A 57,258-nucleotide genomic window follows, 5' to 3' on the forward strand; every position below is an offset into this window, starting at 1 on the left:
TTAACTACGCAGATTAAGGGCATGTAGCGTTATTATTATCGTATTCGAACTCTACGATACACAATTGCAAGTGAACCTACACTCGTAAGCTCATCCCTGTCGTCAGTTACAGTAAAAGCTTTTTTCTCTTTTTAACAATACCTTAGTAACTACGGGCAATTAAACCCGTTTTTCGATCGAAACTCAGATTGCACAAAAGGTGAAAAAGAGTGCTAGGTAGGCCTTTAAACTACGCCTATAATTAGCGCCCACATGGAGGATGTTTATTATATGAACATCCTTTATTTTTTGAAACTAGCAACAAGGATCCAGTAAAACATGTTTTTCTGGTTTTGTTTACGTCGACCAAGAAGGTAATTAACACAGCAAATTGAGGTTCTAAGATGACTCTTAACAAGTACTTTGTTTTCATTCCAGCAGAATTGGAACAGGAAATGCACAAGGACAATCAAGTGATCTCTGAGAAGGAAACTCAACGTCAGGCATTAGTAAAACAGGCACAACAACAAGGCGGCCTGTAAGCTAGGTTTCAAAGAGAAAGAGCACCGCAACGGTGCTCTTTTTATATCTGAGGTCGTAGAATTAACTTAATATGCCAAGGCTTTTCAATTTTCTGTAAATGGTATTTCGGCTCACACCAAGCATACGAGACGTTTTGCTAATGTTCCCCTGGTTGGCTTGATATGTTTTGAGCAACTTATCTTCGACGGTTGCACGCAGTTCTGAAGTTGGTTCAGCCGATGCTGCTCCTTCTTGAGCTTGGCTTAGTTTCTTACTTAGGTGGGCTGGGACGTGTGTGAGTTCCAATATTTCTTCACCTTGCGCCATTAAGGCGGATACTTTGATTAAACTATCGAGTTCACGCAAATTTCCTGGCCATGAGTAAGACAGCATCAGAGAAAGGAGGTGAGGGCAAAGCTGCTGTTCAGATTCGGCGTGACGCCGATGAATGTTCTCAATCAGTTGTCGTTTGTCATCACGTTCCTCAAAGCGAGGTAGCTCAATGATCAAGCCATTAAGGCGATAATACAAATCTTGTCGGAACAATCCTTCGCTGACCAAATGTTCCAGATCTTTATGCGTGGCTGCAATGATTTGCGTATCGACTTGAATACTTTGGTTTGAACCCACGGGAAGCACGGTTTTATCTTGCAATACATGGAGCAAGCGGCTTTGAGCTTCCAAGGGTAAATCCGCGATTTCATCCAGAAACAAAATCCCTTTGTGAGCTTGGCGAATTTTTCCCTGATAGCCTTTGCTGTTTGCGCCAGTAAAGGCACCGGCTACGTAGCCAAACAATTCAGATTCAACCAGATCTTTTGGTAGCGCTCCGCAGTTGACGGAAACCAACGGTCCCGTTTTTCTCTGGCTGTTTTTATGGAGTGCTTTTACAAACTCGTTTTTGCCAACACCAGTTTCTCCGAGAATCAACAAACTGATGTCTTTATCGATGACGCGATTGGCTTGCTGCCAACAGTGCTCAACAGCGGAGTCGCCATAATGAAGATCATTGGACGCCGCTACAGCCCGAGACTTGACCTTGCTATCTTTATCGGCAAGCGGTTTTGTTTTGAAAACGAAAGGGTGCTCATTTCCCCGAGTGGATAGAATGTCGTCTAAGGATTGCCCAATGATATTTTTTTGCGCAAAAAGTTGAGAGGCTACTTGATTGTGAGCCAAAACTTGTCCGTCTTCATTTGCAATGATAATTCCTTGCCAACCACTATTCAGTAAACCTTTTTCGCACGCTAAATCCACACGAATATGCCCTTGTGGAATCAAGTTAAGTAGTTGATTCTCCACTTGCTGGACCATGTTTTGTACTAGTACTTGCGTTGAGAAGTCATGTCTCTTTTGCTCGCTCGTAATATCTAATACGCCAATGAGGTTACCAAGATGATCGAAAATAGGATTAGCCGAACAGCTAATAAAACGATGGTGTTGGATAAAGTGCTGATCACCAATAACAGAAACGGGCTTTGCTTCAACCAAGGCTGTACCAATCGCGTTGGTGCCTTTGACCTTTTCTTGCCAGCATGCTCCAGAGCTTAGCGAGATTTCCGTCAACTTCTCACGAAATCTAGGCTGTCCCCAACTGCCGATGATGACACCATCTGAATCCGTCAAAATTAAGCGACTGTCGCTATGAGCAAATAGCTGATTAAACAGAGGGAGTGCAAATTGAGTGACTGCCTCTAGCAAAAAATTGAGTTGGTGACGCCTATCTTGGAGCGTTGCTGGCGTTACTCGAATATCTTCAGGGCGTCGACGCTGTTTTAAACCCGCTTGTTCACTTCTCACCCATGAAGTTGAAAGCCAATTGTTATCGCTAATGTGTTGAAGTTCCATGACTGTACCATTTTATCACAGTGAGGGTGTGCCATTTTGGAACACTTGAACATTGGTGTTCACACCATACATCCGCTCAAACATCGCTCACTTGGTTTGTTATCGCTTGGTAATCATAGTTTTACATTTAATTAACAACAAGTGTGGCGTAGTTGGCGTGTGACTTGCGTAATGCTCTTTGTGAACAGTGCGATACGACACTGCAATAACACATTGAACGAGAAACAAAAGGAAGAGTTATGATCTATGCACAGCCAGGTAGTGAAAATGCCATTGTTAACTTTAAATCGCATTACGATAACTTTATCGGTGGGGAATGGGTAAAACCAACGGGTGGTGAGTACTTTGACAATATCTCACCAATCAACGGACAAGCGTATTGTAAAGTTGCTCGCTCTGGCGAGGAAGATATTAATTTAGCACTGGATGCCGCGCACAACATCAGAGCAAAATGGGCCAAAACTAGCGTGACAGAACGTTCGAACATCTTGCTGAAAATTGCTGACCGTATTGAGCAGCATCTAGAAGAGCTTGCAGTTGCAGAAACTTGGGAAAACGGCAAACCAGTTCGCGAAACCCTGGCGGCAGATTTACCTTTAGTAGTGGATCACTTCCGTTACTTCGCTGGCTGTATTCGCGCACAAGAAGGCAGTGCGGCAGAACTGGATGAGCACACCGCAAGCTACCACTTCCCAGAACCGATTGGTGTGGTTGGTCAAATTATTCCGTGGAACTTCCCAATGTTGATGGCGGCTTGGAAACTAGCACCGGCACTAGCGGCGGGTTGCTGTGTGGTATTGAAGCCAGCAGAGCAAACCCCAACGTCCATTCTGGTTCTGATGGAAAAAATCGGTGACCTTCTTCCTCCTGGTGTCATCAACGTTGTAAACGGATATGGTTCTGAAGCGGGTCAAGCATTAGCAACCAGCAACCGCATTGCGAAACTCGCGTTTACCGGGTCTACGCAAGTTGGCAACCACATTCTGAAATGTGCAGCAGACAACTTGATCCCATCGACAGTTGAGTTAGGTGGTAAATCTCCAAACATCTACTTCTCAGATATCTTCGATTACGAAGATGAGTATCTTGATAAGTGTATCGAAGGTACGTTACTTGGTTTCTTCAACCAAGGTGAAGTTTGTACTTGTCCATCTCGCGTACTGGTTCATGAAGCGATTTATGACAAGTTTGTAGAGAAACTGACGGAACGTGCACAGCTGATTAAACAAGGTAATCCGCTCGATACCGATACTCAAGTTGGTGCTCAGGCTTCTCAAGAACAGTTTGATAAGATTTTAAGTTACCTAGAAATCGGCCGTGAAGAAGGCGCAAAAGTGGTCTTTGGTGGTGGAGTGTCAGAACAGCCAGAGTCTATCAACCAGGGGTACTACATTCAGCCAACCATGTTGGAAGGCCACAACAAGATGCGAATCTTCCAAGAAGAAATCTTTGGCCCAGTGATCGCTATCACCAAATTCAAAGATGAGGCTGAAGCGTTGGAAATCGCAAACGACACTGAATATGGCTTAGGCGCAGGTGTTTGGACACGTGATGCGAACGTTGCATATCGTATGGGCCGTAATATTGAAGCTGGTCGGATCTGGATTAACTGTTACCACGCTTACCCTGCACACGCAGCGTTCGGTGGTTACAAAAAATCGGGTATCGGGCGCGAAACGCACAAGATGATGCTGGATCACTACCAGAACACGAAGAACTTGCTGATTAGCTACAGCATCGACCCGTTAGGCTTCTTCTAGTGAAACTAAGTAATTAATAAAGAAAAAGCAGTATGAATCAAAACCCCGAATCTTCGGGGTTTTTTATTAGCGTGAGCTTGTCGGCTGAAGGGTAACTTAGATGTTTAACCTGCTTATATTGTGATATCAGGAACGTTGAATTATCGCCACTTTTCGTTCCATAAGCTTTTCTACGGCGGCGTTTTGCTTGTCAATATTGAGTTGTGGATCAAAGTCCAAAACGCGATTGCAAGATTCGAGACTGGCAAATTGATTTAAACATTCACCAAGCTCTCTTTTAGAGCTTGTTCGCATCAGACTGCTTTCTGATGAGGAGAGTAGGGTGACTTTACGGCCATGAAACGTTCCTTGCGGCACTGCATCACTTTGCTGCGCTTGTTGAGCGTCATGAACCGATGAATTGGTGTATGTGGATTGGATGTCATTGGACATAAAGACACCTAAACTCTCAAGTCTAAAGTTTGTGGCATCGGTGGTGCCTCATCAATGGTTACATGAGAAGACAATAACGCTTCCCACGACTCGCTGTGCGTCAGCAATTCTGCTAAAGCTGTTTCAAAATATTCGTAATCCAGTCGCCTAATGTTAATGAGTCGGTTTAAACATAGGACATGTCGGTGGTTATCTAAACTAAAAAATAACTGGTGCTCAGGCCAGTGATAATTAAAGGCCAAGAAAGAACGATAAAGATCGGAATTTACAATTTGAAGGCCAACAATCTCAGCTTCGAGCTGCAGAGTTGTCGATTCAGGATGAAAGATGATATGCACCCTTAGATTATCATCAAAGGCTAAGCTTACTTCATTTTCCGTTAGATGCAGTGCAGGCAAGCCTATTTGATGAGCAAACTTTAGCAAAATCTCATCGATAGTTTGGCGTGCTGACATAGGAATAGTCCCTTTTGAAATTTTATCAAGGAAAATATTAGATGTATCTCTTCATGTTTATCAATATTAGTCGGCTGTTATTATATTTTGGCTTTTAAATGTGTTGAGAGAAATAGAAAGGCAAAAGTAAATGTGTTCAGATGCATATCTCGATGGTAATGATATATATGAATATCATTTTTCTCTAATAAACTTCAATTAAGGAAGGAATGAAAGTGAGCAGAAACTGCTTTTGAAATTACAGTCCATGTTAGCTACGTGTTGTTGAAAAATGCGATTTATTGTCCGCTTGTAGTATAAATATAAGTTGATCTTTTATATTTTTACATAAAGAATTGTGTGGATTTCAAATGAGCTAGATTATATAAAATAAGTTTATGGGGTCATAATGAACAATTCTATATGGGCTGGTTTTATTGGGTTATTCATACTGAGTGGGTGCAGTCAGACTGTGTCCGTCAATGGGGTGGATGACTTTGATACACAGAGTCAGGCATCAGTCTATGGTTGGGTTTCTGTCGACGGCTACTTTCCACCTTCGATTACTTCTCTTGAAGTGGAAATATGTAAAGTTATTGATAATCAATGTCTTAAATCGGTATCTCAGAGCTACCAAGGCGTTCAGTTGCCTGTGCAGTATTCGTTTTTAATTGCACCAATTCAAGCTGGTGAAGGAAAAATGAAGATTATTGGAAAGCTTTATTCAAACGGTGAGCTCGTTGCGGAAAAAGAAAAGAACTATTTATTTTTAGAGGGAAATAAACAAGAAAACTTGATTCTTGTTCCAAAAATAAACAGATAAAATTTTAAGCACTACATTTTTATTAGAATTTTCTAATTTATAAAAATAAAGACTATATCTTTCCTGTTGTGAAAGATTTGTTGTCTTTTATAAACATTAATTACATGACTTTGAAGTCATCGGGTCAGTTGTTTTTTAGACTCATACTTGTTGCAAAAACAGTATTTTTTATGATTATATCTCGCTCCTTGAACACGTTGGCTTGGCGTTTTAGGCTATAAAATATACATTTTTATGATTTTGGAAATTTAATTTTGTTCTCGAAACGGTGCCGAAATCTATTTAATTGTATTCTAATGTATAACAAAACAACCAAACTTAAATAACGAAATGATATTTAAGTTTTGGCTAATGATAAACGCTATCTGATAAAAATAATAAAGACGGACAGCAGAAATTTACTAAGTCAAACCTTTACCTTTAGGTAAAGGTAATGCTTGGGTTATTTGCTAATTATTCGGGGGGTATGGTAAGTGATAGAACTTCTATGCTCTTTTCTTTGCTTCTTTAATTCATACAGCAGTACTTAGAAATAACAACGATCAAAGTAGTGCTTTGAAAGTTTCTCAACATTTGCACTGAGAAACTCAAAATAATGAAGGGTAGAAAATGGATGTGTCAGGCCAACTAAACTCAGAAAGGGTCGACTCGAGTTCACGAAAAATTCGTAGTTTTTCCTGCTATGAAAAATCTGACGAAGTATTTCACTCAGACCAGTCTCACATTGTTGTCGTTCACAATGGTCAGCTTCGAGTTCAAACAGGTGATTGCACAATCGATGTTGCTGCAGAAAATGGGGTATTTCTATCTCAAGGGGATTACTTGTTAGAGTACTCTCCGCTAGATGGGGCATACAAAGCGTCGATTATTGCTTACGACAATGAACTCGTTAGTCAGTTGCTGCAAAAACACAGTGATCTCTTGATGATGCTGCCTAAGGTAGACAAAGTTTGTTCTGGTTTGTTTACTTTTGGTTTGAACATACTCGTTGAACAAGTGCTTTCTAGCATGCAGACGCTTGAGCAACAAGCGTACCCTGATGCCATTATGTGCCTAAAATACGAAGAACTACTCATTCTCTTGCTACACAGCAAAGGAGGAGAATCACTGTATGCGTTGCTGTCACAACAAACAAACCGTACGTCGGAACGGTTACGTCGATTTATGGAACAGCATTACTTAAAAGAATGGAAGTTGACAGACTACGCGCAGGAGTTTGGTGCCAGCTTAACCACTTTTAAAGAGCTTTTTAATGAGCACTATGGCATTTCTCCAAGAGCTTGGATCAGTGAGCGTCGACTACTGCATGCTCATAAACTGCTGTTGACGAGCAAGATGAGCATCGTAGATGTGGCGATGGAGGCAGGGTTTTCCAGTCAGTCTTACTTTACGCAGAGTTACCGTCGTCGTTTTGGAACGACCCCAAGCCGCGTACGTTCGGGAGACGATCAAGTGGCTATCGCGAAATGAAATGACTTGGGACTAAAATTTTCTGACTAATTTTGAAAGTCACTCACCAGTGTAAATTCTATTATGTATCGTGTAACAACGAACGATTAAAAATTATTACATCTCTTTCTTTCTGGATTGTTCGAAAGGGGTGCGGAGACGAACATAAATGAAAAAGCAGCATTGGCGACGCCGTTCGCTTTTTCCAGACAGCATAGTGACACAGCGGAAAGTGACTGTTTTACAAAGAGGAGCTCGTTATGAAAGCGCCTCGAAACCTACGCAGGATCTCAATGTTGTGCACGTCAATCACCGACAATTGTTGAGTGAAGGCGTCATAAATTATGAGCAGTTATCTTTACTTCAACGCTTGTTGGATAGAAATGTCGTCGATAGCCTATGCGCTAGCCAGTTAGTTAAAACGTATCAAAAACTTGGTGCTTCGATAGACCGGTTTGCCATGCGTTTATTTTTGGAAATTGGATCGCAGCTCAGTGATAGCAGCACAATCACAACGTTCGAACAAAGGCTGGACTACATCAACTCTCGTCTGGGCTTTCGCTTTAATTTGGCTGTCCCAAAAACGTTGATGCTTTGTTTCCATTTATCACTCAACGAGTGGATTAACCGACAAGTCGATCAAAGTGCTCTTCATGCTTCGATTAAAGTTGAACAACTTATCAATCAACTCGATATTCAGAAGGAATATTGGTCGAAGCTAACAGGGGAAGACACCAGTGCCGTCTTTGTTCAACAGCAACTCGATCTCATTAAGAGCCAGCAGCATCAACTTAAAAAGCAACTTGGGACGTTAAGCGAACAACAGTTGCAAGTGATTGAATGTCATCGTTCGTTAATTGAGAAGTGGCAACCGTCTTTAGACGAGCTGAAAGGGTTCGCGGAGTACACCTCGACAACCGAACAATTTATTTCTGAGTGGAAAAATTGGTGTTCGGAAGTGCGACTTGAAGCCCCTGAGCTGAACGAAGTTTGGGATGCATGCGATGTGGTTTACAACGACCAAAATGCGGTTGCGAAAGTATGGCAATGGTTCAAGAACATGCAAACTGTTGGTGATATCGATCACTACTATTTTGATACTCAAAGTGGTCAGTGCGGCCAGGCTTGCAATCACCTCAGCCAGATCTAAATAGGGCGTTAAATGTTAGATAAGATGATGAAATCTTTAGCGGAAGCGCTAAAGGTAGGGGATTTTATTGCCTCAGAAAATGGTTCTTACAACATCGAGGTTGACCAGTTATCACTGACCATCAAGCAACATGCGTCATGGATTTTATGGGAAGCGACGTTACCCTTCCAGTTTAAAGAGCATCTAGATTATCAACAAGAACAAGCGTTACAACGTTGCATGCAGCTCTCATTAAAAACCATTCGTGAGGATGGCGGCGTACTGACAACCAATGATGATCAGCAATTGATTTTGCAAAGTAAAGTAAGGGTTGAGGACTGTTCGGTGGAACGGTTCTCTATTTTACTTTCTAAGCACGTCAATCTATGTGAACGTTACATTGCATTATTGGAACAAGAACGCGTGAACCACACAATCAACCATACAGTGTGGTTACCATGATGCTAAAAATCTTTCCCAACATTAGACGTGCTGCAACAAAGGCATTGTTATGCGCAGTGAGTGTTGTTCCTTTGGGATACGCGCAAGCAACAGACTTACACTGGCCCGAACAACCGTTCCGCTACTATGCAGATAATGACTCATTAAAAGAGTTGTTGAATAACTTCGGTGCAAATTATCGTGTCTCGGTTTCTGTTAGTGACAAAGTCAACGATCGAGTGAATGGGCGTTTTACCCCTGAAGATCCCGCGGAATTCCTCGATTACTTATCGCAAGTGTACAACTTGATGTGGTACTTCGATGGTGCCGTCTTACATGTCTATAAGGCGACAGAAACTCGCTCACGTTTACTTCAATTGGAATTACTTACGGCTAGAGAGCTACGCAGTACGTTAATTTCCACCGGCGTTTGGGATTCTCGTTATGGTTGGAGAGCTGCTGAGAGCAAAGGGTTAGTCTATCTTGCGGGTCCTCCACGTTATGTCGACTTAGTGGTACAAACGGCGGAGGCATTGGAAACGCGCTTGCTGCAGAAATCGAATTCAACCGACGAATTATTCGTTGAGATAATTCCTTTGAAGTACGCTTCTGCAACGGATAGAGAAATTGCATATCGAGATCAGACAATTACGGTCCCTGGCATCGCATCGGTGTTAAAACGGGTCGTGTCTGGTGTTCAAACTCAAGTGGCGAGTGCGTCTAGCAAAGAAGTTACCAGTCCAGATAAGCCTGTAAAAAGTAATAAAACCGCCTCAGTTCATGGTGGCGCAACAGTTGAAGCAGAGCCGGGCCTTAATGCGATTATCGTTCGTGATACTCAAGCACGATTACCGCTCTATCGTAAACTGGTCGCGCAATTAGACCAGCCGCAATCAAGAATTGAAGTCGCGCTATCGATTGTCGATATCAGTGCCAACGATTTAAGTCAGTTAGGCGTGGATTGGCGAGCGGGAGTGTCTGTCGGAAACAACCGCATTGTCGATATCAAAACAACAGGTGATGTGAATTCGGGGGATGTGACGCTCGGCAGTGGACAGAACTTTAAGTCCTTGCTTGATTCAACCAACCTAAATTACTTGCTGGCTCAAATTCGTTTATTGGAATCCAAAGGCAGTGCTCAAGTGGTTTCAAGACCAACATTGTTAACTCAGGAAAATGTCGAAGCGGTACTGAACAACAGCAGCACGTTTTACGTCAAGCTGGTTGGTAAAGAAACCGCAGCGCTGGAAGAGGTCACGTATGGCACGTTACTGAGAATTGTCCCACGTATCGTTGGTGATAGATTTGCTGCACGACCTGAAATTAACCTGAGCCTTCATCTCGAAGACGGTGCAAAGATCGCTGATGGTGGCGTCGATGACCTTCCTTCCGTTCGTAAAACTGAAATCAGCACCTTAGCGACGGTTAAACAAGGGCAAAGCTTACTTATCGGTGGTGTGTACCGAGATGAAGTGAGCCATCAGTTACGTAAAGTGCCATTGCTAGGAGACATCCCATATTTAGGCGCGCTGTTTAGAAGTAATACCAATACTAAGCGCCGCACAGTACGAATGTTTATTTTAGAACCTCGAATTGTTGTGGATGGTATTGGCGATAGTGTGTTGATTGGCAACGAATATGACTTGCGACCAAGTATCGGCAAGCTTAACAACATCTCCAACAATAGCGCTGAATTTAAATCGGTAGTGGAAGTCTATAGCTGCACATCGAGGGTTCAAGCCGAGCGCTATCAACAAGACTTATTGTCACAGCAAAAGTCGTCTCAATTAACGCAGTGCCAATTACCAACAGGGCAAAAGGGTTGGCGGGTGAAAGTATTGGAATGTGATGACTCACAAAGTGAGTGTGTGCGCCCTTCAGAGGAGTCTTAACCGCGATGCAGCAATGGAAAATTCGTATTTTATCAGGCGTGCATACCGGAGTAGAAGTCACCTTACCTGAAGGTGCTCTCGTGCTTGGCAGTGACGACTTTATTGCTGATCTTGTACTGTCTGATGCTGGGGTCGAAGCGAACCATTTCACCCTCGTTTGCCAGCAAGACTCGGTCATTTTACGAGGTTGCGAAGAGGCAAATATTAACAGTGAAGACATCGCTGTTGCAGGTGATGGTATCGAGTTGTCACGCCATGCTGTTGTCTCGGTCGGCGTTGTGAAGTTCGCTCTGGGATACGCGGAAGATGCGTTAATTGTGAGTAACGTCAGCGACGAATCTAGCCAACAGAATACACCTGTGGTTGCTGTGCAACGCTCTAGCTGGAAAAAAACAACGCTCATCGCTTTGCTTTGTAGTTTTGTCCCGAGTGTCATTTTTGCCGGTATGTGGTACAGCCAAGCTAACGGAAACAACAATGAAATTGTTACAGAAGCAGAACCCATTGTTTTGGTACGTAACATCTTAGGCGAGCTCAAACTTAGCGACGTTCGCGTGGAATGGAATGCCGCCGCACGCCAAGCAGTCTTAGAGGGCTATGTTGAAGACCGAACACAGAAACTCGATCTGCTTGGTCGAATTGATGTATTGGGCATCAATTACAAAAGTGACTTAAGAACGATGGAAGAAATCCGTCGCGGGGTTCGATTTATTTTGCGCAACCTCGGCTATCACCAAGTGAAAGTCGAAAATGGCGATGAGACCGGCACACTGCTGCTGACGGGCTATATCGATGATGCCAGCCGCTGGAACCAAGTTGAACAAATCTTGGAGCGAGACGTGCCTGGTCTTGTTGCGTGGAAGGTTGAACTGCAGCGAGCGGGTGCCTACATGGATACGCTAAAAGCGTTATTAACGGATGCGGAGTTACTGAAAAAAGTCCAGTTGGTCACCAGCGGTGATCGCATCGAAGTTCGTGGTGAGCTTGATGATATCGAAACGACTCGATTTTACGGTGTGACCCGAGACTTCCGGGAACAATATGGTGAGAAACCGTACTTAGTTTTGAAATCCATACCTAAGGTGAGTAAAGGCACCAACATCGATTTCCCGTTTCGTAGCGTTAACTTTGGCCAGGTTCCATATGTGATTCTGACCGATAACGTTCGCTATATGGTCGGTGCAAGAACGCCTCAGGGCTACCGAATATCCAGTGTTACACCTGCTGGTATTGAGTTGGTTAAAGGCGGGCGGGTGATAACAATAGAACTTGGATATGAAGGCGAGACGAACAATGACAAATCTTGAACAAATTTTAAATAACGACACAAACGGTGCGGAAGTGCACAAGATTAAGAGCAAGCTCTTAGAAGCACAAGCGGTGGTGAAACGTCAGTTGGATTTAGGGTGCTCACCACAGCAGTACCAATTGCTACTCAAACAGTATGAAGCTTACACAGCCGCCCATGCGGTCGTTGAATCATACGAAGCTAACTAAAAAATACGAGGAAGTCTTATGTCATTTTACGATGCTAGTAACAGTGTAAACCTTGATGATGTTAAAGCTAAGTTAGAACAACAAGCGAAAGATGCCAACACAGAAGTGACGGCAGCCATCAAGAACCTAGAAACCAATGCCGATGATCCATCAAAGCTTGCCGAGCTTCAGCACGCGATCAACAAATGGTCTGTTGTTTACAATATCAATGCGACCACGACTCGTGCGATTAAAGATGTGATGCAGTCGATTCTCCAGAAGGTGTAAAGCATGGAACGAGAAACGCGCCAACTGCTGGCTGAAATCGCGCTGATGGCAACAGGTATGCATCGTCATCAAGAAGCCAACACGATTGCAGATGGCCTTGAAGCAAGCTCAGGTTCTGAAGAGACCGTTGCGATGATTCGTGCAATGAGCCTCATGAATAAAGGCTTGTATGAAGAGGCTCATCAATTACTCGAACCACTTTGTAATGCCTATCCAGATCTGATCAGCTTAGCGGCTCTTGCTTCTGCCAAAGCCGGTTTACTGAGCAAAGCGGAAAGCTGGGTAGAACTTGCGTCACAAGGAAGCGAAGAAAGCCAAGCATTTGCTGCGAGCTTTTCTCAGGACATTAGGAATCTTGGATGATAATTGATTCAAGTAACCTAAGTCTTCAACACCAATCTTTGCGTCAGTCGGAGTCGCGCCATTATGAGCGGAGCGATGAAGACAAGATGAAAGCACTCATGGAGCGAAGTGACAAGCAAGAGAAAGTTTCACATGTTTCTCCAAAAGAGACGCTAGAGAAAACAGAAGCCAAACTGGCGGAGATTAAAGCGTGGTACGAATCATTAAAAGACGCAGAGGTTGTCAGTAAACAAAGTGTCTTATCATCGTTAAATGAAGCGTTCTCCGACCCTCAAGTTAAACGAGAGGCAATGTGGTACGCCTTTCATGAGGCGAAGAGTGCAAAAGGCAACGAGCAGCCACAATCTGATTTGTTAAAGGTGTTGAAGCAGGAATTACTAGGGAATTTTTCGGGACAGCTTATTGCCGAACCACCTGCTGATAAAACAGCACTAAAAGCAATGCTAGCGCAGCATTTTCCACTGGGTGCCCAGAAAGAACAAGCCTTATGGCATTGCTGGGCAGAGTTGAAGTCGTTACCTGATATGGCATCAACACTGGACATGGTTCGTGATGAACTTAGCTTCATGATCCAAAAAAATGCGATGGTGAAAAACATCATGACTCACAGTCACAAGTTAGATTTATCTTAGGAGTACATATGATAAACGCGCAGTACACCGAGGTGATGCAAACCAACATTGATAAGTTACAGGATGCGCAAGTCGAAGACGGTTTAAGCGAACGTTTTGAGCAAGCCATGTCGGTTCCCGAGGCAAGTAATGGCCTGGAGGGAGGTTTGCTAGAAAACATCAGCGAGTTGAAAAACACTATCGATAACGCGAAAAGTAACCTGCAAGACAACATGAAGATGGTGGGTGATGATCCGGCGCAATTACTGCAAATGCAGTGGGCGCTGACACGCATTACTTTTCAAGAAGAGCTGATCGCGAAAACCGTGGGTAAAACCACACAAAACGTAGAAACCTTATTGAAGGCACAATAGTGATGATGAATAAAATGAGAGCAGTTTTCATCATGCTCACGTTGTTTCTGGTAGGTTGTCAGACCGAGTTATACACCAACGTTACTCAGAAAGAGGGTAATGAGATGTTGTCGATCTTACTATCCGAAGGTGTCGTTGCAACAAAAGAACCTGACAAAGACAACACCGTCAAGTTAATGGTAGACAGTTCTCAAATCGCCTTCGCGGTAGACGCGCTAAAGCGAAAAGGTTATCCAAGAGAGCAGTTTTCCACACTGAAAGAGGTGTTTCCCAAAGACGATTTGATCTCGTCACCATTAGCAGAGCGAGCACGTTTGGTGTACGCGAAATCTCAAGAGCTCTCCTCAACCTTATCTCAGATTGATGGTGTGCTGGTGGCACGTGTTCATGTTGTTTTGGAAGATCAAGATCTGCGTCCAGGAGAGCGTCCAACTCCAGCTTCTGCCTCCGTATTTATTAAACACGCAGCAGATATTGCGCTTGATTCATATGTTCCGCAGATCAAATTATTAGTGAACAATAGCATTGAGGGGCTGAACTACGATCGAATCAGCGTAGTGATGGTACCCTCATCAGAGGTTCGAGTTGCTACTCAAAACAATCAATTTAAAAGCATTTTGTCGGTTCAGGTCACCAAAGAGACGGCGAATAATCTTATCGCCATTTTGGTGTTCTTGGTAGCGGCACTCATCGGCTCGAATATCGCTACTTTTACATGGTGTCGTAGGAACACGAAGCGTGGTTAAACCAGAAACACCACTCGCGCAGGTACAACACCAGTTTAACTATGCGCCTTGCCAGTACATCCATAGAAGTTGGATAGAGCAAAAGCAGCCTTGGTTACTAAATATCGAAGGCTGGAGAGATAACCCCATGTTCAACCAATGGTGTATCAATGAGTGGGCGTTATCTCCCGTTCCTGAGACGGCTTTTAACAGACCTTGTCATAGTTTGGCATTGCTCCCGACAGACGCGTTGAATCAACTCGTATTGATGGTGGGTGGAGCTTTGCATTGTGTTGCGATGCGAAGCGTTGTCTTAAAACATCCTAAACAGGTTCTGAACAACGTTTTTGGTTTGGAAGGCGCTCGGTTCTTAATTCAAAACGGGCCGATGCTGTTATCCAGCTGGCCGCAAGGCTGGCAGCGTTCGTTACCAGAACTACTGGATGAAAGGTCTGTTGAAGCAAGCATGAGGGCGCTGGGATATTTTTGGATGAGGTTTATTTTGATTAACTCACCGGAAGATGTTGTTCTTCGTTGGCAATTCAAATTGGAAAAGCAACTTAGCGAAAACGCAGAAACAGCTAACTGGTTGGAAGCGGATCAACGAGATCTGGCGTATCGACTCACAAAAAAAATCGCAAAACAGGTTATTCCTCAATGGTTTCATTTGTTGAAATAAAAACAGACAATTTGCAGCTGGCACCTGGCTTAAAGGTGCTGAAAGCGAAAGATTATGCCAGTTATCTGGATTCGCAACACTTAGTTGAAGCCGCGAACTCCAAAGCTGAAAGCATCATTGCTAATGCCCAACAAGCCTACGAAACCGAAAAACAACGTGGTTATCAAGATGGCCTTGCACAAGCCAAGATTGAAAATGCGCAAACGATGGTTGAAACCTTAGCACGTTGTAATGACTACTATCAGCAAGTCGAAGAAAAAATGACAGGTGTGGTGTTAGAAGCAGTACGTAAGATCATCGATACCTTCGATGATGTCGATACCACGGTGAGTGTAGTTCGAGAAGCGTTGCAACTGGTGAGTAACCAAAAGCAGGTCATTTTACATGTCCACCCAGAGCAGGTTGTTGAGGTGAGAGAAAAGGTGGCTGGTGTATTAAGTGATTTCCCTGAAGTCGGTTACGTTGACGTGGTAGTAGATGCGCGCTTGAAAAATGGAGGCTGCATTTTGGAAACAGAAGTTGGGATCATCGACGCCAGTATTGATGGACAGCTGCATGCATTAAAGCAAGCCATGGTGAAGCAGCTCAGCGAGCGTAAAATTACGATTCATGAATGAACCTCAAAAACTCAGCACTTGCTGAGTTTTTTCATTTTAATGCCTTTAAACAAAAAAAATCCGACCATTTCTAAAATATTCACTGCCATAAATCCTTAAGAATACACCTAAGAAAGCTGCTTAGTTGATAAGTCTTGCAACTAAGCAGCGCATCTAAAACAACAAAAATAGGATTATTTAGTCGAATGGCTAATGGATTTATAACTTCTTTACTGACAGATTTTGCCAGCCGCTGCCAATTGGAGCCGTTGGTTTTTGATGAGGATGATTGTTGCCATCTACTCGTTGAGCAAAACACAGCAATCACAATTCGTGCACAAGAAGATCGTGTGACGCTTATCGGGCTGATTTCAGGTAATAAACCGAGTGCTGATATTTTGCATCAACATATGAAAGATGCCTTAACGCAAGGCTCTCCAGCGGTATGCTGGGAGGAAGAGACCGGATATATCGGTTTCATACACCTGCCTCAGCAACTGCTAACTGCATCTTTTTTCGATGAGTCATTTGCGAATTTCATCGAGTGGTTAAAAAGTGCGAATACACAAGAAGTAACCAATAAAACAACCGAAGTACCGGAAACGAATACCACTCATTTTTCCACATTAAGGGTTTAAAACATGATCAGTTTTGGAAGTGTTAGCGCGTTGCAGGCTGCCATGCCGCAAGCTCGTAACGAGATACTTAACCAAGGTAAGCTGAGTATTGGTGGCAAAGAATACCAAATCAACGCAGCGACCCAAGAATTTACTCGCGCCAATCCTACGAATGGTGCAGTAGCGCGATTTTTTGAAGCGACAGGAAAACTGTTTCGCGAAGGTAGCCCACAATCGGTAGCGAAAGCCCTTACAAAAGCCGTATTTGATAATGAGCAAGGACAAGCTCAGCGTTTACAAGCTGCTTCTTCTGTTGAGCATGGACAAATGTTCTTCAAAGATGGAAGCATAAAAACCGCATCAGATGTCTTAAATGCCTTTGCGAAGTTAGACAGTAAATCAGTTCAGTTGAACTCTGCTGAGCTAAACCAGTTAGCAGAGCGAGCGATGACAGAGGCAATGTTAGAAACCGATTCTGGTAAAAACCTCACATCACTGATTGGCGAAAGTGCAGCGAAGTCGCTTGCTGGACGTGTAGTAAAAGACTACGGCGGTGGTGTATCTGCAGCGCAGAAAAACCCGGCAGGTAGCATTAATCAAATGCAAGCGGTGTTTGATATGGAGGTGATGCATCTTAAATCGGCGCAACGTCATATCGAAGGTCTAGCAAGCACCGATCTAAGCCAAGGTGTATACGCTGAAGGACTGGCGGAGGGTGCGTTTAACAAAAGTGGCGTAACCAATAATGTTGAAAGAGCTGCGGCGTGGATCATTAATGCTTCTAACTCTAAAGGAAACGATGCCGAAAATATTACGTCTTTACTGAAAGAATACGCGTCTAATAGTAAAGATTTATTGAATATGGAAAACCTAAAAGAGCTACACGCTCGATTGGTGCCTAATGTTGAGCGTGATTACCGAGGGCCAAATATTTCGGGTGGCACTTTGCCGTCAAGTATTGGCGGTGAGGGCATGTTAAAGCAGCACATTGAAGGCTTTTTGAAAGAGAACCCTGTAGAAGATAAAGACTTAGGTAAACATTTGTTCGCCGGAGTTATCGGGTACCATGGCTTTACCGATGGAAATGGTCGCATGGGGCGCATGCTATACGCGATAGCAGAACTTCGTAACGACTCGTTCAATCCTTTAGCTATGGATGCAGAAAATAGCCTTCACGGTATTAAGTGATTTTCTACTTCTATTTAATTTTCGGAGCGGCGATTGCCGCTCTTTTATTTTCCAGCTTAACCTTAATTTTTCTTCTCAATAAAACGGCTAATAGCAATAAAAATGAGACGTTGAAATAAAGTGTCGGTTTCTATCTCGCCATAAAATCTCTTTTATCCTTATTCGCTTATTTAAATGAGCCGTTATACCCAAGTGGCTTCGCTGCAATAAATATATCGATGTCACTTAGTTATAATAAATTAGACAGGACACAACATGGATACAGGAAATATTAATATGCTTCTCTCTGAGCTAGGAGAAGTGCTGAACCTTGAGCGCGTGACAGCGTATGACGATCAAATGTGGTCACTGCATTTTGCTGAAAACAACAGTGTCGATGTTCTGCTCGTAGAGGAAAAAGGCGAGTTATTGATTTCCAAAAACCTGCTTATAGAACAAGATGATATTACGCTAGATAAACTTCAAGTTTTACTTGAATACAACTTCTTGTATCGAGAAACAGGTGGTGTGCAGTTTTGTGTGAATCCAACACGCAAAGACGTTGTTCTTCAAGTTGCTATCGCGGCTGGAAGTGAACTCACCAACATTGCTAACTTAATCATTCAGTTGAATGAATTAGTTGATACTTGGGTACAGTTATTTCAAAACAACACGGTTGTAGATTTTAGCCAAACAGACGTACACGCATTTATTCAAGTTTAAGGCATCACACATGGTCAATATTAATACATCGCACATGCACTCGTTGAGTCAGTTAACGTCACATTTGGCGACACAAAATCAAGCTGACGACAAAGAGGTTCGAGCACACAACGGCAAAGATATTTTTGTTAAAGAGGGTGCACCAAAAAATAAAAGTATCAGCGCGCGTATTAGCCACCAGAATAAAGCGAAAGATATTGTAGTGAGCCTGCTTACTAAGCAGGGTATTCCTAAAGATGTTGCGAAGCTCATGCTGAAAAATGTGTTGAATGGTGAAAACAAGTTAACGCTTGGGAGTCTGAAAAATCTTGAGAGATTGTCGTCTGGTCCTAGCTCAAATTGGCCAACTGCACAAACGGCAGCCTCTTCTTCCAAAACCAATAAAGCTTCATCGAGTGTCGCGCTTATCAACGAACATAAAGCCAACCTTCAAAAGCTTGGTGATTTTGCCTGTACGGACTTAAATACGTTCGGTGTTAAGGGGTCACAGTTTTATGAAACAAAAGGAAAGCCACGACTAAAAGAGCTTCACGCGGATCAAGCGCGAATCATGCAAGATCACAGAGCGACGATGTCCGCAAACGGAGTTCAAGCTGCAGCACAAAGAGGAACCGCACCGCAATTAAGCACTCTACAGAACATTGCTAAGGCAGTACAAACCGCGAAAGCCGGCTGCTGTACTACATTTGCCTTTGCTGCCGCCGCTGAGATGATTCAAGGCATGTCAGGAACACCTGAAAGTGAACCCAAAGTAGAAGTGGTTGCGTTTAAAAAGGGTCATTCAGGTACACACCTTTATGTACTGGTTGGTCGACAAGAGGGGAGCGACATAAAAGATCCATCAACGTGGAGTAAGGATGTGAAAATTGTTGACCCGTGGGCGACATCTGCATTCGGTGCACCAATGTTTGGAGATGCACAACGACCACCTGTTTCGAATATGTTCCCGCCAACAGAAGTCATTTTTGATAGCCATAAACTGGGTTAGTCACTCTGCAAAAGAAGTGAGCAAATACATCATGCTAAGCATCTAACCTTTATTGAAAGAGCAGCTCTGAGCTGCTCTTTTTTATTACTCTGGCAACTCGTTTTTAGAGCGAGATTTCTGCGGAAAACCTCACAATGCAGGCGAAAAAGTGACAAAAATAAAGCCATTACCGACATCGTTCAACCTGCAATCGTTGTTCAATAGAGTTATTGAAACAAAAGGAAAAAGTTATGAAGACGATTCAACAACTGCTCTTGGAGTTTTGCCAACTCAATGAGTTGCCCGAACTGAACTTTGAAGAAAATGAACGTTGTCAGCTACTGGTCGATGATCGCTACATGTTGTATTTCATCGCGACAGATACGGATGATTTGATGTTGTCTGTAACGTTCGGAAGGTTAGAAAAATCCGGTGAACAACGACTAAAAGGTTTAGAGCTTCTTGCTCATGCTAACTATCAAGGAATTGGTAGTGGCAGCCTCGCACTTGCTTTGGCTCCAAACGGTCGACAGCTTGTCTTAGCAGGACGTAAACCCGTTGAGCATCTAAATACGACGAACCTTACCGCTTGGTTTCACGAAGTTATTGAACAGACCGAGCTGTGGCAAGCGCGTTTCGCAATGTTGGATCAAGCGATTCCAACCACCTCTAATCATGAACAAGCTCATGTTCAATCACTTCGTGTGTAGGAGAGAAAAATGGTTAATACAACACAAAAAATCAGCCAAAGCCCAGTACCTGATCTAGAGCAGTTTCGTGCAGTTGCTGCGCAAAAAGATGACCGAGTGATCAGTAAAAGAGGTGAAGTAAAAGAACCTTCCACATTCCACAAAGGTCATAAGTTTGCTTCTATTCACGAAGGCGTATTGAGAAGCAAATACACTAAGTTTTTCCAAGAAAACATCAAAACTCACCTTGATTTAAAGCAGGCGCTACTTAAGCAAGAAAAACCTGAGGTTGCGCTGTTGGCTTACTCCCTAGTGAGTCCTTCAGGCTATCGCGGTGAGCCACTTACTGAGCGTAAAATCTTAGAAGTTGTCAGCCTATTGGATGAAATAAAAGTGAGCAGCGATACGTACCAGCAGCTTAAAAATACGTTTGATGCGATCAGCAAAGATCCGCGTATGCAGGTGAGTTTAGAAGCCCAGTATCCAGGAAAAATGGATGGCTTCGCTGCTGAACTGTTACAGATGGGCAAAGAAAAGCTAAAAGGTTCTGGTGTGAACGCCGTTATTAACTTGGCATTACCTGGCGTTGGCTTATTGATTTCTACAGGTCGAGAGCTGCACAAAGCGGCCGTAAATGGTGATGCTGAGGCTTACCATCATCAGTTAGAACAAATTTCACAGCTGCCAGGGCGAGATCAACGTCTTTCTATGCCGATGCAGCAAACCTTGGCTCAAGGTCATGCGATACTGTCGGCTGAAGGTGGCATTGGAGCTACGTTAGGTATGGCGACGGGGAGCCTGGGCACGTTCGGTGTTAGCTCTGTAGCAACGGTGGGCGTCACACCGATAGCAAAAGAGGCAATCGGTTCTGCGGCAACGACTGCTATCATGAGTGGCGGTGGCTTTGTGGCGAACCAAGCTGGGGCATACGGGTTAAATACGGAAGTAAAAGAGCAACTTATGCAAGGCGAAATGTCTGGTGTTTTACCTAGACTTGAAGTTTCCAATGCAAAAGGAGACTTTACCTTCAGTATGCAAGATCCGGCTTCTGTCCGCGCATTAATGGCGTACCTTGGCCCTAAGGAGGATACTGCAATGACTTCTCCTCAAGCGCCTAAAGAAGCACAAGAGATGGAAGCCGCTCGATTAACACTGAAAAAGATGTTGGGTTCAGAGCCAAGTGAGCACTTGGTTCCTGACGTAGATTCTATCTTGAAGCTAAGCCCAGAGGATGCACCAAGTAAAACCGAGTCTATTGCTAACGGGGCGTTTAAAAAACTGTTAGGAGAAGATTGGGATTGGCTCATGCCAGCTGTTCGAGCGATTGATAAAGGGGAAGCAAGTAAAATAAACGAAAAGCTAACCTACAAGCTCCCCCTAGATGCAGCAAACGGACGAGTTTATCTTGATAAATGCCCAAACCTGAGTGACGTCCAGTTAGATGCGCTAGAAAAACTAGGCTCACCAAGTCAATTGCGATTGATGTACTTGGCTGAAGGCTGGGTGTAATTTCAAATGGTAAAGTAGGGGGTAGGTGCTGCTCCTTACTTTATCTACCGTCAGCGTTCCTTTTTGGGGCTGGCTCATGTCCATTGAATTTAACTTTTCGACTGAAGAAACAAACACACAAGTGTCAACGTTATACCAACCCAACCAATGAAAGAAATTTCTTCCCCAACAATCGCAACTGCTAGTGCTGCTGCGATAACAGGTTCAAATAGCGTGAGTATGCTAGCTCCACTGGCTGTAACAAACCGTAGCCCAAACCCAAAAGCGACGTAACCTAACCCCATTGGAATCAAGGCCATGTAGAGCATGACCGTCGTATTAGTTGATGATGCAAATAGATTATCGCCCGTGATGAAAAGTGTTGGTAGAAGCAAAACTCCACCAATACCAAAAACACTTCCCATGGCCGTTTGCGATTCAATGCCGTGGTCAATCATAGTCTTTACTCCCCATGAGTAAATGGCGTACGTCAAACCTGCCAATAGGCCAAGTAATACACCCCAATGCTTCATATCATGATCAAATAAGCTATTTGCGGATGACTCAGAAGCCAACAACAAGGTAATGCCAATGACCCCGATTGCGAAACTCATCATCCAGCGCTTGGTTATGGTCTGATTTCGGCTAAAGAGACACTCTAACAAAGCAGAAAAGAAAGGTGCAGTGGAGATAGAAACAACCGTACCAATAGCCACACCGGCGAATCGCATTGATGAATAAAAAGCCAGTGGGTAGGTGGCTAAGGCGATAATACTAACCAGTAACGTTTTCTTCTTATGTACGACTTTTCGAAAATCTCTCTTCAGTGACTTCGCAGACAGACATGCTTGCATAAATCCACCAATACCCATAGAAAATGCGCCAATGGCGAGAGCACTGACATCCGGTGCCAAGCTGGCAGCGGTGCCCGTCGTTCCCCACAGGGTTGAAGCAAAAAGTATGGATAAAGTTCCTAATTGATAGTCGGTGAAATGTTTTTTTAACACTGTAATTTCTACCTAGTGAATGGCTGTTTTAGGGTAGAAAGAATAAAAGAAAGCGATAGAGATTTTTGTGCTGAAAAGACGGAATACTTGTTCCAGAGGACTATTTTAGTGACTACCGGGAAAACTCTCTAGGAGACATGCCAAAATGCATTGAAAACCGTCGACTAAACGCGGAAAGGTCACTATAGCCAACTCGTTCAGCTATCAACTGGACTGGAAGGTCTGTATGAGTCAGTAGTGCTTTGGCTTTTTCCATACGTTGTAGTGTAATGTACTTATGGACGCTCATTTTTAGCTGCTCTTTAAAAAGCTTTTTAAACTGCGTCGGACTCAAGCAAGCGGCATTCGCTAATGAGGCAATGGTGAGTGGCTGATCAAGCTGCTCGGCGATCAAAACCTGTACATCTCGAATACGCGAATCTACGGAGCGAGACCGCTTTTGTTGCTCCAGCAACAGGTAGAAGGTTGCAACCATTGAGTTTTCAATTTCATCATTAACCTGATACTCAAGTTGCTTTTCGACAAACTGGATAAAGCTCAGTAGAGGCGGGCTAATCGAAAACACAGACACACTACTATCCATCAAATGAGTGGGCAAAGTGGTCATATCCGCAACAATAAAGCGTGATGACTCTTCGGCATTAAAACCGTGAGCACAACTTTTGGGGATGACTATGCAGTCGCCAACCGCCACCTTTCCGACATAATTATCCATATCAATATGTATGTTGCCCTGGAGAGGAAGCACCAGTTGATGATAATCACTATGAGTATGTCGGCTCATACGTTTCGTGTAGGAGCGGATGCTTAAGCTAGATTTCATAAAACAACATACAGTTAAAGGATACCGCATTATAGCGTTGAAAGTATCGAGGTTGAAAGCTGGGCAGTTGTAAGCCCAGATCTTGAATGGGATGTGGTTTGTCAGTCCGCCTCGGACTCTAACGAGGCCAACCAACGAAGCACTTCCGCAGTTGCCTCAATAAGATCGCTTGGGATGTACTGGTCGATGTTACCGTCGGCGTATAGTGCACGAGCAAGAGGGACTTTTTGCATCACAGGCACGCCTTCCTCTTTAGCGATTGCGACCATACGTTTGGCTACCGAATCGGTTTCCATCAAAGTGATGACGGGCAGGGGAGTTTCGCCTTTCTTGTAATAAAGGCCAACCGCGATATGTGTTGGGTTTGTAACTAATACATTAGAACGTTTAACGTTTTCGCGTTGATTGGAGGCTTGTAGCTCTTGGTGCAATTGACGACGTTTGCTTTTTATTTCTGGACTGCCTTCCATCTCTTTGTATTCGCGCTTCACTTCGTCCTTGCTCATTTTGAGCTTTTTCGTGTGATCAAATTTCTGGTACGCAAAATCTGCGGCAGCGATGACGATGAAGCCTACCGAAGAGATAATCATTAATTGTTTAATCATGACGCCAGTAATGGTCGGGACACATTCTAGCCCACAAGTTGGAATTTGCATTAAAGCGTTGATGTTACCGCGTAATGTCACCCAGATAATGCAGGAAAGAAGAGAGACTTTAAGGATCGACTTGATAAACTCAATCACACTCTTGAGGGAAAAAATGCGTTTGGCCCCTTCGACGGGATTGATCTTTTTGATGTCGGGTTTAACGGATTCACCACTAAATAGGAATCCGAACTGCCCCATATTGGAAAAGACGGCGACGAGTGCAGCAACCAGAATAATCGGAGCGAGTAGATAGGCAATTTCTTTTGCGATGGCGATAGCGACATCGACTAGCGCATCTTGGAAACCCTGATAAGCAAGCTTACTTGGTAGGAGAATAAGCGCTGAGATGTGCGACATGTAATAATCGGCGAACGCAAACAGTACAATTATGAGCGCCAAAATTAATGCAGACGATACGATTTCTTGGCTTTTGGCAACCTGACCTTTCTGCCGAGCATCGCGTAACTTTTTTGCGGTGGGTTGCTCTGTTTTTTCTGCACTCATAAAGAATCCTAAGCGTTATTGCCAAATGGTATTGAGTTGTTCTGCGAATCGGGTAATGCCGTAAAACTGTACTTCAAAGTGATCCATCATTATTCCGAGATACACGATCAGTAAAACACTCGCGATGGCACTTTTTATTGGCATGGCAAGGAAAAAAACATTCAATTGCGGTGCAAAACGACTGATAAGCGCCAGACCAAACTCAGCAAGAAACATTGCCAACACTAGTGGAGCGGACATCAACACACCAAGCCACATAAGCTGTTCAAATTGCGCGTAGAAGAAGCTCACCCATGCGTCGCTAACGGTTGGGAAAAAGTCCACAATCGGCCAAGATGTATAGCTTTTGAATAACGCATAGATAAAAGTGACAAAGCCCCCGCCAGAGAAGAACAGGGTAATCAACGTTTGGGTCAGCAACACGGCTGTTGGTGTGGATTGTGAGCCTAGCGTTGGGTTAAACATACTTGCCATGGCAGCCCCACGTTGGTTGTCGACCAGAAAACCGGCCGCTTCTATCGCCCAAAAGGGGATAGCAGCAACAAACCCTATCAACAGCCCAATTAATACCTCCTTACCTAAAATCACTATCAGCCAAATGCCGTCGGTTTCTGCGGGCAAGCTTTGCTGATTAATCATCGGAAATATAAACAGCGCGAGTGAGCAAAGCACACCATTTCTCACCATGGTGCCGCCTAGCATTTGCTTGCTCAAAATAGGCAAAAAGATGAAGCACGCCATTAATCGAGGTAACGTCAGGCTGTACAAAAATAAAGCCTGGTGTAAGTCGTGATAACTCATCGTATTTGAGGAATTTTATCCATAGCAAGCGAGGCGAAGGCGTGGAGCTCTGCCCCTAGCCATTGCGTTGTGACGAACAGCGTAATAATGACCGCGATAAGCTTGACCACAAAGCCTAACGTTTGTTCTTGGACCTGAGTTAACGCCTGAACAAGCGACACCAATGTACCAACCAATGCTGCGACTAAAATCGGCGGTAATGACAAGTACAACACTAGGGTTAATGCTTGAGTCGTGAAATGAATGATTTCAGCAGAATGCATACTTTCTCCGTGATTAACCGTAACTCAACACTAAGCCGTGGGTGAGCTTTGTCCAGCCGTCAAGCAAGACAAAAAGCAACAATTTGAAGGGGAGGGAAATCGTCATTGGCGATACCATCATCATCCCCATCGCGAGTAGGATATTCGACACAATTAGGTCAATAGCGATGAACGGTAAGTACAACAGAAAGCCAATTTCAAAAGCGCGAGTAAGCTCGCTGACGGTAAATGCGGGCAGTAAGAGCAATAAGCTGTCCGACTCTAAACGGTCTACGTACTTCTGTGGCCACAATGTGCGTGCAGCATCAGTGAAGAATATGGCTTCGGTTTCCCGAATATGCTTTTTCAAAAATTCTCGATAAGGCTGTAAACCGCTTTCAATGAGGCCTTCTACACTTGCAGAATCTTCAAGGGAGATATCATGCTGCTTTACGTAGTCGTAGGTTTCAAACCCGACGGGAGCCATGATGAAAATTGACAGAATGATGGCCAATCCGTAAAGCGCCATATTCGGCGGAATTTGCTGTACACCGAGAGCGTTACGCAGCAGTGAGAATACAACGGCGAGTTTCACAAATGACGTCGCCATCATGGCGATAAATGGGATCAGTGCCAGCAGTGCTAAGCTGACAATGAGATTGAGCTCGTCGGGTAATTGGATCATGCTGGCTCCTGCGTGCCACCGAACAGCTCCACTACGCGCACACCTAAATGTTCGTTAACATTAACCAGTTCACACTCACCAATGATTTTGCCGTTGGCACGCAATGTTACCGGCTTAGATACAGGCTGGTTTAGCTCGAATACGTACCCTGGCTGAAGCTGGTTAAGCTGCTCTAGCGTGATGGTTTGATGGCCGATATCAAACGTGAGTTCCACAGGCAGTTGCTGGTGGTCGGTTAACATTTCTGAAGTGTTTACGTCATTCATATTGGTTTCTTTTTCAATAATGTGAAGAGTTTGGTCATCTAGCTGGCAGCGCCAGAGATTCTGGTTAGATACTTGAAAAATGGCTTGTTGCTTGGCGATGTAACCATCGTCAAAAAAGATGACATCTCCCAGCTCGAGCGAATTAAATTCGCTTAACGTTAAATGGGTCCTTCCAAGACTTAACCACACAGGTAAAGCGAGGTGTCGAGCTTGTAGAGCAGCGCTGTTTGGTAGCGCATCCAACAACACGTCTGATCCTTCGCTAACCCACAAACAAAGAGAGCCGTTAGGCTTATTGAGGGTTAACATTAAAGTATGCTCTTGGGCCAGGCTCGCCTCTAACGGCTGTAGTTGACTAAGAATGGGTAACTGACCAAATAGCGCTTTGATTGCCTCACTATGCGGTTCTATCTGTGAGCTCAAAAGTGCTAACTGGAGGGAGTTAGGTAGGGACTCAAACGCAGTAGCATTTAAGGTCGATTTCAGCCAATGTTGGAGCTGCGCACGAGAAAAGTCTACTTGTAGGGTTTGCCCTCCGATCAACGTGGTTAAACGGAACCCTTCAAATGAAGGGATTTGAGCAACAGTAATCGATACGCTCTGACCATCAGTCCCTTGGAAGTGGCACTGTTTTGCACAAAGTTGATTGCTAAGCGCGATACTTTCTGCATCCACTTTGGGTATTATTAACGGCGTCATAGGTCATTCTCCGCTTGCCATTCTTCATACACGCTGCGTTGTTGGCGTGAGTGTTGTTGTTCATGTTGTTGTTGATCGAGCTGTTGAGTTTGTTCGCTGATCGCTAAGCGAAGTGGCTGCTCACCGCAGAATCGGTTTAGCCGTTCAGCAAGATCTTGTCTAGCTTGCTGGCTAATAATGGAAAGGGCATGCTCTTGTCGAATCGTCACGCTATACCCTTGAGCGTCCAACTTGATGTGGATTTCGCCACCTTTTAATTGTCCTTCACTTAGAAACAGCCGAACCTCTTTGTTGTCCGATGCGGTTGGCAGAGCAACATAGATTTTGTCCACCAATTGCTGGAGTAATTGGTTTACGTCTCGCGTTGGGCTTGGTTGAGCCTGCGAAGCAACACTTTTTAGGATGACATCGCCTTGTGTTACCGCACTTGCAAGGGGTTGAGACGGCACTTTTTCTTCATCCGTTTTAACGGCGACTAGTGCGCTTTTCGTCACGATTTTTTCAAGAGGCTTGGTTTCAGGCAGGCCACCAGTTTGGTCTGATCGTTTGCCTGTATTCTGTAGCGGCGGAGTTGCACGCTTATTGTGCGTTTTTTCAGTTTGCCTTTTCGTTAAGCCAACAATGTTAATCCCATCTTGAGCGAGCTCTGTCGCTGTCGCATTTTGGGGGAGCAAGCCAGATTCAAGCGTAGAGAGATACTCCGGCGAGGTATGTTTATCCATCGGCGTCGGTTTATCATCTTTCAAATGAGCTTGAAAGTGAGGATCAACACGCTCGGTAGAAGGGGAGCTTAGAACTGTGTCGCCATCGCTTTTTCCATCATGTTTAAGCAATTTATTGTTTTTGCTAATTATTTCTTCGCTATTTGCTGCGTCGTCTTGCGATTTCTCTATATCTCTCTTACTGACGACGTCACTTTGACCTTTTAAAGTGGAGATGTTTTTGTCAGCGTTGGCTTCTTGGTTCGATAGGTTAAGTTTCTTATCTAGACCTTGAGATGTCTTATGCCTTAGCGGTATGTCTTCTTCGCCAGTATGATTTTTTTGGGGATTCCCAACGATAGACTCCTTTCCCTTGCTAGGCTTCTTCGTCATTGCATGCTCGAATTGTGATTGAAGCTCGGCCTCCTTCTCGAGAGGCGCTTGTTCCGGCGTTGATTTGTGCAGCGTATTCGATGTTTCAGTTGTTGGGGTAATGCGCATAGTGAACCTTTAGATAATGTCGACAGTGCGAAACTCTTCCTGTTCGAGTTCTTCTTGGTATTGCCTTTCTCGCGATTTTTCCGCGACTTCTTGTTGCTGCAACTGAACGAATTTTTCTTTGGTTTTATGGGCTTGTCGCGCCTCTTTTTGCTTTTCTTTAAGTGCCGAGCGTTCGATTTCAAGCGCTTTTTTTGACTCGGCCACACGTTGTTTAAGTTCGGCTTCTCTCTCTCTTAACAACGCGATTTCTTGTCTTAATGTTTCCAGCTCTTTGAGAACGAGCGTTTGTTGTTTTGCTTTAGCAAAACGTCGCTCTTCTTCTTCCTGGCGCCAAACGTGATAGTCCGCGACAGAACGTTCGGCCTTTTGAACCTGTGCTGCGGCGTTTGACACTCGGTATTCTTGACGCTTGACGGCTTTATCCGCACGTTCAGCGCGAATTTTTTTGATTTCTAATAAGCGTTCTATCATTGTTTCGCCATCCCTTTAAGTTGAGCGATAGCGCCATCAAGATCGCTTGGTTCATGCGTGCCTTGGCGTAAAAAGGCGCATATATCATCACTTTGTGCAATGGCCAAATCCGCTCGGCTATCTGCGCCATGTTGGTATTCGCCAATTTTGATTAGCAGCTCAACTTCTTCATACTTAGCTAACATTTCGCGAATATGAGCAGCAGACGCCTGATGATCGGATTCAACGATTTGATTCATAACTCGGCTTGCTGAGCGAAGTACATCAATCGCAGGGTAATGGTTCATTGCCGCAAGTTTACGCGAGAGAATGATGTGCCCGTCTAGAATTGAGCGAGTTTCATCCGCGACAGGCTCTGTCATGTCGTCACCTTCCACCAACACGGTGTACAGTGCTGTAATTGATCCTTTGTCTGATTGTCCAGCTCGTTCCATCAGCTTTGGCAAAGCGGCAAAAACGGAAGGCGGATAGCCACGTCGTGTTGGTGGCTCGCCTGCGGCTAGTCCAATCTCCCTCTGTGCGCGGGCGAAACGCGTTACAGAATCCATCAGCAGTAGCACGCGTTTACCTTGGTCACGAAAATATTCTGCGATAGAAGTGGCAACAAAAGCGGCTTTGGCGCGCTCCATTGCTGGGCGATCAGAGGTAGCGACCACTAAAACCGATTTGGCCATTCCTTCTTCGCCTAGGTCATGCTCAATAAACTCGCGTACTTCGCGTCCGCGTTCACCAATTAAGGCGAGAACGGTCACGTCAACTTCTGCGGAGCGAATCAGTTTTGCCAGTAGGGTACTTTTACCCCCACCAGCCGCTGCAAAAATACCCATGCGCTGACCTTCACCACAGGTCAGTAGCCCATCAATGGATCGAACGCCAAGAGAGATTGGCTTTTCAATTAGTTTACGTTGCATTGGTGGTGGCGCATCGCGATAAACAGGATACCAAGCACTTGGTTCCTGACTCTGCGTACCATCGAAAGGACGTCCAAGCCCGTCAAGCGTTGTACCTAACAGGTGGTCGCCAACACCCACTTCGTGCATTTTGCCCATTGGGCTTACTTCTGTATTTGAGGAAATCCCAAACATATTTCCTAACGGGGTGAGCAGAGCGTGATGCTGCTGGAAGCCAACCACTTCCGCTAACAAAGACAGAGTTTGATCGGGATTACGCAACTCACACAGTTCACCTACACGAACGCCAGGGACGACAGCTTTGATAATGGTGCCGGTGACTTGTGTAACGCGCCCGCGAATTTGGATCAAACGCGTGTGTTTAATCGCAGATTGTTGGATATCAGTGATGTATGAGAAATCGTTCAAGGTAAAAATATGCGCAATGATTGATGCTGAGAGGATAGAAAGTATAAGAATCAATTTATAGTGAATATCAGTCGGGAGTTTTTAGAAAACTGAAAGCGCACTAAAAAAACACGTCTGATTTTGACAGCTTCAAAAAAGCGCACTTCCTATAATTCGCCTGTATTGTGCGGAAGGAGTGCAAGTGAATGAGTATTATCAACAATCATATCGCAACAAATCCAAAGTTTGATGCGTCTATCCAAAACGGGTTGGAATCGTCTCGCCCCGACGTTTCACAAAAAGGCAATTATCGCGGTGAAACCGTCCGTGTTCACAATGCCACACAATCACTTTTTGATGCGATGGAAGAACTCACTTCACTCGGTTCCGAAAAAGCAGAGAAAGATCTGACCAAGCGCAAAGTGAAAGACAGTGGTGTTCGAGTTAATGAAGCACATGAACTCGTTTCGGACTATTTAAGAAAAGTCCCTGATCTTGAAAAGAATCAAAAGATCAAAGATTTGGCTACAAAAATGGCGGGAGGAAATATCTCGACCATCGCGCAATTACAAGCCTACTTGAATGGGTTTTCCGAGGAGAAAAGCCATCAATACCTCGCCCTAAAAGCCGTTAAAAAGTTTTTGAGTGCGAGTCCAGAAAGTAAACACCTACTAGCGCTGATTGACCAAGCACTTCTAAGAATCGAGCAAAACCCAGATACATGGTCTCAAATTGATACGGAAATCCGTGTCTCAAATTTTGCTGATGAATACAGCCAAGAGCAAGAGTTTAGCTCTTTGCATCAGCTGCGCGGCTTCTACCGCGATACCGTTCATAGTTATCAAGGGCTCGGCGCGGCTTATCAAGATGTAGTGGCGCGCTTTGGTGAGCAGGAGGTATCGACTGCTGTTGACTTTATGCTGCAAGGCATGAGTGCAGATCTTAGTGTTCAAGGTAGCAGTATCGATTCGGTTAAGTTGCAGTGGTTGATGTCCGATATGCAAAAACTCAAAACTCTAAATACGTTGCAAGATCGTGTGAATCAGCTGTTCCAAATGTTTAAACCGGAAAGGACGAATTATGGCTTATCAAGTTTCTAATTTGATGGCTGATGTGATTGCGTTGGTAGAGCAGCGATGGGTAAGCAGTGATGAGATATGGAAAGTCGCCAACGCAATGGAATTGACGGCGGTAGAACAAAAAATCGATTTTTTTCGAGAGTTCCATAAGTTAGTTCGCGCAATCCCAATTGACGTATTCGCCGATGAAGAACAACGACAGAATTTAATCCAAGCGGTACAAAAGGCGCTAGACGAAGCCATTGATATAGAAGAAGAGGAAGCGTGGGAAGATGAGTTGGATTGATGCATCCGTCGATGAATTTTGCCGAGGAATGGGGCTCGATGCCGTCGATTTCTCATCAGCTGGACGGGTGCAGCTGGATTTTGAGCAAAGTGGTACGCTGCATATTGAGCGACAGGGTGAGCAGTTATTCTTGATGTTGTCTCGAGCGTTATCTTGGCATCAAACCAGTGACATGATTCAAAGTGCACTGTGTTTGTGTCATGCCGATCAAGGCTGGCCTTTCGAAATTAAAACCGGCTTGTTAGATGAGCAAACTCTGGTTTTTTCAGCAAGGCTAAAAGGAGAAGAAGTAACACTTCCGACCTTAGAGCAAGCGTTTACGCTTTTGGCTCGTCTACATAACGATGTGGCAGGCTCATGACTCGAGTTAGCACTTTAAACGTAGGCATAGAAGCCTTCACGCATGTTACTCATAGTGAGGTTAAGGCCGATTTCCCTGAACGGTTTCAATTACTTCCGGATGGACAGGCGGTCGCTACGCATTTAGAGAAGCTCTATGACCTCAGGCCTTCAGACCAATACCTAATCGCGTTAACCAAGCCAAAATTGTTGCACTCAGAATTGTTGCGTCCAGAAAAGTACCGCCAACAGTTCGATGAAACGTTGGCTCAGCTGCAAGTTCTTGCACAGGACTCAGGCTCCGTTTCTTTTATCAAAGCATCCGAAACGCTACAAAGTACACAACTTGATCAGCGTTACCTTACTATGGCGCTCAATCTCCTTATTCAGGTCTAACCAACATGTTGAGATCCAAAGACATTGAACTCTTACTTGTTCACGCTGCGCTACAAGTTCAATACCAAAAGCCAGAGCATGCCATTTCTATTCTCGATGCGGTTCTAGAAATAGAACCGCAGCACAAAGAGGCGATGCAAACACTTGCTGTGGCGTGTTTACAAAGTGGTCGATATACCCGGGCGATTGAGGTGTGTGAGCACTTATTAAAATCCGACCTTCATCCTGACTCGGCAGGACTCTGGTTTTGTTTAAGCCAAGCGCGTTGGAAACAAAATGACGTCGATGGGGCACGCCAAGCGCACCGACGCTATCTGCAATCTTTAAATAGTGAATCACATGAATAAGTTGATCGATATTCTAAACAAAGTAGGGCAACGCAAAGACATCATGCTTGCGGTGATGTTACTCGCGATCGTCTTTATGATGATATTGCCACTTCCTACCGCACTGGTGGATGTACTGATTGGCACCAACATGAGCATTGCAGTGGTGCTGCTTATGTTAGCGATTTACATCACCACGCCACTTGAGTTCTCTGCATTTCCTGCGGTGCTATTGATCACGACATTGTTTCGTCTGTCTTTATCTATCACGACAACCCGTTTGATCTTGCTACAAGGCGATGCTGGTCAAATCGTTTATACATTCGGTAACTTCGTTGTGGGCGGTAACTTAGTGGTCGGTATCGTTGTGTTCCTGATCATTACCATTGTTCAGTTTATGGTGATCACCAAAGGCTCAGAAAGGGTAGCAGAAGTTAGTGCGCGCTTCTCACTCGATGCGATGCCTGGTAAGCAGATGAGTATTGACGGTGACATGCGTGCCGGAGTAATTGACGTACACGAAGCTAGGCACCGACGATCACTGATTGAAAAAGAAAGCCAAATGTATGGCTCGATGGATGGCGCGATGAAGTTCGTTAAAGGCGACTCCATTGCGGGTCTGGTCATCATTGTGGTCAACATCTTAGGTGGCGTCACGATCGGGGTAACGCAAAAAGGCATGAGTGCTTCTGAAGCACTTGAGTTATTTGCGATTTTGACCGTTGGCGATGGTTTGGTGTCGCAGATCCCGGCACTCTTTATCGCGATTACCGCCGGTATTATCGTGACGCGTGTTTCTCATGAAGACTCTTCTGATCTTGGGTCGGACATTGGTGGACAGGTCATTGCTCAGCCACGTGCGCTTCTTATTGGTGGTGTGCTTTTGGTGCTGTTCGCACTCATTCCTGGGTTTCCAAAAATCACTTTTCTGGTCTTGGCCGCCGTGGTTGGTGGTGGTGGTTTCTTCCTTTTCTATCAACAGAAAAAACAAGCGGAATCAGATAGCACCGACTTATCAAGCTTTGTTTCGCAAGGGGCCGGTTCGCCAGCGGCGAAGCCAAGCAAACCCACGCCTTCTAGAAACAGCAAAGGTAAGTTAGGTGAGCAAGAAGAGTTCGCCATGACGGTCCCGCTGTTGATTGATCTTGACGCGAGCCTTCAGGAAAGCTTGGAAGCGGTCGCATTAAATGAAGAGCTAGCAAGGGTTAGACGCGCACTATATCTCGACCTAGGTGTGCCTTTCCCAGGCATCCACCTGCGCTTTAACGAGGGGATGCAAAATGGCGAGTACTTAATTCAGTTACAAGAAGTCCCGGTTGCACGAGGACGAATTGTTAAAGATCAACTCTTGGTGACAGAAGGGAATGAACAGATCGATTTATTAGGCGTGCCTTATGAGCAAGATGAAGATTTTCTACCTGGTATTTCTAGCATTTGGGTGGCACAGAGTTATGAGCAAAAACTCGTAGCCAGTCATGTCGGTTTTCTCACACCCGACAGGATTTTAACGTACCACTTGTCTCATGTTCTCAAGGAGTACGCACAAGACTTTATTGGTATTCAGGAGACGCGTTATCTGTTGGAGCAGATGGAAGGCAGTTATTCGGAGTTAGTCAAAGAGGCCCAGCGTATTGTTCCGTTGCAAAAAATGACGGAAATCTTGCAACGCTTGGTTTCTGAAGACATTTCTATCCGAAACCTTCGCGTGATCTTGGAAGCGATGGTTGAGTGGGGCCAAAAAGAGAAAGATGTTGTACAGCTGACGGAGTACATTCGTTCCAGCTTAAAACGTTACATTTGCTACAAATACGCAAGCGGACAAAACATGTTGCCCGCTTACTTATTGGATCAAAATCTCGAAGACACAATACGCAGCGGTATTCGTCAAACCTCAGCAGGGAGTTACTTGGCGTTAGATCCGTCAGTAACGCAACAATTTGTCAGTGATGTGAAACAGACCATTGGTGACTTAAGCCGCATGCCGAATAAACCTGTGCTAGTTGTGTCTATGGATGTACGCCGATATGTGCGAAAGCTTATTGAATCGGAATACTACGATCTGCCCGTTTTGTCATTTCAAGAACTAACCCAGCAAATCAATATTCAGCCACTTGGAAGGGTGGGGATGTAATGAAAACAAAACTAATACTCTCGCTGGCGCAAGCGGGGATCGAAGTGACGCCATACTTTTGGCAACAAAGTGAAATTCAACTTGGTTATCGAATTGAAGTTGAAGGCTTAGAGCTCGTTTTTCGGGTGGAGGACGGTGAAATCATCATCGTTCTTCTGAAACGCGTTCGTCCCAAATTGGGGTTGAGTAACCCCTTTGCCGGCTTATTTCTCTTGGCTGAACATGCCATTCAACTTTATCCCTCCGATTGGGTCATTCGCGGCAACGTCGATGTGTTACGTGGTAGCAACATGAGCAGCCAGCGATTGGCACAGTTCTATCTAAAAGCATGCGGTGCAAGCCATGATGAGCTAGACGACTGGTACTGTTTACGCCTAGCAGATTATAGACCTTTGAAAAAGTTGAAAAAGTAAAAACTCACGACTGTTACTGACAGCACCGATGAGATGACCCGCTTTAAGATAGGAATCAAGATGAAGCAACCGTTTACCGATGCGATTGAGAACGCTGAGCTTGCCATTAGAAAAGCTGAAGACAGAACCGATATTTTTAACGAGCTATTGGAAGGCTTAGGTGTTGGTCCTGTTGCGGGTGATGTTTTACTTGGCGGCATAAAAGCGCCAGTAAATACCATGAAACGTGCAGAGCAAGAGCTAATAGACGAAGTCCAGCGCCGCCGGCAACAACAAAATCAGCTACAAGGTACGTCAGGTAAACGCAGAAAGCGTCCCACAGTGATGCGCGGCATGATGATTTAGAGGTTTGGAAATGACGAATATGAAAACGACTGGCTCTACGACAGGAGCAACAGACACAGCTGCGAGTAGTGCACCATTACCCACTTTCCAACAAAACTTGATAGAGGCATTTACCCCTGTACTGGGTGAAGCAGAGACTCAGCAACTTGCCTCTCTAATCTCTTCATTGCCAACTATCTCGGGACAAACGGAATCACAAAGCATCGCGCTTTATGTTGATACACTTGAAAACCTAAAAGCGAAAAATAACGCGTTTGCTGATATATCATTGACCGACACCGCATCTGTTTGGATAAAGTCGCTACAAAGTGCTAACTCAGATGGCGAATTAACCGCAGCCGAGTTTAATGCTCAAACAAACCAAACGCTATCAAATCAGTTTCAGGCTTGGTTTAGTAAGTTACTGACGGAAAACGTAGATAGCTCGTTATCTACTGAGTTTGTTAGTCAATTTAATCTGGGCACTCAGGGTAACCAAGCGGAGCAGATCGCCAACCTCTCCGAGACAGGTCTGGCTAATGCCACCAAAGAAATTTCTCTTTTTGTTGCAGAGCTTGCTAATCAAATGGGCTCCCGTGAAGTGAGAGATGCTTCTATTTCTTTTCTTCGCAATGCCTTTAGTAGCCTAGGTTCCGTTAATCTCGCGCAGCTGAAGAGCTCAGATTTTCTGTTGACTAAAGAGAGTTTCGCTCTTCAAGTCTCAGCTCAATTAAAAAGTAGTTTTCAAGGCATCGGTATTACTTTAAGCACCGATGACGCAAGTTCGCTAGCTAGCAGAATTACCTGGACTCCTGGTATTTCTAAACAGCAGCTTAAAGAAGCGTTAGATGAAATGGCCGCTCAAGTGAAAGGCCAATATAGCGCAGCTTATGGCGAGGCGAGTGGAACGAACAATCTAAAAGCAGCACTTAATACTGTCATTGGTGGAACTGAGCCTTTGACCCTTTCTAGTCTGTTCGCCAACTTCGCGGTGAGTTTAACAAATATAGAAATCGACGACTTTTACCAGGACAGCGCGATAGCCGATGTCCAAAAGACACAAATAACGGCAGCTCAAGTTAATTTGATCAAAGAAAACACCGAACGAGATATCCGATTACAGTTTGAAAAAATAGTAAAAGGTGAATCTACCGGGGCTTCATTTACTGAGCGATACGAGGCATTGCGCAAGAACTTAGGGGCATTGAAAGAGCGTCTACTCAATATCACCGATAAAGAGAAAGCGGATCGCGAGGTGAGAGCAGAGCACTCTCTAACGGCTCGTGATTTGTTGGCCGTTGTTGAGTCCAGCATTGGAGACCGTTTTGATGAGCAAGTGCTGCTTGCACTAAATGAGCGTCGTGTTAACCGTTTAGAGAAACGTAATGACCAGAAAGAAGCATTAGAGGATCTCACAATACAGCTTAAAGTTTTTGGTGTTGTGCAATCAAAAATTCACTCTACGCAAAGTGTTGATGGGGTTTACAAACCGGGATATCCAGAAAGTAACTTCAAAGCGAGTGACTTTAACTACAGCAATCAAACGGATTTTGAAGCTTCACCTGAGTACAAGTATTTGACGGATAATAAGATAACAAACCATAGAGACTTCCTTCAAACACAAGGTATTACTATCGGTGATGGTGCTTCGTACCAAGACGAAGAGAAGTCGAAAAAGCTGTCTAATTTTTCTAGTTCTGTCAGTGCTAAATCCAAGTTGCTTAACGATGAAGTGCAAATCAAAACCACTGAGCTGAACGACACCAGTTCTCAATACAACTCGACCGTTGAAGCGATGAACAAGTTTGTTCAGAAGTACCACAGTATTTTACAAGAAATCCTACGAGCCATTTAAGGATAACCAACCATGACTAAAACAAACGCGACCGATCCATCTCAAATGCAAGCAGAAGAACTGCTGTCTTTTTTGGAAGAGGGAGGCACGTTAAAAATGTTGCACGATGTGTCTCAGGACACCATCGAACATATTTATGCCGTAGGTTACAACTTTTTCCAATCGGGAAAGATTGAGCAAGCAGCGAAAGTATTTCAATTACTCAGCATGCTTGATCATTATCAGGCGCGATTTTTCATTGGCCTTGGCGCGGCTCGTCAGGAGTTGGGTGAGTATCTGCAGGCAATAGACGCCTACAGCTACGCAGCGCTAGTGGGCGTAAATGATCCACGCCCACCTTTTCACTCTGCTGAATGTCACCTGAAACTGGAACAACTGACAGAAGCAGAGAGTGGGTTTTACAGCGCGAAGGAGATGTCTGCCGGAAAATCACAATATGCAGATTTGCATGAGCGTGCAGGCATCATGTTAGAAGCGGTGAGAAATAAAAAGGAGTAATTAGACTATGAGTTCTATTGCACTTGACCGCATCCAGACACAGGTTTATAGCCCTGAATCTGGCCAAGCCACGTTAGATAACGTGCAGAAAACGGCGTCTACAGCGACGCCTTCTGTGACGGTAGAAAACGTGAAGAGTAAAGATGCAGATGTACTGAACACCGGAAAAGTAAAAGTTCAGTTAGATGCACCTAACGCAGCTGTTAGTGACAAAGTGAATGATTTGACGCTAAAAGCCATGGCACAGCTGCAAAAGATCGTCGATACCATTGCAAAATCTCTCCATGCAGTTGCAGACCAAACAGGTTCGATTGCCGTCAAAATCATCGCAGGATCTGCTGATGATTTTGAAGTAGAGCTTGCTGCTATCACGGATAAACTGAAAAGTGCTCAAAACGAGCTGAAAATTCAGGAAGTGAAGGTCGCAAAAGCTAAGCACGAAAAAGAGATGGTGGAAAACCAAGACAAAATCAAAGAATCGGAAGCCGCTGCAAAAGAAGCCCAAAAATCAGGCTTAGCAGCGAAGATCTTTGGTTGGATCAGTGCGGTGGTTTCTATTGTTGTTGGTGCCGTAATGGTGGCAACGGGTGTTGGTGCAGCAGCCGGTGCACTTATGATCGCTGGTGGCGTCATGGGAGCAGTGAGCATGGCGTTGCAAGAGCCAGCCGTTCAAGATGCGCTAAAAGAAGCGGGCGTAAATGTCGATGTGCTAAACAAAGTCGTAATGGCATTAGAAATCGCCGTCGCGGTTATCGGAGCTGTAGTGACGTTTGGTGGTGCAGCTGCTGGCGGTATCGCGAAACTTGCAGCAAAAGGTGCTGGTAAGGTAGCTCAAAAGGTCACGGAAATCGCTACGAAAGCCGCTGCAAACATGGCGAAAGTGGCAGATATGGGCACAAAAGCTGCGACAACAACAGCGAAAGCGATTCGTTATGGCGCAGAAACCGTCGATCTTGCCGTCAATGTGGGTAAAGGCGCAACGGACAGTGTCCATGCTGCTAACAATGCTCACGTGACAGAGATTCAGGCTGATATCACAGATCTTCGAGCCAAAATGACGTTAAGCCAGGCTGTCATTGATAAGCTCAAAGAAGAGATTGGTAAGTTGATGGAAGACTTCCAAGAGCTGATGAGCCTCATCATGCAAATGATTCAAGCGAAAAGTGAAACTATGCAAACGGTGTTAAGCCGTCCTGCAACGGTATAAGGAGTTTATTATGCTAGATAAAGTAGGCGGAACGGGTCGTGGTGAACTATACGGTTTAGGCGACACCATTAAAACCAACAAAGCAGAAAAAGCGCCGGAAACAAAGCTTGAAGCGGGCGCCGTTAAAAGCCAAAGTGAGTCAGGTGTTTCTGGTGCAGCACGCTACCAGTTAGAGACACCTAAAGCTCCTACAGTGAGTAACCAAGCTCAAGTTGTTGCAAACCTAATGAGCGCTCTTGCACCGACGGTGAGCTCATTAATGAGCACAACGATGAAAGCGCTTAACGGTGAGGAGGTGATCAAGTCACCATCAGATGCGGTATCACAATCGTTGACGCTATTAACATTGTTGTATCAAGTATCAAAGCTGAGCCGTGAGCAGCAAGTGCTACAACGTGAAATTGCTGTTGAAGCAAACGTCGCGAGTTTAGAAAGCCAAGCGGCAGAACTCAACAACTCGGCAAGCGCGATGATCGCGATGGCAGTCGTTTCGGGTGTACTAGCGGGTGCTACCGCAATTATTGGTGCCCTTGGTTCTTTCAAAGCAGGGAAAGAAATCAAGAATGAAATGGCGAGCAATAATGTACTTAAAACGCAAAAAGCTGGCTTCGATCAAGCAGAAGAGTTATTAAATAACAATAGCTTGTCTAAAACTCAGCAAGATCAGGTTAAGCGTGCGCACTCACTAGCGAAAGACAATATCGCAGACACGACAGCGCAGCTGACAAGTGGTGGCCGTAAGTTCGATAAGTTGATGAGCTCAAACCAAGCGAAGAACGCTATTCTTCAAGCTTTGGGCCAGATGGCAAACTCAGCATCGAATGTAGAGCAAACCAAAGCGCAAGCGCGCAGCAAAGATGATGAAGTACAAGCGACTCGCGCACAAGCAGCCAAACAGAAAGCCGATGAAAACATTGGTTTCCAAGAAGGTTTATTGAAAGAGCTACGTGACTTGTTCCGATCTATCTCAGATAGCCAGAACCAAGCGTGGCGAGCGTCAGTCCCAACGGTGTAACCATCCGTTTCACTAACTACAAAGCGTTGTTTATACAACGCTTTTTTTATGGGGTTAAAGTATAAACGCTATTTATCAGCAGGTTAAGTTGATAAAAAAGTATATATCTATAAATCAACCTCTAAGGATGAGAACTCAAACGTTATCAAATTGTTAACGGTTGCTATACTTAAACGGTCATCAACACAAGTAAAAGGGATGTTCAATGTTTAAGTTTAAGCAAATCGCACTTGCGGCTTCTTTGGCTGCACTCACAACAGGCTTTTCTGCGTCTGCGGAGGAAACGTTTGTCACGATTGGTACCGGTGGAGTAACAGGGGTTTATTATCCGACTGGTGGCGCTATTTGTCGCTTGGTTAACAAATCGCGAGAAGATCACGGTATCCGTTGTTCGGTAGAAAGTACTGGGGGATCGATTTATAACATCAACACTATTCGTGCTGGTGAATTGGACCTCGGTATCGCGCAATCAGACTGGCAGTATCATGCTTACAAAGGAACCAGTAAGTTTGAAGAAAGCGGGCCTTTTAAAGAGCTACGCGCCGTATTCTCCGTTCATCCAGAACCGTTTACTGTCGTTGCACGTAAAGACGCGAACATCAAAACTTTTGATGATTTGAAAGGTAAGCGCGTTAACATTGGTAATCCTGGTTCTGGTCAGCGAGGTACTATGGAAGTGCTAATGAACCAGTATGGTTGGAGTAACGACGACTTTAAGCTTGTCTCTGAGTTAAAAGCAGCAGAGCAATCAAAAGCACTTTGTGATAACAAAATTGATGCGATGATTTATACCGTTGGTCACCCAAGTGGAGCGATTAAAGAAGCCACTACGTCGTGTGATAGTAATATCGTAACGGTAGCTGGACCTAATGTAGAAAAACTGGTTGCAGACAACAGCTTCTATCGTGTCGCAAATGTCCCGGGTGGTATGTATCGTGGCACAGATAGTGATGTTCAAACCTTTGGTGTGGGCGCGACGTTTGTTTCCTCTACTGCTGTACCAGAAGATGTGGTTTATAACGTGGTTAAAGCGGTATTCGAAAACTTCGATGATTTCCGCCGTCTCCACCCAGCGTTTGCAAACTTGAAGAAAGAGGAAATGGTAAAAGACGGTTTATCTGCGCCTCTTCACCCAGGTGCGCTCAAATACTACAAAGAAGTAGGGCTGATTAAGTAAGCGTTACTTTCTCTTATTATTGATGTAAAACGCCATCTTTCTCGAACAATGCCACTCGTTTAACTGCGAGTGGCATATTTCTATTTCTCGTCATCCTGTACAGCGACGAAGGAGCGTGATACAGGATCTTCCATCCGAGCACTTTGTGATCAAAATGGTTTCATTAGCCGCTCAGTGTAGTGCTATTAGATTCCTAACCTCGCTGGAGTGACACAAAAATCGTTAAGCTATCTGCATTAATCTTTCGCGCTGGTGTTTTTGTAGGATTGTTATCCACTTGTACAAGTTTTGCTTAAACATAAACATCAATGAAAAAGTAGATAGTGATGAGAATAGAAGAAAGAGCAACAAACCCTTTAACATGATTGGGATTCAGTTGACGAGATACACGAGCTGCAAGATACCCACCTACCAACGTACCGACCAAAACAACACTACCTGTGTGCCAGTCAATGGAGCCATTGGCAACAAAAATCACGATAGCAATGAGTGAAACACACGTAGATACGAGCAATTTCAAACCGTTCATTAAATTAATGTCTTGGTGGCCAGCTACTACCAGATAGCTCAGAACAATAACCCCTAAACCTGCGTTGAAAAAACCACCGTAAGCAGAGACACCAACAAGTAGTAAACCTAACGCGATTGCTCCGAGTATGCCAGCATGTTTGTGCTCTTTCGCGACAGTTTTGATTAGCATTGTTAAACGAGAACCGGTGAGAAAAAGCACGGTGGCAAATAAGAGTAACCAAGGGATGGCTTCCATAAATAGCGATTCTGGCGTGTTGAGCAACAGATATGCTCCGACAGCGCCGCCGACTAAACTGAATGAGACTGTGAACAGCAGTTCATGCTTGTTCTTCATGATCTCTTCTCTGAACCCGACGGCTCCGCTAATGTAACCCGCACATGAAGCATACGTGTTTGTTGCGTTAGCCATAATAGGAGGAACACCAACTGCCAATAGAGCCGGAAAAGTAATAAAGCTTCCGCCTCCCGCTATGGAGTTAATGATCCCACCAATTACGCCAGCAACGAATAAAAGTGCTAGTTCTAAAAGCATAAACAATCCTTGTTATGTTCTTTTTATTGTTAGAGCTTCAGATGCTCTAACCTACATGCTCTAATGTTCTGATATGAGGTTTACTTTACCCGCTCTAAAAAAAAATTGTTCAGTTCTGTAACGTTTTTGATGACATGAACGGCTTTACTTTGAGAGTACCCTTCGAGGCGAGACATAAAGTCATCATTCCAGAATTCGGGGCATTGCTGAAGAACTTTGTAGCTTTGTAACGTTCCTTTCAGTACCGAACTACCATTAGGCCAACCTTCAGGTTTAATGAAAAGTCCTTTAAGGAGACGTTTCGTCACAAACCAATAGCTTACTGAGTATGGTAGATCAATATAAATGAGAGTATCGGCTGCATCTAAACGAGTGTTAAAAGAGCTGATCGGTCCAAGGCCATCTATAATCCAACGATCTGAGCTTAGTATATTGCTATGGGCTTCATCAAAAACGCTACGCTCAACGGGATCACCGTTTGGTTTATATACTATTGAATCTAATTGATGAAGAGGAAGACCGGTAGCCGACGCGATTGCTTTACTTACCGTCGATTTTCCACTGCCGGGTTTACCAAAAACTGCTATTTTTTGCATTGTGACCGCCTCCAAGAGAGCTTTTCCCATACGGTAGAGACAGAAAACCCACCGCTATGGGTGGGTTCGATAAATACTGAGCGCATCAAAAAATCCCACCATTCCTATGGAATGATGATAATTCGTTGGTTAAGTTGCGCTAAGCGTGTGTTCATACAATCACCTTCATATAACGACAGTGATTTGTCAATACCATCTGTACAATAAGTGAACGATTTGGAAGGGGGAAGATAAAGCCATCACGATGGATGGCTTTATCTAGGTTGAAAGAGACAGCGATTACTGCTCAACGCTGACTGGCTGTGCTTTAAACTTTTGAATCAGCTTTACGATTAGTGGACTTGCCAATACCAATACAGCTAAAACAGTAAAGGTAAGGGTAATAGGACGCTCCCATAGGAAACTCAGTTCTCCATCTGAAATCATTAATGCGCGGCGTAAGTTCTCTTCCATTAATCCTCCAAGGATGAAGCCCAACAATAAAGGTGCGAGCGGGAAGTTAGCGAGCCGAAGTGCAATGGCAGCCATAGCCACAATCAGCATCACGAACACATCCATAGTGTTAAAAGAGACCAAATAAACCCCGGTGATTGAGAAGAATAAAATCATCGGTAGAAGCACCGTTCTTGGAACCGCCAAAAGCTTTGAAATGTACGGAATCAATGGTAAGTTCAGGATCACAAGTACGATGTTGCCGAAGTACATGGAAATGATCACTGACCAGAACACATCTGGGTGTTCAACAAATAGGCGAGGGCCAGGTTGAATACCATAAGCGATCAGCGCACCGAGCATTATTGCTGTTGTACCAGAGCCCGGAATACCAAGCGTTAATAGCGGTACAAATGAACCACTAGATGCTGCATTGTTCGCAGACTCTGGCGCAACCAAACCACGGATACTGCCTTTACCGAACTCATCCTTTTTCTCTTTAGGTGCGAGGTTGCGCTCCATACCATAGCTTAAAAAAGCAGCAATGGTTGCCCCTGCGCCAGGAAGGACGCCAGTGAAGAAACCTAATATTGAAGAGCGAATTGAAACAGGCGCAACATCTTTGATTTCTTCCTTGGTCACTTTCATTGAGCCAATGTTGCTCAGCTTTTCTTGTTCTTCATCGCTGGTGTCTTTTGGTGGTTTAAGAATGCCCATCAATGTTTCACCCAGTGCGAATGTCGCCATTGCAAGCAACAAGAAGCTAAAGCCATCCATTAAATCCGTTAAACCGAAGGTAAAGCGTTCAACGCCTACGCCTTTATCGATACCAACTGTAGATAGCATCAAACCAAGAATGGTCATCATCCACGCTTTGATTACCTGACCTTTCCCCGCAAAAGCCGCGACTGCTGATAACCCAAGTAGCATCAACGCAAAATAGTCCGACGATTGGAAGCTAAGGGAGACGCTAGCCAATGCTGGTGCGGCAACAAGCAACATAATGGCAGATAGCGTACCGCCAGTGAAAGATGAATAAGCTGCCAAAGCTAATGCTTTACCTGCCTGGCCTTTTTGAGCCATTGGGTAGCCGTCGAATGCTGTCACCACGGTTGAAGAACAACCCGGCGCGTTAATTAAAATCGACGATGTAGAACCACCAAATACCGCACCGTAATAAACACCCGCCATTAAAATAAGGCCAGAGGAGGGCTCTAGGCCATAAGTAATTGGGATCATCAAAGCAATGGCTGAGATCGGCCCAAGTCCAGGTAACATGCCGATAAATGTACCGACGAAGCAACCAACGATCACCATCATAATGTTCATTGGCATTACTGCGGTGGATAAACCTTGTAGAATTCCATCTAACATAATTCAGTCCTTTCTTTGACTACCAGATGGTGAAAATCAAACCCGGTTCGAGATAGATGTCCAAACCTTGAGTGAGTAATAAGTAGAACGCGATCACGAATGGAAACGACGCGCCAAACAGAACGGGTTTACGTCTTTCCCCGAGCAGATAAAAGCCAGCCAATAAAAAGAAGCCAGTAGCTATCACAAAACCTAGATAAGTCAGGCCCACGCCGTAGAGCGCCATTAAAATTAAAAAGGCAATCAGTAACTTCCAATTGAAGGTCAGCACTGCGCCACTTTGTTTATCTGGTTGTCCTGTCACCAGCAGTAGCAAAGAAAGGCCGACACCAACGTAAGTCAGGATGGTTGGCAGAGTACGTGCGGTGAATGGTTCATACTCATCACCTGGAAACAATGGAATCTGCGAGGTTTGATAACCGTAGCAAAGACAGAAGAGTAGAAAGATCATTGCGCCGACGCGGTCACGACAGAGCAAATACTCTTTGGTGAAAAAGTTGGTTGAACGAGGCATATTCAACTCCTAACAAAAGTAAAAAAGACCGCATATGGACGTCAATGAATAAACTAAACCATTAACAATTAAGCATTTCGCTGCTAGTCGAGCCGCTTTGGGTATATAAACAAAGGAGTGTGCATGCCGATTGTCGACAATGTCCATATGCGGTGAAACTTAGAGTGCAAATACAATGGGGAAATACCAACCTACGTTATTCATTGAGGTTGGTATCTGAGGGACCCCAATTCGACAGTTACTTCAGGAAGCCTAACTCGCGCATTAAGTCACCCATCTGTTGCTCTTGATCTTCAAGAAACGCGAAGAATGCTTTATCCGCTTTATAGTTGTCGATCCAACCATTGCGGTCTCGAACGACTTGCCATTCGTCGGTGTTATACATTTTAGTAAATGCGGCATTCCATTCATCTAGCTTTTCTTGGCTTGTGCCTGGTGCTGCAAAGAATCCACGCCAGTTAGCAAAGACAGTTTCATTACCGTATTCGGTGAGAGTTGGAATGTTAGGCGCAGCTTCTAAACGTTTTGGTGCTGTAATCGCTAACACTTTCACTTGCCCAGACTTAGACATTTCGAGTACTTCACCTAGCCCTGTAGAGAGCAGTTGTGTTTCGCCTGAAAGTAGGGCAGCCATGGCTTTTCCACCTGCATCATAGGCAATGTAACGAACTTTGCGCGCATCAAAACCTTCACCTTTGAAAGCTGCTGCTATAACCAAATGATCCATAGAACCACGAGCAGAGCCACCAGCAACCTTCACCTTACGTGGGTTTTCTTTAAAAGCTTTAACGACATCTTCCCAAGAGCTGTAAGGAGAATCGGCTGATGTAACAATGGCGCCATAATCGGCAACCGTTGCGGCAACAGGAGTCAAGTCGCGGAAAGATTGTGGAAAGATCCCACTGAGCGAGCGAACGACGATCGGTGTTGAGTTCACCATGAGTGTATCTTCTTGACGATCAGCCGTTTCAATCAAATGTGCGATTGCTTTGCCACCGCCACCACCAGATAGGTTTTGAAATGATACGGTTTCGACGATGTCTGACTTTATTAATACATCACCAGTACCTCGGGCGGTCATGTCCCAACCGCCACCGGCACCTCCAGGGATAAGAAAGTGCATTTTTTCAATATCTGCAGCAAGAGCGTTGAATGAAAATGAAGCTGCGATGATTGAAGCGGCGAGCGTTGGTTTGAGTACCTTTAACATGTTCACGTTCCTTATGTTAGCGACTCTATTTAGTTGAGCCTTATTGTTTTTGCTCAGTTGTCATGCCTTGTAAGCGTTAAAGCTGAACTTGGTGTAAAGGTTAATTAAGTGTTAAATATCTGTCTGTAAAAGAGATATAAAGAGAATATTGAGCATTTCGGTTATTTTGTTCATAAAGTTCACGGCGAGAAGTTGGTGTTAGGTCACGCGGCTTTACGCTTTGGTAGGCCATAATAAAATGACGGAAAATGAACGAGGAAAAGAGAATGAAAGGGACGTGTTTGTGCGGCGCAATTGAAGTCATCGCTGAGGTTAAAAATGAGGTTAGCCTGTGCCATTGCTCTATGTGTCGAAAATGGTCGAGTGGTGCACTTCATGCGGTGCATTGTGGGCCTAACGTGACCTTTAAAGGTGGCGAACCTAAACGTTATCAGTCGTCAGACTGGGGAGTGAGGGGGTTTTGCGGTGAGTGTGGCACAAACCTTTTCTACCATTTTTTGCCGACAGGTGAGTACATTCTTTCCGCTGGTTTGTTCGATAACCCAGATTTCAAACTCACTTTAGAGATTTTTACCGATGAAAAGCCAGCTTATTATGACCTCAATTCCGCTTCACAAAAGATGACTTCGCAACAAGTCTTTGATCAATTTGTACCTAAAGAATAGTTTTTTATCCGATTATTGTTCGACAGCTGAGCTTTTAGTTTTTAGATCATAAGCTTAAAGGTTTATAAGTTGTCGACAATATGAACTCACCATTCTTTATTTCTGCTAAAAAAGGCACTTAATGGGCATTTTAGGCCCATTTAAATTACGACCTTAGTCTAAATTGTCGACAATTAACTTGATTGTCGACACTTTGATCGACTACTTTATATTCAGGTTAAGAAATTGTAGACATTTCGATGTCGGTAACAAGAGTATCTGAATATGAACTCTGAGTTGAAAGCTCGTTATAAAGTGCTGGGTTCTGAGAAAGAACACACCAAATCCGAAACGCTGACCGAAACACTGATTGAAGTCATTGTTAATGGCGATGTGAAGCCTGGCCATAAGATATCAGAGCCTGAGCTAGCAAAGAAATATCAAGTCAGTCGTGGGCCTTTGCGTGAAGCATTGATGCGCTTAGAGGGGCTAGGGCTCATCGAGCGAATTCCTCATGTTGGGGCCAGAGTGACCACTTTTTCTCCGGAAAAGCTGATAGAACTTTATGCCGTTCGAGAAGCATTGGAAGGCATGGCGGCAAGGTTAGCTGCGCGACACATTACGCAAGAAGAGCTCTTAAGCTTGGAAATGCTATTGTCGACACATTCCAAGCATATAGACCAAATGGAAGGCGCGTCTTACTTCCATCAACATGGTGACTTTGATTTTCACTATCGCATCATCCAAGCGAGCAGAAACAGTAAGTTAATATCTCTGCTGTGTGATGAACTCTATCACTTATTACGGATGTATCGTTATCAGTCGCCACGTGCGCAATCTCGCCCGAATGAGGCGCTCACCGAACACAAATTCATTTTGGAAGCCATTCGCAATCGCGATGAAGAGCTTGCAGAAATGTTGATGAGAAGACACATATCAGGAAGTCGAAAGCTCATCCAATCTCAAATTATACATACAGAAAGTTTAGACAAAGACTAGAAGGAATTCGTCATGAGCTTAACACCGGGAGCGAAATTCAGACTCGCCATTGAACAAAATAATCCACTACAAATTGTCGGCACTATAAACCCGTATTGCGCCATGATGGCAAAAAACTTGGGTCACCAAGCGATTTACTTGTCTGGTGGCGGTATCGCAAATGCGTCATACGGATTGCCGGATCTCGGTATCACAACATTAAACGACGTTTTGGTTGACGTTGACCGCATCACTAACGCATGTGATTTGCCTCTTTTGGTTGATATCGACACGGGTTTTGGCGGTGCATTTAACATTGCTCGCACGATCAAAGCGATGGAAAAAGCAGGCGCGGCAGCGGTGCACATGGAAGACCAAGTTGCACAGAAACGTTGTGGTCATCGTCCGAACAAAGCAATAGTCAGCCAGCAAGAGATGGTTGATCGTGTAAAAGCCGCGGTTGATGCACGCAATGATGAAAGTTTCGTGATTATGGCTCGTACTGACGCGTTAGCTGTTGAAGGCATGGACAGCGCAATCGAGCGCGCGATTGCGTGTGTGGAAGCTGGCGCAGACATGATCTTCCCAGAAGCGATGAACAAGCTGGACCAGTACCTTCAGTTCTCAAATGCGCTTGAGCAAGCGACCGGAAAGCACGTTCCTATTCTGGCGAATATTACAGAATTTGGCGCGACACCGCTGTATGGCTGCGATGAGCTAGCGAAAGCAAAAGTGGACATGGTGCTTTATCCATTAAGTGCGTTCCGTGCCATGAACAAAGCTGCTGAAACGGTCTACAAACATTTGCTAGAAGTGGGTAATCAGGAAGCACTGGTTGATTCGATGCAAACACGTAAAGAGTTGTATCAGCACCTGAATTACCACGACTACGAAGACAAACTTGACCAGTTATTCTCTGAAGGGAAATAGCGGGGGAAAAGCAAAAATAGACGGAAGCCCAAGAAAAAGATAATCGGAATTTATCTCATCTAATAACGTGAAATTCGTTTGGCTAAAAACACCCCAGAGAGGGAAAAGTCAGACAGAAAAGGAGTTCAAACAATGTCTCAAACTGCAGAAAAGAAAGCAGAATTAGGTGGCGCGGGCCTTCGTGGTCAAAGCGCAGGAAGCACAGCTTTATGTACTGTCGGAAAAACGGGAACTGGTTTAACTTATCGTGGATACGATATTACTGATCTTGCGAACAACGCACAGTTTGAAGAAGTGGCTCACCTTCTGTTACGCGGTCACTTGCCGAATCAACAAGAACTTGATGCGTACAAGACACACCTACTCAGCCTTAGAGGTTTGCCAGCCGAGCTAAAACAAGCTTTAGAGTTAATTCCTGCAAGCGCACACCCAATGGACGTAATGCGCACGGGTTGTTCTGTATTGGGTAACCTAGAGCAGGAAATGAGCTTCGAGGAGCAACTGAAAGCAACCGAACGTATGCTAGCCTTGTTCCCTGCCATCATCTGTTACTGGTACCGCTTTAGTCATGATGGCGTGCGTATCAACACCGAGGATCAGACTGAAGATTGCATCGGTGGTTACTTCTTACGATTACTTACAGACAAAGCGCCATCTGCGCTGCACAAACAAGTGATGCATTGCTCGCTCATTCTTTATGCTGAACATGAGTTTAATGCTTCTACATTCGCAGCACGCGTTTGTGCATCAACGTTGTCAGACATTCATTCTTGTATCACGGCGGCAATCGGTACGCTTCGTGGGCCACTTCACGGCGGTGCGAACGAAGCGGCGATGGAAATGATTGAAGATTGGCAAACGCCCGACGAGGCGGAAGCGAACATCATGAAAATGCTAGCCAATAAAGACAAGATCATGGGCTTCGGTCACGCGATTTATCGTGAAAGTGACCCTCGCAACGCCTTAATAAAACGATGGTCCAAAGAGCTATCGAAACAAGTTGGTGATACTCATCTATATGCGGTTTCTGAGCGTGTTGAATCAGTGATGAAGCGAGAGAAAGGTCTGTTCTGTAATGCGGACTTCTTCCATGCATCGGCTTACCACTTCATGGACATTCCAACCAAACTATTTACCCCAATCTTTGTGATGAGTCGTTTAACGGGCTGGGCTGCACACGTTTATGAACAGCGTGCCAATAACCGTATTATTCGCCCAAGTGCCGATTATACGGGCCCAGATCATCAAGAATGGGTGCCTATCGAGAATCGCTAGCGCGAAGGTCAACGAGGGCATTATATGCTTTGGTTGACCACCTCCTTCCTTTGTCATTCTCTCTAACAGAGGAAGGAGATCCTCTCATCACTGTGTTTCTGGAGCAATGGAAAACCTTGATGAAGGCAAGATGTAAAGACTGAATGGAAGCAAACCATGAACACAAATATTAATACCCAATATCGTAAGCCGCTTCCGGGAACTCAACTGGATTATTTTGATGCACGCGAAGCCGTCAATGCCATTTCTCCTGGAGCCTATGAAACACTCCCTTATACCTCTCGCGTGCTAGCTGAGCAACTGGTCCGTCGCTGTGACCCGAACACATTGACAGATAGCCTGAAACAGTTAATTGAACGCAAACGCGATCTTGATTTTCCTTGGTATCCAGCACGCGTTGTTTGTCATGACATTCTTGGTCAGACCGCTCTAGTCGATTTAGCGGGTCTACGCGATGCCATTTCAGATCAGGGCGGCGATCCTGCAAAAGTGAACCCAGTGGTTGAGACACAATTGATCGTTGACCACTCTTTAGCGGTTGAACATGCGGGCTTTGACCCTGATGCCTTCGACAAAAACCGCGCGATTGAAGAGCGCCGTAATGAAGACCGATTTCACTTTATCGAGTGGTGTAAAACAGCGTTTGAAAACGTCAGCGTGATTCCAGCTGGGAATGGCATCATGCACCAAATCAACTTGGAAAAAATGTCTCCTGTGGTACAAGCAAAGCAGGGCATTGCCTACCCAGACACCTGTGTGGGTACGGACAGTCACACACCTCACGTAGACGCTCTTGGTGTTATTGCGATAGGTGTCGGTGGTCTGGAAGCAGAAACCGTCATGCTTGGCCGACCATCAATGATGCGTCTACCAGATATTGTCGGTGTCAAACTGACGGGTAAACGTCAACCGGGCATTACCGCAACGGATATTGTCCTCGCGATTACTGAGTTTCTGCGTAATGAGCGTGTGGTATCTTCATATCTTGAATTCTTCGGAGAAGGCGCACGTGATCTAACGATCGGAGACCGCGCAACGATTTCAAACATGACACCAGAATACGGCGCAACAGCTGGCATGTTTTATATTGATGAGCAGACCATCAATTACTTGAAACTAACTGGTCGAGATGAAGAACAAGTTGCTCTAGTAGAAAATTACGCAAAACAAACCGGTCTTTGGGCAGACGATCTTGATAGCGCCGTTTACGAGCGCGTACTTGAGTTCGATTTATCATCAGTTAGCCGTAACTTGGCTGGTCCGTCAAACCCTCATCGTCGTTTACCAACTTCTGAGTTGGCACAGCGCGGCATTTCTGGAGCGTGGGAAGAGAAAGAAGGCGAGTTGCCAGATGGTGCAGTGATCATCGCTGCTATTACCTCATGTACGAATACTAGTAACCCAAGAAACGTGGTTGCTGCTGGCCTTGTGGCGAAGAAAGCCAACGAACTTGGTCTTGTACGTAAACCTTGGGTGAAATCGTCTTTTGCTCCGGGTTCTAAAGTTGCACGCTTGTATCTGGAAGAAGCGGGCTTATTACCAGAGCTAGAGAAGCTTGGCTTTGGCATTGTTGGTTACGCATGTACAACTTGTAACGGTATGAGTGGTGCGCTGGATCCAAAAATCCAACAAGAGATCATCGACCGTGATTTATATGCGACAGCGGTGCTTTCTGGTAACCGTAACTTTGATGGTCGAATCCATCCGTACGCCAAACAAGCTTTTTTGGCTTCACCACCATTGGTTGTCGCTTATGCGCTGGCCGGTACGATTCGTTTTGATATCGAGCGCGATGCACTGGGCACTGACCAACATGGCAAACCAATTTACTTAAATGATTTGTGGCCAAGCGATGAAGAGATCGATGCAGTTGTCGGTACTCATGTTAAACCTGAGCAGTTTAAGCAAGTTTACATTCAGATGTTTAAGCTGAATGATCAAGAGCAAAATCCCAACCCGCTGTACGACTGGCGTCCGATGAGTACCTATATCCGCCGACCACCGTACTGGGAAGGTGCGCTAGCGGGAGAAAGAACATTGTCTGGCATGCGTCCATTGGCGATTCTGGGCGACAACATCACCACTGATCACTTATCACCATCCAACGCGATTCTCGCAAGCAGCGCAGCAGGTGAATACTTAGCGAAAATGGGTGTGCCAGAAGAAGATTTCAACTCTTACGCGACTCACCGTGGTGACCACTTAACGGCGCAACGCGCGACCTTCGCTAACCCAAAGTTGTTCAATGAAATGGTGAAGGAAAACGGCGAAGTCGTGCAGGGATCTCTGGCGCGTGTAGAGCCAGAAGGGCAGGTGGTTCGTATGTGGGAAGCGATTGAAACCTACATGAATCGTAAACAACCATTGATCGTGGTGGCTGGCGCGGATTACGGTCAGGGGTCATCCCGTGACTGGGCAGCAAAAGGCGTTCGACTGGCAGGCGTAGAAGCCATTGTTGCTGAAGGCTTTGAGCGTATTCACCGTACTAACTTGGTTGGCATGGGCGTACTACCACTGCAATTTAAGTCAGGCGTTAACCGCAATACGCTAGAGCTGGATGGTACGGAACTTTACGACGTGGTTGGAGAAATCAAGCCGGGCGCTGATTTAGCGCTGGTTATCACACGCAGCAACGGCGATAAAGTCGATGTTCCGGTTACTTGTCGCTTAGATACCGCTGACGAAGTTCACGTGTACAACGCAGGCGGTGTTCTGCAGCGTTTCGCGCAAGATTTCTTGGCACAATAAGGAGTGCGTATGTCAAATAATACTCCGAATCAAACAAGCCAAATAAAAGTGCCCGCGACGTACATGCGTGGCGGCACGAGTAAAGGTGTCTTTTTCAACCTAGAGGATTTGCCTCAAGAAGCGCAAGTGGCTGGAGCCGCACGTGACAAACTGTTGCTACGCGTTATTGGCAGCCCTGATCCTTACGCGAAGCAAATTGATGGCATGGGGGGCGCGACGTCAAGCACCAGTAAAACAGTGATTGTTTCGCGCAGCAGCAGAGCCGATCACGATGTTGACTACTTATTTGGTCAAGTGTCGATCGACAAACCATTCGTCGATTGGAGCGGTAACTGCGGCAACTTGTCTGCCGCTGTCGGTCCTTTCGCCATTCATGCTGGTCTGATCCCACAAGATCGCATTCCAGAAAATGGCATTGTGACGGTGCGTGTTTGGCAGGTGAACATCAGCAAAACCATCTTGATTCACGTGCCAATCGTCAATGGTTTCGTTCAAGAAACCGGCGAATTTGAGCTCGATGGCGTGACGTTTCCGGCCGCCGAGATTCAAGTCGATTTCGTTGACCCTTCTGATGGCGAAGGAAGTATGTTCCCTACGGGTAACTTAGTTGATGATTTAGTGGTGCCGGATGTGGGTACGTTCAACGCGACCTTTATTAACGCGGGCATACCAACCATTTTTATTGATGCTGAATCGATTGGATATCAGGGCACCGAGCTGCAAGACGATATCAACAACGATGACACAGCATTAGCAATGTTCGAATCCATCCGTGCATATGGCGCGTTAAAAATGGGCCTGATTTCTGATTTAGAAGAAGCTCAAACACGCCAACATACGCCGAAAATAGCGTTTGTTTCTAAACCGAAAAGTTACCTGTCTTCAAGTGGTAAAGCCGTTAATGAGTCGGATATTGATGTGCTCGTTCGCGCGCTGTCGATGGGCAAGCTACATCATGCAATGATGGGAACAGCAGCCGTTGCTATTGCTTCTGCTGCGTGTGTGCCCGGAACGTTAGTGAATTTAGCCGCTGGTGGCGGTGAAAAAGAGTCCGTGACTTTTGGCCACCCGTCAGGAACGTTAAAAGTTGGGGCACAAGCGAAGCAAACTGAGCAGGGCTGGGTGGTGCAAAAAGCCATTATGAGCCGAAGTGCGAGAATACTGATGGAGGGATTTGTGCGTGTACCCTTCTATGTCTTCGATTAAAAGAGACGATCTTTGGATTAAAAGAGCGATCTTTGAGTAGAACGAGAGCAATGTCAGGACATACTGGAGGAAGCAATATGTCTTCATACGAAAAAGAATACTTATGGGCGAAGAATGAACCGGAGAGTTTTTGGCGCGCTCAAGCGGAGAATCTCGATTGGTTTGAATCTCCTAAAACTATCTTGAAATCTGATGAAAACGGCATAGAACGTTGGTTTCCAGATGGTGTAATGAATACGTGCTGGTTAGCATTAGATTACCATTGCGAGCAAGGACGCGGTGATAATACTGCACTCATTTATGACTCGCCAGTGACAGGTCGTAAAGCCACGTACACCTATAGCGATCTACGTGACCAAGTAGCAAAAATTGCTGGCATGCTGTCTGCTCAAGGTGTTGAAAAAGGCGACCGAGTCGTTATTTATATGCCGATGATCCCAGAAGCCGCAATGGCGATGCTTGCCTGCGCGCGTTTGGGGGCGATTCATTCCGTAGTATTCGGTGGTTTTGCACCTAATGAGCTTGCTGTACGAATTGAAGATGCAGAGCCGAAAGTGATCATGACGGCGTCGTGCGGGATTGAGATCAACAAAGTCATTCCATACAAACCAATGGTAGACAAAGCCATTATGGACAGCCGTTGGAAGCCTGAGAAAGTGTTTGTTTTCCAACGTCCAGAGTGCGACGCTGAGCTAAACCAAGAAAGAGACTTAGATTGGCAGCGAGAGTACAAACAAGCGCTGCCACATGGTTGTGTTCCGGTGTTAGCAACCGATCCGCTCTACATACTTTATACATCGGGCACGACAGGTAAGCCGAAAGGCGTTGTGCGTGATAACGGTGGCCATGCTGTCGCGATGAAGTACTCCATGAGCGCAATCTATAACATTCCTCAAGATGGCGTCTTTTGGGCGGCATCTGATGTGGGCTGGGTAGTAGGGCACTCTTACATTGTTTACGCTCCACTGATTCACGGTTGCACTACTATCCTATTCGAAGGCAAGCCTGTTCGAACACCGGATCCTGGCGCATTTTGGCGAGTGTGTGATGAATATAAAGTAGATGCGTTGTTCTCTGCACCAACGGCGTTTCGTGCGATTAAGAAAGAGGACCCGGAAGGCGAGCACTTAAAACAGTACGACTTGTCGAATCTGAAAACCATCTTTATGGCGGGAGAACGCCTTGACCCTCCGACACTGGAGTGGGTTCAGAGCAAAGCGGACAAGCCCGTTATTGACCACTGGTGGCAAACCGAGACGGGCTGGGCCATCGCGGGCAACCCGACAGGTGTCGAAATGATGCCAGTTAAAGCTGGTTCTTCGACGAAGCCCATTCCGGGTTATCAGGTTGAGATTCTGAATGAACTTGGAGAGGCTGTCGGGCCTAACCAACAAGGCTTTGTCGCATTAAAACGTCCGCTACCACCAAGTTGTCTGCCAACGGTTTGGCGTAATCATGACCGTTTTGAAACTGGTTATCTTAGCCAATTCCCAGGCTACTACGTGTCAGGTGATGGTGGCTATCTGGATGAAGACGGTTACCTGTTTATTATGGGACGTATTGATGACGTGATTAACGTCGCGGGGCATCGATTGTCGACAGGTGAAATGGAAGAAATAGTAGGAGGCCACCCAGCGATTGCAGAATGTGCGGTGGTTGGTATCCACGATGATCTAAAAGGTCAGCTTCCACTTGGTTTTGTGGTACTGAAAGACGGCGTCAAAGTGGATGAGCTAGACCTTGAAGGTGAGCTTGTTGGCAAAGTGCGTAGTGAGATAGGTGCAGTTGCTTGCTTCAAGCATGCGTTGGTTGTAGACCGTTTACCGAAAACACGTTCAGGTAAAATTTTGCGTCGAACTATACGTCAAATAGCTGATGGTGAAAAATACACCGTTCCGTCAACGATTGATGACCCAAGTAGCTTGAACGAAATTGAGCGAGTGCTACGACGCTGAGAAAAACTCAATTCTAACTAACCCCTGATCCTCGAACTCTGTTGGTTGGTTCTGCCTCTGTACGTTTATTAAGTGCAGGGGCCTTTTTGTTGTTCAAACAGTACAAACGTATCGTGAAAGCATTTGTGACTTGCCAATACGACGTTTTCCTCACAAACTACAGCCATTCCATTTTTAGTGACCCTTTGTATGACCACGTTTGCGATTAAACCTGCGTGTTTTAGCGACCTAGAGTTGCTCAACGATCTTATGTTCGAGCTTCATGATGAGCATCATCTTCAATCTCCTGAGCTTTTCAAAACGGCAGAGGAGATAGAACAAGAAAAAAGCATTGCTCGATATATTGACGACCCTGAGTGCCTTGTTTACGTAGCAAAACAAGGAGATGAAATTATTGGCTTTATCTCTGGTCACTTCTGTGAACTTATTTCTACCGTCAGCCAGCCAGTTATGATGGGAAGTGTGGATGAGCTCTATGTGCTGCCTGAATATCGAAAACAAGGTACGGCGCAGGCATTGATTAATAAAATTGAGTCAACGTTCTCTGATTACGGTGCAAAACAGATGTTTGTTGAAGTATGGCATTTTAACCAGGGCGCAATATCTTTGTATGAAAAACAAGGATTTGCACATCATATCCACTATTTAAGAAAACCGCTGAACGAATAATCGTATTTAACTTTAATATTGTGATTTAGGTTCTATCGAATTGAAATCATTCAGTTCGTCAATAGACTTTTCTCTATAAGTTGCTCGCAATGTTAACAAATTGATATGCACCCACATTGGTATCGGCGTTTTTGTCTGCTTGTTTATTAGTAGCACGAGGATCGTGCTTACAAAAACAAGAGGACAATATTTTGAAACTAACAAAATCGTTACTTGCTTTAGCCGTTTTGCCAATGTTCGCAAGTGCTGATGATTTGTCACAGACGCAAAATCATACTATCCAACCCCAGATCGTAGGCGGAGTAACTGCCGACCCACGTGACTGGAAATTCTACACCCAAATTGTTAGTCGTTATGGTAACCGATCATATTGTGGGGCCAGTTATATCGGGAATGGTTACGTCCTGACTGCTGCACATTGTGTTGAGGGTGATTCTCCGAGTCAGATTGCGGTTAAAATCGGTGGCGTTGTTTATAACGGTAGTGATGGTGTTCGTGCAA

The 57,258-nt window shown here is 44.9% G+C and carries 62 protein-coding genes (1 of these 62 cut by a window edge); 44 read left to right on the forward strand and 18 right to left on the reverse strand.

Annotation, left to right across the window (positions count from 1 at the left end):
- Positions 1–383: 383 nt before the first annotated feature.
- Entirely contained in the window at positions 384–521 is a 138-nt protein-coding gene (locus R7Q09_RS08880; RefSeq protein WP_005377165.1) for a hypothetical protein, read from the forward strand.
- Positions 522–582: 61 nt separating this feature from the next.
- Here the strand turns inward: R7Q09_RS08880 and R7Q09_RS08885 are convergent, their stop codons facing one another.
- Positions 583–2,349: a sigma-54-dependent Fis family transcriptional regulator gene (locus tag R7Q09_RS08885; protein ID WP_213874512.1), complete on the reverse strand. Its 1,767-nt coding sequence runs from the start codon at positions 2,347–2,349 to the stop codon at positions 583–585.
- A 239-nt stretch (positions 2,350–2,588) separates the two neighbouring features.
- Here R7Q09_RS08885 and R7Q09_RS08890 point away from each other — a divergent pair, with 239 nt between their 5' ends.
- Positions 2,589–4,109: an aldehyde dehydrogenase family protein gene (locus R7Q09_RS08890; protein ID WP_005377169.1), complete on the forward strand. Its 1,521-nt coding sequence runs from the start codon at positions 2,589–2,591 to the stop codon at positions 4,107–4,109.
- 126 nt (positions 4,110–4,235) lie between these two features.
- Here the strand turns inward: R7Q09_RS08890 and exsE2 are convergent, their stop codons facing one another.
- A complete protein-coding gene (gene exsE2 / locus R7Q09_RS08895) occupies positions 4,236–4,541 on the reverse strand; it encodes a T3SS regulon translocated regulator ExsE2 (RefSeq protein ID WP_005387156.1) in 306 nt (101 codons plus the stop codon).
- An 8-nt stretch (positions 4,542–4,549) separates the two neighbouring features.
- Positions 4,550–4,996: a type III secretion system regulatory chaperone ExsC gene (exsC, locus tag R7Q09_RS08900; protein WP_005377174.1), complete on the reverse strand. Its 447-nt coding sequence runs from the start codon at positions 4,994–4,996 to the stop codon at positions 4,550–4,552.
- A 388-nt stretch (positions 4,997–5,384) separates the two neighbouring features.
- Here exsC and R7Q09_RS08905 point away from each other — a divergent pair, with 388 nt between their 5' ends.
- The 20 genes from R7Q09_RS08905 (at position 5,385) to R7Q09_RS09000 (ending at position 21,493) form a co-directional block, all read left to right on the forward strand.
- The gene (locus R7Q09_RS08905; RefSeq protein ID WP_031778954.1) at positions 5,385–5,798 is read left to right on the forward strand and encodes a YscW family type III secretion system pilotin; all 414 of its coding nucleotides are present in this window, start codon (positions 5,385–5,387) and stop codon (positions 5,796–5,798) included.
- A 609-nt stretch (positions 5,799–6,407) separates the two neighbouring features.
- The gene (locus R7Q09_RS08910) at positions 6,408–7,268 is read left to right on the forward strand and encodes an AraC family transcriptional regulator (RefSeq protein WP_005377191.1); all 861 of its coding nucleotides are present in this window, start codon (positions 6,408–6,410) and stop codon (positions 7,266–7,268) included.
- Between the two features lie 148 nt (positions 7,269–7,416).
- On the forward strand, positions 7,417–8,397 hold the full coding sequence (locus tag R7Q09_RS08915) for a T3SS regulon anti-activator ExsD domain-containing protein (RefSeq protein WP_318070767.1): 981 nt from the start codon (positions 7,417–7,419) through the stop codon (positions 8,395–8,397).
- Between the two features lie 12 nt (positions 8,398–8,409).
- Positions 8,410–8,838, forward strand: coding sequence for a YscB family type III secretion system chaperone (locus tag R7Q09_RS08920; protein WP_318070766.1), 429 nt, complete (start codon positions 8,410–8,412; stop codon positions 8,836–8,838).
- Entirely contained in the window at positions 8,835–10,709 is a 1,875-nt protein-coding gene (gene sctC / locus R7Q09_RS08925) for a type III secretion system outer membrane ring subunit SctC (protein ID WP_005377196.1), read from the forward strand. Before R7Q09_RS08920 ends, sctC begins: the two co-directional genes overlap by 4 nt.
- Before the next feature lie 5 nt (positions 10,710–10,714).
- Positions 10,715–12,016, forward strand: coding sequence for a type III secretion system inner membrane ring subunit SctD (sctD, locus tag R7Q09_RS08930; protein ID WP_017821344.1), 1,302 nt, complete (start codon positions 10,715–10,717; stop codon positions 12,014–12,016).
- The gene (locus R7Q09_RS08935) at positions 12,003–12,206 is read left to right on the forward strand and encodes an EscE/YscE/SsaE family type III secretion system needle protein co-chaperone (protein WP_005377198.1); all 204 of its coding nucleotides are present in this window, start codon (positions 12,003–12,005) and stop codon (positions 12,204–12,206) included. Before sctD ends, R7Q09_RS08935 begins: the two co-directional genes overlap by 14 nt.
- Positions 12,207–12,224: 18 nt before the next feature.
- On the forward strand, positions 12,225–12,473 hold the full coding sequence (sctF, locus tag R7Q09_RS08940) for a type III secretion system needle filament subunit SctF (RefSeq protein WP_005377199.1): 249 nt from the start codon (positions 12,225–12,227) through the stop codon (positions 12,471–12,473).
- A gap of 3 nt (positions 12,474–12,476) precedes the next feature.
- Positions 12,477–12,836, forward strand: a complete 360-nt coding sequence (locus R7Q09_RS08945) for a YscG family type III secretion system chaperone (protein WP_005377200.1) — start codon at positions 12,477–12,479, stop codon at positions 12,834–12,836.
- Positions 12,833–13,468 (forward strand): YopR family T3SS polymerization control protein, encoded by a 636-nt coding sequence (locus R7Q09_RS08950; RefSeq protein ID WP_213968108.1) that lies wholly within the window; start codon positions 12,833–12,835, stop codon positions 13,466–13,468. The genes R7Q09_RS08945 and R7Q09_RS08950 overlap by 4 nt, the downstream gene beginning before the upstream one ends.
- An 8-nt stretch (positions 13,469–13,476) precedes the next feature.
- The gene (gene sctI, locus R7Q09_RS08955; protein WP_318070765.1) at positions 13,477–13,821 is read left to right on the forward strand and encodes a type III secretion system inner rod subunit SctI; all 345 of its coding nucleotides are present in this window, start codon (positions 13,477–13,479) and stop codon (positions 13,819–13,821) included.
- Entirely contained in the window at positions 13,821–14,567 is a 747-nt protein-coding gene (gene sctJ, locus R7Q09_RS08960) for a type III secretion system inner membrane ring lipoprotein SctJ (protein WP_086012989.1), read from the forward strand. The genes sctI and sctJ overlap by 1 nt, the downstream gene beginning before the upstream one ends.
- Positions 14,560–15,225, forward strand: coding sequence for a SctK family type III secretion system sorting platform protein VscK (vscK, locus tag R7Q09_RS08965; RefSeq protein ID WP_054728547.1), 666 nt, complete (start codon positions 14,560–14,562; stop codon positions 15,223–15,225). Before sctJ ends, vscK begins: the two co-directional genes overlap by 8 nt.
- Positions 15,204–15,842 carry an HrpE/YscL family type III secretion apparatus protein gene (locus R7Q09_RS08970; protein ID WP_318070764.1) on the forward strand — a complete coding sequence of 213 codons (639 nt, stop codon included), beginning with the start codon at positions 15,204–15,206 and terminating at the stop codon, positions 15,840–15,842. Before vscK ends, R7Q09_RS08970 begins: the two co-directional genes overlap by 22 nt.
- A 185-nt stretch (positions 15,843–16,027) precedes the next feature.
- Positions 16,028–16,459 carry a type III secretion system chaperone gene (locus R7Q09_RS08975; RefSeq protein WP_005377206.1) on the forward strand — a complete coding sequence of 144 codons (432 nt, stop codon included), beginning with the start codon at positions 16,028–16,030 and terminating at the stop codon, positions 16,457–16,459.
- Between the two features lie 3 nt (positions 16,460–16,462).
- Positions 16,463–17,626: a VopS family T3SS effector adenosine monophosphate-protein transferase gene (locus R7Q09_RS08980; protein WP_318070763.1), complete on the forward strand. Its 1,164-nt coding sequence runs from the start codon at positions 16,463–16,465 to the stop codon at positions 17,624–17,626.
- 255 nt (positions 17,627–17,881) lie between these two features.
- The gene (locus R7Q09_RS08985) at positions 17,882–18,328 is read left to right on the forward strand and encodes a type III secretion system chaperone (protein ID WP_238951949.1); all 447 of its coding nucleotides are present in this window, start codon (positions 17,882–17,884) and stop codon (positions 18,326–18,328) included.
- 10 nt (positions 18,329–18,338) lie between these two features.
- Complete coding sequence (gene vopR / locus R7Q09_RS08990; RefSeq protein WP_182039229.1) at positions 18,339–19,316, forward strand: type III secretion system effector VopR; 978 nt, start codon at positions 18,339–18,341, stop codon at positions 19,314–19,316.
- Between the two features lie 230 nt (positions 19,317–19,546).
- Positions 19,547–20,005: a CesT family type III secretion system chaperone gene (locus tag R7Q09_RS08995; RefSeq protein WP_239938701.1), complete on the forward strand. Its 459-nt coding sequence runs from the start codon at positions 19,547–19,549 to the stop codon at positions 20,003–20,005.
- 9 nt (positions 20,006–20,014) lie between these two features.
- Positions 20,015–21,493 (forward strand): hypothetical protein, encoded by a 1,479-nt coding sequence (locus tag R7Q09_RS09000; protein ID WP_053304391.1) that lies wholly within the window; start codon positions 20,015–20,017, stop codon positions 21,491–21,493.
- Positions 21,494–21,582: 89 nt separating this feature from the next.
- On the opposite strand, the gene R7Q09_RS09005 is transcribed toward R7Q09_RS09000, so the two are convergent.
- From R7Q09_RS09005 to vscN, 10 genes are all read right to left on the reverse strand, one after another.
- Positions 21,583–22,485, reverse strand: coding sequence for a DMT family transporter (locus R7Q09_RS09005; RefSeq protein WP_372035280.1), 903 nt, complete (start codon positions 22,483–22,485; stop codon positions 21,583–21,585).
- Positions 22,486–22,591: 106 nt separating this feature from the next.
- Positions 22,592–23,302 (reverse strand): helix-turn-helix domain-containing protein, encoded by a 711-nt coding sequence (locus R7Q09_RS09010; protein WP_258483961.1) that lies wholly within the window; start codon positions 23,300–23,302, stop codon positions 22,592–22,594.
- A 101-nt stretch (positions 23,303–23,403) separates the two neighbouring features.
- Positions 23,404–24,453, reverse strand: coding sequence for a SctU family type III secretion system export apparatus subunit VscU (gene vscU, locus R7Q09_RS09015; protein WP_258483962.1), 1,050 nt, complete (start codon positions 24,451–24,453; stop codon positions 23,404–23,406).
- 15 nt (positions 24,454–24,468) lie between these two features.
- On the reverse strand, positions 24,469–25,254 hold the full coding sequence (gene sctT / locus R7Q09_RS09020; RefSeq protein WP_137282056.1) for a type III secretion system export apparatus subunit SctT: 786 nt from the start codon (positions 25,252–25,254) through the stop codon (positions 24,469–24,471).
- Positions 25,251–25,517, reverse strand: a complete 267-nt coding sequence (gene sctS, locus R7Q09_RS09025; RefSeq protein ID WP_258483963.1) for a type III secretion system export apparatus subunit SctS — start codon at positions 25,515–25,517, stop codon at positions 25,251–25,253. The genes sctT and sctS overlap by 4 nt, the downstream gene beginning before the upstream one ends.
- A 13-nt stretch (positions 25,518–25,530) precedes the next feature.
- Positions 25,531–26,181 (reverse strand): SctR family type III secretion system export apparatus subunit VscR, encoded by a 651-nt coding sequence (gene vscR / locus R7Q09_RS09030; protein ID WP_005377232.1) that lies wholly within the window; start codon positions 26,179–26,181, stop codon positions 25,531–25,533.
- A complete protein-coding gene (vscQ, locus tag R7Q09_RS09035) occupies positions 26,178–27,146 on the reverse strand; it encodes a SctQ family type III secretion system cytoplasmic ring protein VscQ (protein WP_115386024.1) in 969 nt (322 codons plus the stop codon). The genes vscR and vscQ overlap by 4 nt, the downstream gene beginning before the upstream one ends.
- A complete protein-coding gene (locus R7Q09_RS09040; RefSeq protein ID WP_318070762.1) occupies positions 27,143–28,348 on the reverse strand; it encodes a type III secretion system needle length determinant in 1,206 nt (401 codons plus the stop codon). The genes vscQ and R7Q09_RS09040 overlap by 4 nt, the downstream gene beginning before the upstream one ends.
- Before the next feature lie 9 nt (positions 28,349–28,357).
- Entirely contained in the window at positions 28,358–28,819 is a 462-nt protein-coding gene (locus tag R7Q09_RS09045) for a type III secretion protein (RefSeq protein WP_042523778.1), read from the reverse strand.
- Positions 28,816–30,138 (reverse strand): SctN family type III secretion system ATPase VscN, encoded by a 1,323-nt coding sequence (gene vscN / locus R7Q09_RS09050; protein WP_213880598.1) that lies wholly within the window; start codon positions 30,136–30,138, stop codon positions 28,816–28,818. The genes R7Q09_RS09045 and vscN overlap by 4 nt, the downstream gene beginning before the upstream one ends.
- A 185-nt stretch (positions 30,139–30,323) precedes the next feature.
- On the opposite strand from vscN, the gene sctW reads away from it, so the two are divergent.
- From sctW to R7Q09_RS09115, 13 genes are all read left to right on the forward strand, one after another.
- Positions 30,324–31,217, forward strand: a complete 894-nt coding sequence (gene sctW, locus R7Q09_RS09055) for a type III secretion system gatekeeper subunit SctW (RefSeq protein ID WP_005388156.1) — start codon at positions 30,324–30,326, stop codon at positions 31,215–31,217.
- Complete coding sequence (locus R7Q09_RS09060) at positions 31,198–31,482, forward strand: TyeA family type III secretion system gatekeeper subunit (protein WP_005377239.1); 285 nt, start codon at positions 31,198–31,200, stop codon at positions 31,480–31,482. Before sctW ends, R7Q09_RS09060 begins: the two co-directional genes overlap by 20 nt.
- Positions 31,469–31,843 carry a type III secretion chaperone SycN gene (gene sycN, locus R7Q09_RS09065; RefSeq protein ID WP_005388159.1) on the forward strand — a complete coding sequence of 125 codons (375 nt, stop codon included), beginning with the start codon at positions 31,469–31,471 and terminating at the stop codon, positions 31,841–31,843. Before R7Q09_RS09060 ends, sycN begins: the two co-directional genes overlap by 14 nt.
- Positions 31,840–32,217 (forward strand): type III secretion system protein VscX, encoded by a 378-nt coding sequence (gene vscX, locus R7Q09_RS09070; RefSeq protein ID WP_064368455.1) that lies wholly within the window; start codon positions 31,840–31,842, stop codon positions 32,215–32,217. The genes sycN and vscX overlap by 4 nt, the downstream gene beginning before the upstream one ends.
- A 5-nt stretch (positions 32,218–32,222) precedes the next feature.
- Positions 32,223–32,564, forward strand: a complete 342-nt coding sequence (vscY, locus tag R7Q09_RS09075) for a type III secretion system chaperone VscY (protein ID WP_005377248.1) — start codon at positions 32,223–32,225, stop codon at positions 32,562–32,564.
- Positions 32,548–34,674: a SctV family type III secretion system export apparatus subunit VcrD gene (gene vcrD / locus R7Q09_RS09080; protein ID WP_086013006.1), complete on the forward strand. Its 2,127-nt coding sequence runs from the start codon at positions 32,548–32,550 to the stop codon at positions 34,672–34,674. The genes vscY and vcrD overlap by 17 nt, the downstream gene beginning before the upstream one ends.
- The gene (locus R7Q09_RS09085) at positions 34,674–35,087 is read left to right on the forward strand and encodes an LcrR family type III secretion system chaperone (RefSeq protein WP_053304394.1); all 414 of its coding nucleotides are present in this window, start codon (positions 34,674–34,676) and stop codon (positions 35,085–35,087) included. The genes vcrD and R7Q09_RS09085 overlap by 1 nt, the downstream gene beginning before the upstream one ends.
- A 60-nt stretch (positions 35,088–35,147) precedes the next feature.
- The gene (locus R7Q09_RS09090; protein WP_054867031.1) at positions 35,148–35,432 is read left to right on the forward strand and encodes an LcrG family type III secretion system chaperone; all 285 of its coding nucleotides are present in this window, start codon (positions 35,148–35,150) and stop codon (positions 35,430–35,432) included.
- Between the two features lie 10 nt (positions 35,433–35,442).
- A complete protein-coding gene (locus R7Q09_RS09095) occupies positions 35,443–37,266 on the forward strand; it encodes a virulence-associated V antigen (protein ID WP_318070761.1) in 1,824 nt (607 codons plus the stop codon).
- A 12-nt stretch (positions 37,267–37,278) separates the two neighbouring features.
- The gene (vcrH, locus tag R7Q09_RS09100; protein ID WP_318070760.1) at positions 37,279–37,764 is read left to right on the forward strand and encodes a SycD/LcrH family type III secretion system chaperone VcrH; all 486 of its coding nucleotides are present in this window, start codon (positions 37,279–37,281) and stop codon (positions 37,762–37,764) included.
- 7 nt (positions 37,765–37,771) lie between these two features.
- Positions 37,772–38,971 carry a type III secretion system translocon subunit VopB gene (gene vopB, locus R7Q09_RS09105; RefSeq protein ID WP_005377260.1) on the forward strand — a complete coding sequence of 400 codons (1,200 nt, stop codon included), beginning with the start codon at positions 37,772–37,774 and terminating at the stop codon, positions 38,969–38,971.
- A 10-nt stretch (positions 38,972–38,981) separates the two neighbouring features.
- A complete protein-coding gene (gene vopD, locus R7Q09_RS09110; RefSeq protein WP_005377262.1) occupies positions 38,982–39,986 on the forward strand; it encodes a type III secretion system translocon subunit VopD in 1,005 nt (334 codons plus the stop codon).
- Positions 39,987–40,191: 205 nt separating this feature from the next.
- A complete protein-coding gene (locus tag R7Q09_RS09115) occupies positions 40,192–41,163 on the forward strand; it encodes a TAXI family TRAP transporter solute-binding subunit (protein WP_005388171.1) in 972 nt (323 codons plus the stop codon).
- 292 nt (positions 41,164–41,455) lie between these two features.
- On the opposite strand, the gene R7Q09_RS09120 is transcribed toward R7Q09_RS09115, so the two are convergent.
- From R7Q09_RS09120 to R7Q09_RS09140, 5 genes are all read right to left on the reverse strand, one after another.
- A complete protein-coding gene (locus R7Q09_RS09120; RefSeq protein WP_005388172.1) occupies positions 41,456–42,226 on the reverse strand; it encodes a sulfite exporter TauE/SafE family protein in 771 nt (256 codons plus the stop codon).
- Positions 42,227–42,306: 80 nt separating this feature from the next.
- A complete protein-coding gene (locus R7Q09_RS09125) occupies positions 42,307–42,822 on the reverse strand; it encodes an adenylate kinase (protein WP_318070759.1) in 516 nt (171 codons plus the stop codon).
- A 279-nt stretch (positions 42,823–43,101) separates the two neighbouring features.
- Positions 43,102–44,628 (reverse strand): tripartite tricarboxylate transporter permease, encoded by a 1,527-nt coding sequence (locus R7Q09_RS09130; RefSeq protein ID WP_172563238.1) that lies wholly within the window; start codon positions 44,626–44,628, stop codon positions 43,102–43,104.
- 19 nt (positions 44,629–44,647) lie between these two features.
- Entirely contained in the window at positions 44,648–45,142 is a 495-nt protein-coding gene (locus R7Q09_RS09135; RefSeq protein WP_005388179.1) for a tripartite tricarboxylate transporter TctB family protein, read from the reverse strand.
- Positions 45,143–45,380: 238 nt separating this feature from the next.
- The gene (locus R7Q09_RS09140; RefSeq protein WP_005388181.1) at positions 45,381–46,352 is read right to left on the reverse strand and encodes a tripartite tricarboxylate transporter substrate binding protein; all 972 of its coding nucleotides are present in this window, start codon (positions 46,350–46,352) and stop codon (positions 45,381–45,383) included.
- Between the two features lie 266 nt (positions 46,353–46,618).
- Between R7Q09_RS09140 and R7Q09_RS09145 the strand changes: the two genes are divergently transcribed.
- From R7Q09_RS09145 to R7Q09_RS09185, 9 genes are all read left to right on the forward strand, one after another.
- Positions 46,619–47,017, forward strand: a complete 399-nt coding sequence (locus tag R7Q09_RS09145) for a GFA family protein (protein ID WP_318070758.1) — start codon at positions 46,619–46,621, stop codon at positions 47,015–47,017.
- 264 nt (positions 47,018–47,281) lie between these two features.
- Positions 47,282–47,995, forward strand: a complete 714-nt coding sequence (locus R7Q09_RS09150; protein WP_005377279.1) for a GntR family transcriptional regulator — start codon at positions 47,282–47,284, stop codon at positions 47,993–47,995.
- Positions 47,996–48,007: 12 nt separating this feature from the next.
- Positions 48,008–48,904 (forward strand): methylisocitrate lyase, encoded by an 897-nt coding sequence (prpB, locus tag R7Q09_RS09155; RefSeq protein ID WP_005388185.1) that lies wholly within the window; start codon positions 48,008–48,010, stop codon positions 48,902–48,904.
- Positions 48,905–49,036: 132 nt separating this feature from the next.
- On the forward strand, positions 49,037–50,179 hold the full coding sequence (gene prpC, locus R7Q09_RS09160; protein WP_005377283.1) for a 2-methylcitrate synthase: 1,143 nt from the start codon (positions 49,037–49,039) through the stop codon (positions 50,177–50,179).
- A gap of 156 nt (positions 50,180–50,335) precedes the next feature.
- Positions 50,336–52,927 (forward strand): Fe/S-dependent 2-methylisocitrate dehydratase AcnD, encoded by a 2,592-nt coding sequence (acnD, locus tag R7Q09_RS09165; RefSeq protein WP_054579505.1) that lies wholly within the window; start codon positions 50,336–50,338, stop codon positions 52,925–52,927.
- Between the two features lie 9 nt (positions 52,928–52,936).
- Entirely contained in the window at positions 52,937–54,133 is a 1,197-nt protein-coding gene (gene prpF, locus R7Q09_RS09170; RefSeq protein ID WP_005377286.1) for a 2-methylaconitate cis-trans isomerase PrpF, read from the forward strand.
- Between the two features lie 77 nt (positions 54,134–54,210).
- Entirely contained in the window at positions 54,211–56,088 is a 1,878-nt protein-coding gene (locus tag R7Q09_RS09175) for a propionyl-CoA synthetase (RefSeq protein WP_054866169.1), read from the forward strand.
- A 189-nt stretch (positions 56,089–56,277) separates the two neighbouring features.
- A complete protein-coding gene (locus R7Q09_RS09180; RefSeq protein ID WP_005377290.1) occupies positions 56,278–56,757 on the forward strand; it encodes a GNAT family N-acetyltransferase in 480 nt (159 codons plus the stop codon).
- Positions 56,758–56,948: 191 nt separating this feature from the next.
- A protein-coding gene (locus R7Q09_RS09185; RefSeq protein WP_248486631.1) for a trypsin-like serine protease crosses the window boundary here: on the forward strand, positions 56,949–57,258 show its beginning. The gene runs 1,022 nt beyond the window's last position; the window shows 310 of its 1,332 coding nt (coding positions 1–310); the start codon lies at positions 56,949–56,951; the stop codon falls past the right edge of the window.

This window comes from Vibrio sp. 2130-1 (genome assembly GCF_033339515.1).

Bases quoted from the DNA above. Each gene is read 5' to 3' on its own strand.
- R7Q09_RS08880 (WP_005377165.1), top strand. From the start codon at position 384: ATGACTCTTAACAAGTACTTTGTTTTCATTCCAGCAGAATTGGAACAG.
- R7Q09_RS08885 (WP_213874512.1), bottom strand. From the start codon at position 2,349: ATGGAACTTCAACACATTAGCGATAACAATTGGCTTTCAACTTCATGG.
- R7Q09_RS08890 (WP_005377169.1), top strand. From the start codon at position 2,589: ATGATCTATGCACAGCCAGGTAGTGAAAATGCCATTGTTAACTTTAAA.
- exsE2 (WP_005387156.1), bottom strand. From the start codon at position 4,541: ATGTCCAATGACATCCAATCCACATACACCAATTCATCGGTTCATGAC.
- exsC (WP_005377174.1), bottom strand. From the start codon at position 4,996: ATGTCAGCACGCCAAACTATCGATGAGATTTTGCTAAAGTTTGCTCAT.
- R7Q09_RS08905 (WP_031778954.1), top strand. From the start codon at position 5,385: ATGAACAATTCTATATGGGCTGGTTTTATTGGGTTATTCATACTGAGT.
- R7Q09_RS08910 (WP_005377191.1), top strand. From the start codon at position 6,408: ATGGATGTGTCAGGCCAACTAAACTCAGAAAGGGTCGACTCGAGTTCA.
- R7Q09_RS08915 (WP_318070767.1), top strand. From the start codon at position 7,417: ATGAAAAAGCAGCATTGGCGACGCCGTTCGCTTTTTCCAGACAGCATA.
- R7Q09_RS08920 (WP_318070766.1), top strand. From the start codon at position 8,410: ATGTTAGATAAGATGATGAAATCTTTAGCGGAAGCGCTAAAGGTAGGG.
- sctC (WP_005377196.1), top strand. From the start codon at position 8,835: ATGATGCTAAAAATCTTTCCCAACATTAGACGTGCTGCAACAAAGGCA.
- sctD (WP_017821344.1), top strand. From the start codon at position 10,715: ATGCAGCAATGGAAAATTCGTATTTTATCAGGCGTGCATACCGGAGTA.
- R7Q09_RS08935 (WP_005377198.1), top strand. From the start codon at position 12,003: ATGACAAATCTTGAACAAATTTTAAATAACGACACAAACGGTGCGGAA.
- sctF (WP_005377199.1), top strand. From the start codon at position 12,225: ATGTCATTTTACGATGCTAGTAACAGTGTAAACCTTGATGATGTTAAA.
- R7Q09_RS08945 (WP_005377200.1), top strand. From the start codon at position 12,477: ATGGAACGAGAAACGCGCCAACTGCTGGCTGAAATCGCGCTGATGGCA.
- R7Q09_RS08950 (WP_213968108.1), top strand. From the start codon at position 12,833: ATGATAATTGATTCAAGTAACCTAAGTCTTCAACACCAATCTTTGCGT.
- sctI (WP_318070765.1), top strand. From the start codon at position 13,477: ATGATAAACGCGCAGTACACCGAGGTGATGCAAACCAACATTGATAAG.
- R7Q09_RS08970 (WP_318070764.1), top strand. From the start codon at position 15,204: ATGGTTTCATTTGTTGAAATAAAAACAGACAATTTGCAGCTGGCACCT.
- R7Q09_RS08975 (WP_005377206.1), top strand. From the start codon at position 16,028: ATGGCTAATGGATTTATAACTTCTTTACTGACAGATTTTGCCAGCCGC.
- R7Q09_RS08980 (WP_318070763.1), top strand. From the start codon at position 16,463: ATGATCAGTTTTGGAAGTGTTAGCGCGTTGCAGGCTGCCATGCCGCAA.
- R7Q09_RS08985 (WP_238951949.1), top strand. From the start codon at position 17,882: ATGGATACAGGAAATATTAATATGCTTCTCTCTGAGCTAGGAGAAGTG.
- vopR (WP_182039229.1), top strand. From the start codon at position 18,339: ATGGTCAATATTAATACATCGCACATGCACTCGTTGAGTCAGTTAACG.
- R7Q09_RS08995 (WP_239938701.1), top strand. From the start codon at position 19,547: ATGAAGACGATTCAACAACTGCTCTTGGAGTTTTGCCAACTCAATGAG.
- R7Q09_RS09000 (WP_053304391.1), top strand. From the start codon at position 20,015: ATGGTTAATACAACACAAAAAATCAGCCAAAGCCCAGTACCTGATCTA.
- R7Q09_RS09010 (WP_258483961.1), bottom strand. From the start codon at position 23,302: ATGAAATCTAGCTTAAGCATCCGCTCCTACACGAAACGTATGAGCCGA.
- vscU (WP_258483962.1), bottom strand. From the start codon at position 24,453: ATGAGTGCAGAAAAAACAGAGCAACCCACCGCAAAAAAGTTACGCGAT.
- sctT (WP_137282056.1), bottom strand. From the start codon at position 25,254: ATGAGTTATCACGACTTACACCAGGCTTTATTTTTGTACAGCCTGACG.
- sctS (WP_258483963.1), bottom strand. From the start codon at position 25,517: ATGCATTCTGCTGAAATCATTCATTTCACGACTCAAGCATTAACCCTA.
- vscR (WP_005377232.1), bottom strand. From the start codon at position 26,181: ATGATCCAATTACCCGACGAGCTCAATCTCATTGTCAGCTTAGCACTG.
- vscQ (WP_115386024.1), bottom strand. From the start codon at position 27,146: ATGACGCCGTTAATAATACCCAAAGTGGATGCAGAAAGTATCGCGCTT.
- R7Q09_RS09040 (WP_318070762.1), bottom strand. From the start codon at position 28,348: ATGCGCATTACCCCAACAACTGAAACATCGAATACGCTGCACAAATCA.
- R7Q09_RS09045 (WP_042523778.1), bottom strand. From the start codon at position 28,819: ATGATAGAACGCTTATTAGAAATCAAAAAAATTCGCGCTGAACGTGCG.
- sctW (WP_005388156.1), top strand. From the start codon at position 30,324: ATGAGTATTATCAACAATCATATCGCAACAAATCCAAAGTTTGATGCG.
- R7Q09_RS09060 (WP_005377239.1), top strand. From the start codon at position 31,198: ATGGCTTATCAAGTTTCTAATTTGATGGCTGATGTGATTGCGTTGGTA.
- sycN (WP_005388159.1), top strand. From the start codon at position 31,469: ATGAGTTGGATTGATGCATCCGTCGATGAATTTTGCCGAGGAATGGGG.
- vscX (WP_064368455.1), top strand. From the start codon at position 31,840: ATGACTCGAGTTAGCACTTTAAACGTAGGCATAGAAGCCTTCACGCAT.
- vscY (WP_005377248.1), top strand. From the start codon at position 32,223: ATGTTGAGATCCAAAGACATTGAACTCTTACTTGTTCACGCTGCGCTA.
- R7Q09_RS09085 (WP_053304394.1), top strand. From the start codon at position 34,674: ATGAAAACAAAACTAATACTCTCGCTGGCGCAAGCGGGGATCGAAGTG.
- R7Q09_RS09090 (WP_054867031.1), top strand. From the start codon at position 35,148: ATGAAGCAACCGTTTACCGATGCGATTGAGAACGCTGAGCTTGCCATT.
- R7Q09_RS09095 (WP_318070761.1), top strand. From the start codon at position 35,443: ATGACGAATATGAAAACGACTGGCTCTACGACAGGAGCAACAGACACA.
- vcrH (WP_318070760.1), top strand. From the start codon at position 37,279: ATGACTAAAACAAACGCGACCGATCCATCTCAAATGCAAGCAGAAGAA.
- vopB (WP_005377260.1), top strand. From the start codon at position 37,772: ATGAGTTCTATTGCACTTGACCGCATCCAGACACAGGTTTATAGCCCT.
- vopD (WP_005377262.1), top strand. From the start codon at position 38,982: ATGCTAGATAAAGTAGGCGGAACGGGTCGTGGTGAACTATACGGTTTA.
- R7Q09_RS09115 (WP_005388171.1), top strand. From the start codon at position 40,192: ATGTTTAAGTTTAAGCAAATCGCACTTGCGGCTTCTTTGGCTGCACTC.
- R7Q09_RS09120 (WP_005388172.1), bottom strand. From the start codon at position 42,226: ATGCTTTTAGAACTAGCACTTTTATTCGTTGCTGGCGTAATTGGTGGG.
- R7Q09_RS09125 (WP_318070759.1), bottom strand. From the start codon at position 42,822: ATGCAAAAAATAGCAGTTTTTGGTAAACCCGGCAGTGGAAAATCGACG.
- R7Q09_RS09130 (WP_172563238.1), bottom strand. From the start codon at position 44,628: ATGTTAGATGGAATTCTACAAGGTTTATCCACCGCAGTAATGCCAATG.
- R7Q09_RS09135 (WP_005388179.1), bottom strand. From the start codon at position 45,142: ATGCCTCGTTCAACCAACTTTTTCACCAAAGAGTATTTGCTCTGTCGT.
- R7Q09_RS09140 (WP_005388181.1), bottom strand. From the start codon at position 46,352: ATGTTAAAGGTACTCAAACCAACGCTCGCCGCTTCAATCATCGCAGCT.
- R7Q09_RS09145 (WP_318070758.1), top strand. From the start codon at position 46,619: ATGAAAGGGACGTGTTTGTGCGGCGCAATTGAAGTCATCGCTGAGGTT.
- R7Q09_RS09150 (WP_005377279.1), top strand. From the start codon at position 47,282: ATGAACTCTGAGTTGAAAGCTCGTTATAAAGTGCTGGGTTCTGAGAAA.
- prpB (WP_005388185.1), top strand. From the start codon at position 48,008: ATGAGCTTAACACCGGGAGCGAAATTCAGACTCGCCATTGAACAAAAT.
- prpC (WP_005377283.1), top strand. From the start codon at position 49,037: ATGTCTCAAACTGCAGAAAAGAAAGCAGAATTAGGTGGCGCGGGCCTT.
- acnD (WP_054579505.1), top strand. From the start codon at position 50,336: ATGAACACAAATATTAATACCCAATATCGTAAGCCGCTTCCGGGAACT.
- prpF (WP_005377286.1), top strand. From the start codon at position 52,937: ATGTCAAATAATACTCCGAATCAAACAAGCCAAATAAAAGTGCCCGCG.
- R7Q09_RS09175 (WP_054866169.1), top strand. From the start codon at position 54,211: ATGTCTTCATACGAAAAAGAATACTTATGGGCGAAGAATGAACCGGAG.
- R7Q09_RS09180 (WP_005377290.1), top strand. From the start codon at position 56,278: ATGACCACGTTTGCGATTAAACCTGCGTGTTTTAGCGACCTAGAGTTG.